The organism is Noviherbaspirillum sp. ST9, from assembly GCF_048799745.1.
Lineage (GTDB): Bacteria > Pseudomonadota > Gammaproteobacteria > Burkholderiales > Burkholderiaceae_D > Noviherbaspirillum.
Map to the genome: position 1 here is coordinate 111,879 of NZ_JBLWFR010000007.1, position 56,604 is coordinate 168,482.

Sequence of the window (56,604 nt, forward strand, 5' to 3'; positions counted from 1 at the left end):
GGATGACGGCGCGCCGGCTGCTGCCCGCCGCCCTCATCCTTCCCGTCGTCATCGAGCGCCTGCAATTCTGGGGACACGAAGCTGGCTACTACGACGTCACCGTCGGCATGATCATGATTACGCTCACCAGCATGTTCGTCTTCACGCTGCTGATCCTGTGGAATGCCCGCATCCTCCTGCGCGTTGATGCCCAGCGCAATGATGCCGAAGATACGGTGCACCAGGCGCTCGATGTCCTCGAAAGCAACCTGCACGCGCTTTCCGTCTCCAATGCAAGGCTGGTCTCCGAGGTCGGCGAGCGGCGTGCCGTGGAAGAGTCACTGTTCCATGAACATGAACGCGCCCAGGTCACACTCAACGCGATCGGCGATGGCGTCGTGACGACGGACGTGCTCGGCAATATTGCGTACATGAACCCCGCTGCTGAAAAAATGACGGGCTGGCGAAACACGCAAGCGTCCGGCAAGCCCCTGCATGCCGTATTCCAGGTGGTCGAACCGGTCTCGCGCGAGCCGGTCAACTACTCCCTCGATGCCGTCCTGAGGAGCCACGCCAGCGCTGCGCTTCCGCCACAAGGAATTCTGCTTCATCGCGACGGCAGCGAATCGGCGGTCAACAATTCCTGTTCTCCCATTCGCGGCCCGACCGGACAAATCATTGGCGCCGTCCTTGTATTCCATGACGTCAGTGCGGTGCAGGCAATGGCCGCGCGCATGTCCTATGTGACACAGCATGACGCGCTGACCGATCTGCCCAATCGCTTCCTGTTCAACGACCGCCTTGCACAGGCCATCGGCCTGACGCTGCGCCACGAGTTGCGGGCCGCCGTCCTGTTCCTCGACCTGGACCGCTTCAAGCACATCAACGATACCCTCGGTCACCTCATTGGCGACAAGTTGCTCAAGGAAATTGCCGGGCGGCTGAAGAAGGCTCTGCGCGAAACCGACACCGTGTCCCGGCACGGCGGAGACGAATTCATCATGCTGCTGCAGGAAATCGCCGACTCCTTCACCGCTGCCCGTGCTGCCGGGCAGATCCTGACCTCGATGGCCGAACCGTTCTTCATCGACGGACATGAAATGCATCTTTCGGCCAGTATCGGCATCAGCATCTGCCCCGACGATGGACGGGACAGCGAAACGATCATCAAGCATGCGGAAGCAGCGATGTACCAAGCCAAGGCGCAGGGCAGGAACAACTACCAGTTTTTCATGCAGCGCATCAACGAACGCGCCATACGCCGTTTCGCGCTCGAGGGCAGTCTGCGCCGTGCCGTTGCACGGGAAGAATCGGCGGTCTACTACCAGCCCAAGCTCAGTATCGCGGAGGGAAAAGTCATCGGCGCCGAAGCGCTGATCCGCTGGCATGACCACCGCAACGGTCCGGTGTCTCCCTCCCAATTTATCCCGATCGCCGAGGAAAGCGGCTTGATCATTCCCATCGGTGAATGGGTATTGCGCCAAGCCTGCCGGCAGAACCGGACCTGGCAGGACGCGGGCTACGAACCGATTCCGGTGGCGGTCAACGTCTCGGCGGTGCAATTCAGGGAAAAGAATTTCCTGCGCATGGTGGAACGCGTGCTCGAAGAAACCGGCCTGGAAGCGCGTTACCTGGAGCTGGAACTCACCGAAAGCGTCACGATGCAGGATCTGGAGCTGACCGTTCCCTTGCTGAAGGCACTCAAGGCGATGGGCGTGAGCCTGTCCATCGATGACTTCGGCACCGGCTATTCAAGCTTGAGTTACCTGAAGCGATTTCCCATCGACTCGCTCAAGATCGACCGCTCCTTCGTGCAGGACATCGCCAGCGGCCAGGATGATTCGGCCATCATCACCGCGATCATCAGCATGGCCAAGAGCCTGAAGCAGCGCGTCATTGCCGAAGGGGTGGAGACGGCCGCGCAGTACGCATTCCTGCGCGACCAGGGATGCGACGAAATACAGGGGTACTACTTCAGCGGTCCGCTTGCCGCGACCGAGTTCGAGCACCGCATCTTGCGGCCTCAGCCCGCCCTCAGCTGACGAAACGCCCGTCCGCGGTCACCAGCGCCGTCCTTATCGTCCTTCCCGGGTAGACTTGCTCCGCCGCCGCACGATAGCGCGCCAGTTGCGCACGGTAATCGGCAAGTTCGCTGTCGAGCAGATCGCGCTTGTAATCCAGGATCCAGGCCTCGTCGTCGAACATGACCATGCGGTCGAAGCGCAGCAGTTCGCCGTCGCACAGGACTTCCATCTCATTCCGGGCAAACCGGAAATGCCGCGGGTTGAAGAAGCGCTCGAGCTCGGGTTGCGACAGGATCCGTGCTGCCTGTTCACGCACGATCGCCGCCACCGGCAAGGGACAGCGCAGCCAGCGGGCGAGTTGTCCGGCAGCGGGCAGCACGACCGGCCAGCATGCCGCCTGCGTCACCCGCTCCAGGAGTGCATGCAGTGCAATGCCCTCCTCGATCGCCGGGTCATGCAGGACGGGTTCGCGAATGGCCGGCTCGCCCATGACCGGCGGATCGAAGATGGGAATGCTGAAGGACGCCGCAGCCGCCGCGACCACATCCGGTGCGATGTCTTCCTCTGGCTCGAAGCCCGCCTCGGGCACGGCAAGGAGACGGTGGTACCAGCTTCCCTCGATGCAGCCGTCCTCCAGCGCACCGCGAGTTCCCGCCACACCACTGACGATCAGCATGTCCTTTGCGCGCGTGGCGCCGACATAGAGCAGGTTCCAGTCTTCCTGGCGCTTGAACGCCTCCTCGGCGTCGAACAAATGGTCGCGCGCCGCACCGCGCTCGTTCTTTCTGCCGAAGCAGGAAAAATGTGTCGGCGCTTCCGCATCCTGCGGCCAGTCGCACAGGATGCCGCTGTCGTCCCGGGCCGGTTCGCTGTGGTTGGCATCGACCATGACCACGATCGGCGCTTCCAGGCCCTTGGCGCTGTGAATGGTGAGAATGCGGACGGCGTCCACTGACGCGGCAACCGTTGCTTCGTCAGGCGCGTCGTTCTCTGCGCCCTTCCTCAGCGTGCGCAGGGCGTCGATGAATTTCGGCAGGCTCGGGTAACGGCCTGCATCGAGGTTGAGCGCCAGTTCGGTAAAGGCTTCGATGTTGCCAATGACCTGCGCGCGGACGGAAGGCTGCGCCGCCTCGGCATACCGTGCCACCAGCTGCCCCTGGTGAAGGATGAGGTCCAGCAGGTCATGCACCGGCAGGCGCGGTGCTTCGTCCAGCCAGCGCTGCAGCAGCGCGGCGGCACGGCGAATGGCAGGCGAAGCATCGTCCATCGATGCCGCCAGCATGCGGTTCCACCAGACGCCTTCGCCACGCCTGGCGAGGTCAATCAGGTCCGCGTCGCTGGCGCCGAAGACCGGGGATTTCAGCACATGGGCAAGCGCCCGGTTGTCGGCCGGCGTAATCAGGAACGTCAGCAATGCGATCAGGTCGGCGACTTCCAGCGACTCCAGCAATCCGCCGCGCTTGTCGGAAACGAACGGGATGCCTTCTTCGCGCAGCGCGCTTTCGTACGCGGCGAGGTAGGTGCGTTTCTTGACGAGCAGCATGACGTCCGACCACACCGCAGCACGATTGTGCCGACCCTCAAGCTCGCGCATCGCATGACGCAGTGCGCGGGCAACGGCACGGCCTTCATCCATGCGGCGGGCGTCCTCGTCCTCGTCGCGTGCCACCGAAAGCGGGTCGCGCAGTGAAAATGTGGTGGGGACTTCCTGATCCTTTTCCTCGGCGCGCACCAGCGGCAGGCGCCACACGTCACCGTCCTGTGCGGCGAACGTCGTTTGCGGCGAATAGATGGGATTGCCGATGAAACTTCCGTTCAGCACCTCGACCACGCGCTTCGCATTGCGGCGCGTCTGGTTGGTCCGCAACACGTCCGCGCCGAGCGCGGCGAGCATGTCGCGCGCCGCCGAGAACACGCGCGGCTCTGCCCGCCGGAAGCGGTAGATCGATTGCTTGGGATCGCCCACCACGAAGACAGTCGGCTTTTGCGCATCGCCGCCGTAAGCCTCGAGCCAAGCGCGAACGATGGTCCATTGCAGCGGATTGGTATCCTGGAATTCGTCCAGCAGGATGTGGCGATAGCGGGCGTCCAGGCGACTCTGAAGATAGGCCGCATGGCCCTGGTCGGTCAACAGCCGGTAGGCATGCCATTCGAGGTCGCCGAAATCGAACACGCGCTGTTCGGCTTTCACCGCCTGATAGTGTTCCAGATAGGCCGCGCCTGCGACAAACAGGGCTTCATTCAGCGCCAGGACCTGGCGTTCCGCGCTGCGTCTTTGAACGCGCTTGAGCAGTTCCCCGACCGCTTCGAATTCCTCGTCGAATACAGCGATTCCGTCCGCCCCCAGATTCTGCTCGATGGATTTGGTCAGGTCCTTGGTCTTCTGATTCTTGCGCGCTTCGCCGGCGTCGCTGAAAAACTCGTTGCACAGGGCGTCAAAGCTGTCTGTGCTCGCGCCGGCGCTCACCGCCTTTTCGATGGCGGTCGCGCGCTTCTGGTTGACTGCCGAGCCGCCACCAAGAATTCGTGCGATCGTCATGACCCGGCCGAGCAACGGCTCGTCATCCCACAACGCGAGCCGTGCATCGATCATGCCGTCTTCACCGCACAACTCACGCAGCCATTCGAGCGGCACGGCATCGCCGTCCTTCGTGATAGCCCACCACTCCGCGCGCTTGTCGACAAAGGCATCGAGCATGCGCCGCGCATTCCAGTCCCCCATCATGTCGTACAGGGTAAGCAACGCCGTCCGGACGCCGGCCTGGTCTTCATCATTGAGCGCTTGCATGAAGCGGCTGTAGGCGTCCAAGAGGAGTTCGCCGTTCGATTCCGTCAGCGTGTAGCCATGGGGGACACCCGAGGATAGCGGGGCGATCTGGACGAGGCGCGCGAACCAGCTGTGGAAGGTATCGATCGACAGCGACTGCGGACTTGCCAGCAATCGTTCGTACAACCGGCGGGCAACGGGAAACACAGTCGGCAGTTCGGATTCTGCGATGCCGCGCTCGAGCAACAGTCCCCGCACCTCTTCTTCCGGTTTCAACGCAAGGTCATGCAAGAGATGCAGCAGGCGCTCCCGCATTTCCTGTGCGGCCTTGCGGGTGAAGGTGATCGCGAGCAGTTCGGACGGCTCCGTGCCGGAAAGGAGCAGGCGCAGCATCCGTGCCACCAGCAGCCAGGTCTTGCCGCTGCCTGCGCAAGCTTCGACGACGACAGAGCGAGACGGGTCGCAGGCAACACGGGTGAACTCCATGGCATCGGCAGCTGCGCCGTTAACTTCATAGGCGCGCGGTGGAAGCGCTTGCATTGTCATCACCACGCTCCCTTGCGGCACAAGCCGCGCACTTCGCAATACACGCACACCTTTTCAATCCCGTTGGCCGGCAAGGACGCGCCTTCCGCGATGGCGCGAATATTGGCCACGAGCTGCGTCTCCAGCATGGCCTGCCATTCGGCGAAGTTCTTCGCCTCGACGTCGCCGGTCTTGTCCTTCGTGCTTTCCAGCGCCACGTAATGCGCGGCGGTCACGGGCAAGTCGGACAGCAGGCCATAGAACGCGAGCTGGTGGTCCTCGGTGTCCTTGAGCTTGTCGCGCAGCGATTGCAGCGTCTTGGTCTTGTAGTCGAGCACGGCGCGCTCGCCGGCGTCGTTTTCGTCAATCCGGTCAATGTATCCGTGCAAGGTGATTTGTCCGTTTTCCCAGCGCAAGGTCTTGTCGAAGCGCTGTTCGCCAAACGCAAACTTCCATCCCTGGCTTTCGCGTGCATTGGCCCAGTCGATGTAGGCAGGAATGACCTTTTGCCAGCGCGCGTAGTATCCCAGCGCCGCCGCGCTCTGTTCCAGCGCCTTGCCGAAGACGCCTTCGGAGATCGCGCGCAGCAATTCCTCGCGGCCGGCAGGCGGAATGTGGCTGTCGCGAATCCGTTCGTGATAGGTGAACAGGATCTCGTGCAGCCAGTCGCCGTAATCGCGCTTTTCCGGCATGTCGGACAACTCGTCGAGGCCGGACAGGCCAAGCATGCGCGTTGCGAAAAACTGATAAGGGCACGCAACCAGGCTGTTGTAACCCGACGCCGACAGTTTGCGCGGCAACAGGCCGGGCGCGGACGGCGTCGGCATGGCGGGCGGCCGGCATACGAGCTCACGCGGTGCAATGTCCACCTGACGGTGCGGCAGGAGATCGGCGCCCGCGCGCTCGAGCGCGAGTTGAAGGCGTTCTATCCAGTTGGCCGGTGGATTCGGCTCTCCGTTGCGATGGGATTGCCAAGACAGGACGACCTCGGGATTGGCGATGAGCAGTTCTGCAAAATCGCGCAGTTGCACGCGCTGGCGCATCTCCCGCGTCTCCAGCCCGAGCTCGCGGCGCACGGTATTTGCGAAGAACAGTGTCTCGGTGCTTTGCGACGGGAGATGATCGGCATCCGCGCCGACCATCAGTACGGCATCGAAGCTGCGCAGCGGAGCACCGCTCAGTTGCAGCATCACGACGCGGCGGTCGGACGCGGGCGGCACAAACGGCGCCGATTCCAATTGCAGGCTGAGGAACGCGCGCCATTCAGGGAACGAAAACATGTCGTGCATGCCATCGCAGTCCTGCGCCAGCATGTCGAGGTGCGTCACGACCTGCACACCGGCCGCATCGTTCTTCAAAGCGTCGTGCATGCCGAGCGCATCGAGGGCTTCGCTGGTGGCGGCACCCCATTCGCGGAGGCTCTTGCGTCCGGCGAAGCACGTCGCCTGAGCGGCAACCAGCCGGACCAGGTCCTGCGCCTGAGGCACCTCTTCGAGGGCGCGCGTTGCCGCGTCCCATCCGCCCAGGACATTGCGACGCCGCAGCGCACTTTCAATTTCCATGACGCGTACCGCCTTGTCTTCCAGGTCCGGGAAGAGGTATGGCGATTTCAGCAGGTCGAGCAAGGCAACCGTCTCGCCGCGCGTGCTGACGACATCGAGCAGCGCCGCAAGGGCGGCAGCAGTCCGTGTCGTCGAAAGCTTCCATCCGGTTTCGTCCGTGACATAGACCTGGGCGCGTTCGAGCAAGGCGCGGATGCGGCGCGCGACGACGCGATCCTGCGCAATGATCGCAATGCGTTCACGTCCTTCGCGCAGCCAGTCGACCACGCGTTGCGCACCGCGTTGCGCCTCTTCTTCCAGGCTGGAGGATGCGCAGAGGCTGATCCCTGGCGGCTGAACGATATCGGCCTGGGCGCTTGCGAACCACGAATCGCGTCCTTCCTCTTCCAGCATTTCCATCCATGCCGTTCCAAACAAGCCTGGAACGGCGTGCGCATGCCAGTCGAGAACGATGCGCAGGACGGGCTGGCGTTCGCCATAGGCATCAAGAAAAGCTTCCTGCAGCGCGTTCGCCGGCGCGGGATTGATCCAGATCAATGGAGAGTCTGCCTGCTCCGCCAGCTTCATCATGCGTGCATGGCATACGGCCGTCATGTCCGTGCTATCCAGCTGGCTCTTCCACAACGTCCATACCAGTTGCGCTTCGTCAGAGAGAATATTGCGCGCCGGTAGCGGGAGCTGCTCCAATGCCGCCTGCCAACGTTCCTCCGCGGCATCGGACGACAAGTGCATCGACGGCAGCAAGGCTTCCGTCAATTCGTCGAACAAGCCCAAGAGGACCTGCGCGAGCGGCAACAGGTCGGTGTTGCGCCGGGCGGTAAACAGCTTCTTCAACCATGCATGCTGCCGCAAACCGGCGTACAGGGACATCAGCCGCTCGCTCTGGGAAGGCACGCCAGATGCTGCCTCGTCCGGGGGCAGCATCCTGACCCAGGAAGACATTGTCGTGATCCTTGGGGGAATGAAGGCGCACTGCAGCTTTTCCTCAATCGCTGACTTCAGGCACTGGGCGTGGATAAACCCGGGCACCAGGACGCGCACGGCCGAGAAGTCGCGCCTCGATGGATCAGTCCCGCCCGGCATGCCCTGTTCAAGAAGGGCACGTGCGACATCCTTCCAGAAAGCGGAAGACGGTGGAATCAGCAGGGAACGTTGCGGCATGGGTGTCGTTGAGGATGCGGGCGCGCTCATAGAATAACGCGGGAGGGCATTTGCCGGGCATTTTATGCGACTCCGGGCAAAAAATCGGGCAGCTCGCTACACATTTCGTGAAAATCGGTTATGATTTACCAACTCCCCGCCGCACTACGTCTTGCAGCACCCGTCAACGGTCTTGAATTCGCGCACGACGTCTCCACTTGCATATTGCGATCCCGGAATAATTGATCCGCGGTGTTGGGCAAGTCAGCAGGCGCCTGATTTACATCTTTGACCCTCTCACGAGGAAACCATGAGCGAAAACATTAAATACATCACTGATGCATCCTTCGAGTCCGACGTCCTCAAGTCCGACAAGCCGGTCCTGGTGGACTTCTGGGCTGAGTGGTGCGGTCCCTGCAAGATGATCGCCCCGATCCTCGAAGAAGTCGCCAAGGAATACGACGGCAAGCTGCAGATCGCGAAGATGGACGTCGACGCCAACCAGGCCGTTCCGGCCAAGTTCGGCATCCGTGGCATCCCGACGCTGATTCTCTTCAAGAATGGCGTCCCCGCCGCACAGAAGGTCGGCGCAATGGCAAAAGGCCAGCTGACGTCGTTCATCGACAGCAATATCTGATTCAAGCGCGGCGCTGCATTCGTAGCGCCGCTTTGTTTTTCGTTTTAACCATCCTCGCAGTTCCCTCCCCCACCTTAAACTTCCCATCCCGGGACACTCACCATGCATTTATCTGAACTCAAGCAGCTCCACGTCTCAGCTCTGCTGGACATGGCCATCAGCCTTGAAATCGACAACGCTGCCCGCCTGCGCAAGCAGGAGCTGATGTTTGCCATCCTGAAGAAGCGCGCCAAAGCGGGCGAACAGATCTTCGGCGACGGCGCCCTCGAAGTCCTGCCGGACGGTTTCGGCTTCCTGCGCTCGCCCGATGCGAGCTACATGGCGTCCACGGACGACATCTACATCTCGCCCTCGCAGATCCGCCGCTTCAACCTGCATACCGGCGACTCGATCGAAGGCGAAGTCCGCACCCCGAAGGACGGCGAACGATACTTTGCACTGGTGAAGGTGGACAAGGTCAACGGCGAACCGCCGGAAGCGTCCAAGCACCGCATCCTGTTTGAAAACCTCACGCCGCTGCACCCGAACAAGCTGCTGCATCTCGAACGCGAAATGCGCGGCGAAGAGAACATCACCGGCCGCATCATCGACATGATCGCGCCGATCGGCCGCGGCCAGCGTGGCCTGCTGGTCGCATCGCCGAAGTCCGGCAAATCCGTGATGCTGCAGCACATCGCCCATGCCATTACCACCAACCATCCGGACACCACGCTGATCGTCCTGCTGATCGACGAACGTCCCGAAGAAGTGACCGAAATGCAGCGCTCGGTGCGCGGCGAAGTGGTTGCCTCGACCTTCGACGAACCGGCCACGCGTCACGTGCAGGTCGCCGAAATGGTGCTCGAAAAGGCCAAGCGCCTCGTCGAAATGAAGCGCGACGTCGTGATCCTGCTGGACTCCATTACCCGTCTCGCCCGCGCGTACAACACCGTGATCCCGGCCTCCGGCAAGGTGCTTACCGGCGGTGTGGACGCCAATGCGCTGCAGCGCCCGAAGCGCTTCTTCGGCGCCGCGCGTAACGTCGAAGAAGGCGGCTCGCTGACCATCATCGCCACCGCGCTGATCGAAACCGGCAGCCGTATGGACGACGTGATCTATGAAGAATTCAAGGGCACCGGCAACATGGAAGTGCACCTCGAGCGCCGCCTGGCCGAAAAGCGCGTCTATCCGTCCATCAACCTGAACAAGTCGGGCACACGCCGCGAAGAGCTGCTGATCAAGCCCGACCAGTTGCAGAAGATCTGGATCCTGCGCAAGCTGCTCTACGGCATGGACGAGATCGAAGCGATGGAATTCATCCTCGACAAGATGAAGGCCACCAAGAACAACGCGGAATTCTTCGAAATGATGCGTCGCGGAGGAAGCTGACCGGTTCGCAGTGGTTGCAAAAGGGCGTCCTCGGACGCCTTTTTTCATTTTTGACAAGGATTTGCAGCCAGAACGGCCAGCTTTCGCAAAGCCCTGATTTCATTGTATAATTGCGGGTTTTCAACCTGGCAAGTGATTGGCAATCGGGTCAAGAAGCAGCAGGACCGACGAAGTGCCTTTTGGCTACCAAACCAAGCAGAGGAAATCATGAAAGAAGGCATTCACCCGAATTACCGCGAAGTCGTGTTCCAGGACATGTCCAACGACTTCAAATTCATCACCCGCTCGACCATCGAGACCCGCGAGAAGATCACCCTGGACGGCAAGGAATACCCGCTGATCAAGCTGGAAGTTACCGCTGAATCCCACCCGTTCTACACCGGCAAGCACAAGATCGTCGACACCGCCGGCCGCGTGGAAAAATTCCGCCAGAAGTTCGGCAAGCTCGGCTCCAAGACTGCTGCTGCAGGCTGATCCGGTATTGCATGCGAAAAAGGCAGCTACGGCTGCCTTTTTTGTTTTGCGCGCGGGATTCCATTTCCATCCTGCATGTCGCACTTTTACGGCACAATATCGCCGAATCCAATAAGACAAGAACAAGCCAATGGCACAGTTGAAGCCAGTCCGTCTCCCTGCATCCGCCACGAACGCGCTTCCCCGCTGGGCCTTGTTTGGGCTTTGCCTGTTGTATATCCTTCCTGGCCTGTTCGGCCGCGATCCCTGGAAGACCGACGATGCGGCGGCGTTCGGGGTGATGTGGACGATGGCCAATGGCGGCCTTCAGGACTGGCTCTGGCCGCATATCGTCGGCCTGCCCGCCGCCGACAAAGGCCCGCTCGCATTCTGGATTGGTGCGCTGTGCATCAAGCTGTTCGGTCCGCTCATTGGCGCCCCGCTTGCCGCACGCATCGCCACGGTCGGCTTCTTCCTGCTCGGCTCGCTTGCCGTCTGGTACACGACCTACCTGCTTGGCCGGCGTGCGGAAGCGCAACCGCTGCGGCTGGCATTCGGCGGCCAACCGGAACCGGGCGACTACGGCCGCACCCTTGCCGATGGCGCGCTGCTGATTTATCTCGGCTGCCTGGGCCTGCTGCTGCACAGCCATTCCACGAGCACCGAAGCGCTCCAGGTTTCGATGGTCGCGCTGTCCCTGTATGGCGCCACTCGCCTGTTTGAGGTCCGCTCCTTCGCATCCGCCGCGATCCTCGGCCTCGCCTTGGGCCTGAACATCCTGGCCCGCGGCTGGGTTGTGCCGGTGGCGCTATGGCTGGGACTTGTCCTGCTCGCATCATTCCGCGACCGCGCGCTGATCGGGCGCCTCGTGCTGGTTTCACTGCCAATTGGAGCCATTGTCGGCGGCAGCTGGATGCTCGTCTGCAATTTCATCCTGCCTTTCAACAGCTCCCCGTTCGACGCCTGGATGCTGTGGAACTATCGCCAGGTCGGCCTGCCGTCATGGAATTCGCTGCGCTTCTTCGTCAAGAACGGCATCTGGGCCGCGTGGCCGGCGTGGCCATTCGCCGGCTGGGCCGTCTATGCCTGGCGGCGCCAGTATCAGGCACCGCACGTCACGCTGCCACTGACCTTCTTCATTGCCGCCGCCCTGCTCGCTCTTCTCAGCCAGCGCCCGGACGAAGGCGTGCTGCTGCCGATGCTGCCGCCGTTGGCCATCCTTGCCGCATTCGGCCTGCCCACCATGAAGCGCGGTGCGATCAACGCCGTCGACTGGTTCTCGGTCATGACGCTCACGACCTGCGCAGCCTTCATCTGGCTCGGATGGATTGCCAAGCAGACCGGCTGGCCGGCGCAGCTGGCGAAGAATGCCTTCAAGCTCGCCCCCGGATTCAAGCCGGAATTCAACCTCATCGCCTTCGTCGTTGCCATCCTCGGCACCATTGGCTGGTTTGCCCTGGTGCACTGGCGCGTCTCGCGCCGGCCTTCCGTGCTGTGGCGCGCGGTCGTACTGTCGTCCGGCGGCGTTATCCTGTGCTGGCTGTTGCTGATGACGCTGTGGCTGCCGTGGATCAATTACGGCAAGAGCTACGCAGGCGTCGCCCGCCAGATCGCGGAAAAGCTTCCTTCCGGCCAGTATTGTGTCGATACGAATGTCGGTCCCGCGCAGCGCGCTTCCTTTGCCTACTTCGGCGGCGTGCCCTTCGACGAGTTCGAGGATGACCGTTGCAACTATCTCCTGCTCCAGGACAACAGGCGGAACAAGGATGATTCGAAGCTGCTCAAACGTGCGGGCGAACAATGGCGTCTCTTGTGGGAAGGCCGCCGCCCGGCCGACCGCGACGAACGCTTCCGCCTCTACCAACGCATAAATTGACGCAAGACCACCCGAATCACACCCTCCGCATCGCCGCCCTTGCATGGCCGATGCTGATCGGGCAGCTCGCCGTCATTGCCAACGGTGTCATCGATACCGCGATGACGTCCCGGTTTTCCGCCACCGACCTGGCGGCGCTGGCGCTGGGTGCCTCGATCTATATCAGTGTCTTTGTCGGATTGAACGGCGTACTGGCCGCCATCTCGCCGGTGATCGGCCAGCTGTTCGGTGCGGAGCGCTACGAAGACATCGGCGCCGAAGTCAAGCAAGGGGCATGGCTCGCCCTCTTTCTCATGCTTGCCGGCTGTACCGTGCTGCTGTTCCCGCAACCCTTGCTCTCGCTTGCCCACGCCTCTCCGGCACTCAGCGAAAAGGCAACGCTCTACCTGCGCATCCTCGCACTGGCCTTGCCGGCCACCATGGGATTCCGGCTCTATGCATCGCTTAACACCGCGATCGGGCGGCCGAAGATGGTCATGTCGTTGCAGGTCGCTGCGCTTGTCCTAAAGGTGCCGCTCAATGCGCTTTTCATCTTCGGCGGCCTCGGCATTCCCGCGCTCGGTGGTCCAGGATGCGCGCTTGCGACGGGCATCACGGTGTGGCTGACCTTCATCGTCGGTTTCCTCATCCTGCGTTTCAGCGAGTCGTACCACGGCTTCCGAATTTTCGGGAGCGGGTTCGTGCGGCCCAGATGGGAGGCAATGCGCGAGCTGCTCAAGCTCGGCATTCCCATGGGGTTGAGCTATCTGATTGAGGTCACCGCCTTCGCCTTCATGGCACTGTTCATTGCACGCCTTGGAGATACGACTGTCGCGGGCCATCAGATCACGGCCAATTTCGCTACGGTGCTTTACATGCTGCCGCTCTCCATCGCGAACGCCACTGGTACGCTGGTTGCACAATCCATCGGTGCCCGGCAACCGGACATGGCAAGGAAGGTCGGATACGCGGGCATCCGGCTCGCCGCCGTGCTTTCCGTCAGCATTGGATGCATCGTGTGGATCGCGCGCGACCTTATCGTGCGCGCCTATACGCCGAACGAAGCAATCATGGCCATGGCGCTGCCTCTCTTTGCCTTCATCGCGTTTTACCAGCTATTCGATTCGGTACAAGTCACCACCGCCTTTGTACTGCGCGCCTACAAGGTGGCGGTCGTGCCGACGTTGATGTATGCGGTCGCGCTTTGGGGAATCGGCCTCGGCGGCGGATATGTGCTGGGGCTGAATCCGTTCGGTATCAGCCCGGCCGGTCTGCAGGGTGCGGCGGGATTCTGGATGGGCAACAGCGTCAGCCTCGCCCTTGTCTCCGCAGGATTGCTCTGGTATCTGCGCGTCGTGCAGCGCGAGGCTAGACTTTCATCGGCAGAATAACCATCTGCAGGCTCTCGAAATGCAGTCGCCGCTGGATCGCCAGTGCCGCCTGGTTATGCAGCAACCGGGTAAACCAGTTGTCGTGCTCGAAAATCAGCTTGCTCGTGAAGAAGATGGAGTTCGGGTATTCCTTGCTGATGGTTTCGCACAGTTTCGTCACTTCGTTCACCACGTCGGTGCCGAAACCAAGGTAGGCCGACGATGCCATGCCGTGCGAATGACAGAAATCGACGAAGAACTTGAGCGTGGCATTCGCCTCCGCCCGCATCTGTTCGACCGCCCCCTCACCGCCGTACGCATGTGCATCTACAGTACGGGCATTCACGAAGATGAAGTTCTTGAAGTGGCCGGGGAACATGCGCTGCACCCACAGCAAGGCGTGCAAACCGCCGCCACGCGAGGAGCCGACGATGAATACCGCCGTCTGGCTTTCCGGATCCGGATCAACCGGGCCGGCATGCGAGCCGAAAGGCTGGTTGGCGAAGACCTGGTCGACCATGTGGATCGCGTCTTTCGTCTGGTGATAGTGACTGCGGATCCAGATGCACAGTGCCGCGATGGCACCGATGATGACGGCGGCGGCCCACCCGCCAGCCCTGAATTTTTCCACCAGCAGCACGGTCAAAATGCCCGCGCAAATCAGGAAACCGGTCAGCGACAGCAGGAAGCGGCCGAACCAGTATTGCTGGTTGCGGCGGTTCTGCCACCAGTACAGGCACAGGCCGTAGAGGGAAATGGCGAAGGTCAGGAACACCGATACGGAATACAGCACGACCAGCAGCGTCACACTACCGCCAGTCCAGAACAGGATGGCCAACGCAGCGACGCCCATCACGAGGATGCCGTTCTGCGTAACAAGGCGGGTCGAAAGGTAACGGAATTTATGCGGCACCCAGGAGTCAGCCGCCATGTTGGACAGCACGGACGGACCGCCGAGGAAACCGGTATTGGCCGCAACAAACAGCAGTCCGGCCTCGAACGCGAGCACGACGATCAGCAGGATGCGGTTGGTCCAGTCGCTGAACCCGATGCTTTCGATGATCGCCTTGAAGGTGGAAGCGTTGAGCGTCTGCCCGACAACCGGTTTGGCATCCCACAGGAGATAGAGCAAGATGATGCCGCTCGCGGTGAAAGCGAGGGAAAGCGCCATGTAGACCATTGTCATCTTGCCGGTCCGCACGCGCGGTTCGGCAAGGATGTTGACGTTGTTGGAAACGGCTTCGAGGCCGGTGTAGGTACCGCCACCCTGCGAGTAGGCCAGCAGGAGCATGCCGGCGATGCCGATCCAGCCGATGTCCTCTGCCAGGATCGACGTTTCGTTCAGCGTGTTCGGAACAAGTTCAGGCAGGTTGGATGCGTGGGCGAAGATGCCGTAGACGATCAGGACGAAATGGGTCAGGACGAATCCGAGGAAGATCGGCAGCAGCACGCGGATCGCTTCCTTCAGGCCGCGCAGGTTGAGGATGATGAGCACCGCGATGAAGAATGCCTCCGCCCACAACTTGTACGCATGGAATCCGAGCGGCAGCAAGGACGCCAGTGCTTCCACGCCTGCGGCAATCGAAATCGCGATCGTCAGCACATAGTCGAGAATCAGCGCACAGCCCGCGACAAGTCCGAGGTAGGGTCCGACGAGATGCGATGCCACGCGATAGCCGCCGCCGCCCGTCGGGAACAGTTCGATCACCTGGTTGTACGCCAGCGCAATGACGAACACAGTGACGGCGGTGGCGATGGCGAGATACAGGCCGAGCTGCGTATGGGTACCGAGTGCGCGGAAGGTTTCTTCCGGACCGTAGGCCGAGGAGGACAATCCGTCCGCGCCCAGCCCGACCCATGCGAGGAACGCCACCAATGCCAGCGAGTGGCGTGTCTCGGACTTCATCGGATCCAATGCCTTGCCGAGCACGATCTCGCGGATTCTGGACTTCATTCTTTTTTTATGGAGCTGACTAATCGAATCTGGCGATGATACGCCTAACAATTCCCCTCTGCCAACGTTGGCCGGCCTTGCTCTGTTGCTCGATCGCTGCAAATCAGCGATAATGCGCGCTTGTGTGTCGCCGAGATGGCGGAATAGGTAGACGCACGGGACTCAAAATCCCGCGGTGGTGACACCGTACCGGTTCGATTCCGGTTCTCGGCACCAAGAATCAATGCAGTGAATGTGAATACGCACCCATCGAGGTGCGTTTTTCATTTGAGCGAGTTCTTTTTGCAGTGTGTTTATAATGCTGGCAAACTGCACTCCCATCCGGACGGCGCACTGATTGCCGTCACACATCCCCGATGCCTGTTTCTCTCGATAATCTTCTCGTCGTCGGTATTTCGTCGCGCGCCCTGTTCGACCTGGAAACGGAAGAAGCCATTTTCCGCAACGAGGGCCTGGAAGCGTATCGCAAGCACCAGCTGGAGAATGAAGGCGAAATCCTCAAACTCGGTGCGGGTTTCGCGCTCGTGCGCGCATTGCTCAAGCTGAACGCCCTGGTGCATAACCGGCGCTTCGTGGAGGTGGTCATCATGTCCCGCAATTCGTCGGAGACGTCGATGCGCATCTTCAACTCGATCAAGCACTACGACCTGGATATCACACGCGCAGTCCTCTCCGGCGGCGCGCCGCTCTCGCCCTATCTACGCGCGTTCAACGTCAGTCTCTTTCTGTCGCTGCACGAGGATGACGTGCAATCGGCGATCAATTCCGGCGTGGCGGCGGCCAGGCTTTACCAGAAGCCGGAAAACGCCTTTGAAGAGCTCGACCAGATCCGCATTGCATTCGATGGCGATGCCGTAATTTTTTCGGACGAGTCCGAACGCATTTTCCAGACGCAGGGCATCGAAGCCTTTGAACACCACGAACGCGAGAATGCGCTGAAACCGCTGCCCGAAGGCCCCTTCGCCCGGCTGCTCAAGGCACTTTCCTATATCCAGAACAATTTCAAGTCGGCGGACGGGCGTTCGGCGCCGATTCGCACCGCGCTGGTGACCGCGCGCTCGTCGCCCGCCCATGAACGCGTTATCCGCACCCTGCGCGCCTGGGACGTCGCGATCGACGAAACCTTCTTCATGGGCGGCGTCGCCAAGTCCGACGTCCTTGCCGCCTTCAAACCGCATATCTTCTTCGACGACCAGCCCGGCCACTGCGATCGCGCCGCGCCGCTCGTCCAGACTGGCCTGGTCCCCACCCGCAGCATCGCCATCACGCCCGGTACTTGACAAAAGATACTTTCCGGCAAGACGGCCATCGCCTATCTTGAAGAAAGTTGCTTTTTCAAAATAATTCTCTTATTCAACAAATTTTCCGGGGCACGGTAGAATTGCCGCAAGAGAAGTTTCCATATTGCAATTTCATTATTTGCCATGAGCGACGGCGCACCCGCATTGAAGCAACTGAACCGCACCTTCATTGGAAGCGTGCTGTTCATCGACATCGTCGGTTATTCGACGCGCACCGTGCCAGACCAGCTGGAAATGAAGGAATTGTTCAACACGATGCTCGCTGAAGCCGTGCAAAACGTGGTGTCCAGCGAACGCCTGATGGTGGACACCGGCGACGGTGCCGCAATCGCCTTCCTGGGCGATCCGGAAGATGCACTGTTTGCGGCGCTTTCACTACGCGATTCGATTGATGCGGCAGGCAGTGCAGTGGGCGAACCCGGATTCGTCCGCATGGGCATCAACCTCGGACCACTGAAGGTCGTGCGCGACATCAACGGCCACACCAACATGATCGGCGACGGCGTCAACGATGCCCAGCGCGTCATGAGCTTTGCCGACCCCGGACAGGTGATGGTGTCGCATTCCTATTTCGACATCATTTCCCGCTTCTCGCGCGACTATGCGCAACTCTTCGTCTACGAAGGGACGCGCCAGGACAAGCATGTGCGCGACCACGAGGTCTACCGCTTCGGCCCGCCCAAGGATAATGACGACCTGACGGAAAAGCTGCGCGACCGCTCCCGCGCGCGGAACACGCATGCTGATGCCGAACCAGTCCCGGCACAACGAGATGCACAGCAACCCGGCCACCAGTCAGAAGGTAAACGGCTCGGAAACCGAATCGGGCTTCGACCGGGGTTGGTCGCCACTGCGGTCGGCGCTACCACACTTGTCGGCGCAGTATGGTCATGGACAGGCCAGCCTTCCCAGCCGCCGGTTGTGGCCGGCGTCTCAGCGTTTTCCCAGGCTCCTGCACAGGACATCGGTTACCGCCCGCGCGTCGAGCCGGCGAAAGCAGCAGATATCAGGGCAGACGTCAAACTCGCCGCCACGAATCCGGAAGCAGGCAAGAAACCTGTCCGACGCGACGCGACGCCCGATAGCCTCAGCGACAAACCGGAGAATGCGGTCAAGCCGGGCGCGGTCAAGCTTGCCATCCAGCCATGGGGCGAAGTCTATGTCGACGGCTTCAAACGCGGCGTCACGCCGCCCATGAAATCAATCAAGCTCGCCCCCGGCAAGCATCACATCGAGATCCGTAACGGCAGCTTCGCCCCCCACAAGGAAACCATCGAGGTCAAGAGCGGCGGTGACATCACCGTCCAATACGTTTTCTGACCGGAGCACACTTCTATGCAACGCATGAAACTTGTCGCGCTGCTACTGGCCGTCTTCGCCGCCGGCTGCGCGCAAGTCCCGACACAAACCGCCGGCAGCACGACACCCACTCTTTCCGCCCCTGAGGCGCGTTCACAGTACCAGCAGGGGCTGGCAAACTACCGTGAAAGCCGGTTCGAGGCTGCGCAGAGCAATCTTGGGGCAGCGATCGCCAGCGGCACACTCTCCCCTGACGAAGCAAACAACGCGCGCAAGCACCTGGCGTTCATTCACTGCGCCGCTGGACGGGAATTGCCGTGCCGCGAACAGTTCCAGGCAATCCTGCAGGCCGATCCCGGGTTTGACCTGCAACCGGCCGAGTCGGGCCACCCGCAATGGGGTCCGGTGTGGCGCTCCGTGAAGGGGACGGTCGAGGAAAAACGTGCGTTATCGAAGGCAAGCGGTACGAATGCGACGCCGGCCCAGCAGAAGCTGGCCGAGGGCATCAAGAACTATGACGCTGGCCGCTACAAGGACGCACTGGGCGCATTGCAGGCGGCGCTCAAGGCGGGACTACCGGCGGGAGCAGACGAAATCCGCGCACACAAGTACAGTGCATTCGCCTACTGCCTGACCGGGCGCGCGAAACAGTGCCGCGCCGAATTCAAAATGATCTTTGCGATAGATCCGGCATTCGACCTGCTGCCGTCTGAATCCGGGCATCCTGCCTGGTCGTCCGCGTACCGCAGTGAAAAGGCGGCGGCTGCAAAGAAGACGAACTCATCCAGCGCCGACAAGAAACAAGCGCCCGCGCGTTGAGGCGACGCATCAAAGAAAAAGCCGCTCCTTTTGCAAGGAGCGGCTTTTTTACTTCGCAACGCGATGCTTAACGGTCCGCGACGACGTCCATCACGCACAGCGCGGTCATGTTCACGATACGGCGAACAGTTGCCGACGGTGTGAGGACATGGACAGGCTTGGCGCAGCCGAGCAGGACGGGGCCGATGGCGATGCCGTTACCCGCAGACATCTTCAACAGGTTGTATGAGATATTGGCGGCGTCGATGTTCGGCATCACCAGCAGGTTGGCGTCGCGCGTGAGCGGCGAGTCCGGCATCATCGACTTCAGCAAGGCCGGATCAAGTGCGGTGTCACCGTGCATTTCGCCATCGATTTCCAGGTCCGGAGCGCGCTCCTTGATGATCGCCAGTGCGGCACGCATTTTCTTCGCGGATTCGCTGTTGCTGGAGCCGAAATTCGAATGCGACAGCAGCGCAGCGCGGGGAATAATACCGAAGCGGCGCATTTCCTCCGCAGCCAAGATCGTGATCTCGGCCAGCTGTTCCGCTGTCGGATTCTCATTGACGTGGGTGTCGACGATCGCGACCTGGCGGTCCGGCAGGATGAGCACGTTCATCGCGGCGTAGACGTTCGCGCCTTCACGCTTGCCCAGCACCTGATCGATGTAGTGCAGGTGCAGCGGCACGGTGCCGAAGGTGCCGCAGATCATGCCATCGGCATTGCCGCGGCGGATCATCATGGAACCGATCAGCGTGTGGCGGCGGCGCATTTCCAGCTTCGCCCATTGCTCGGTACCGCCCTTGCGGCGGGTAATTGCGAGGTACTCTTCCCAGTACTCGCGATAGCGCTCGTCGTATTCCGGATTGATGGTCTCGAAATCGATGTCCGGGCGCATGCGCAGGCCGAACTTTTCGATGCGTTGTGCCAGAACCGCAGGACGGCCGACCAGGATCGGCTTGGCGAGCTTCTCGTCGATCACCACCTGCACGGCACGGAGTACGCGCTCTTCCTCGCCTTCGGCGAACACGATGCGCTTCTTGCTGGCGGGCGCCTTCTTGGCAATCTGGAAGATCGGCTTCATGAAGGTGCCGGAGCGGTAGACGAACTGCTGCAGGCTGGCTGCGTAAGCGGCCATGTCCTTGATAGGGCGCGATGCCACACCCGACTCTTCCGCTGCCTTGGCGACCGCCGGGGCGATCTTGATCATCAGTCGCGGATCGAAGGGTTTCGGAATCACGTATTCCGGGCCGAAGGACAGGTTGCTAATGCCGTAGGCGGTGGCGACGATGTCGGACTGCTCAGCCTGGGCCAGGTCGGCGATCGCGTGCACCACGGCGATTTCCATTTCGCGCGTGATCGTAGTCGCGCCGCAATCGAGTGCGCCGCGGAAGATGTACGGGAAGCAGAGGACGTTGTTGACCTGGTTCGGGTAGTCGGAACGGCCGGTGGCGATCACAGCATCGTTGCGAACGGCCTTCACTTCTTCCGGCAGGATTTCCGGGGTCGGGTTTGCCAGTGCCAGGATGAGCGGCTTGTCGTTCATCTGCTTGACCATTTCCGGCTTGAGGACGCCGCCAGCGGAGAGGCCGAGGAAAATGTCGGCGCCCGGCATCACCTCAGCCAGCGTACGCGCGCTGGTTTCCTGCGCGAAGCGTTCCTTGTCCGGATCCATCAGCTCGGTGCGGCCCTTGTAGACCACGCCGGCCAGGTCCGTGACGTAGATATTCTTGAGGGGGAAGCCGAGGTCGACGATCAAGTCCAGGCAGGCAAGCGCTGCCGCGCCGGCGCCGGACACGACCAGCTTGCACTCCTCGATCTTCTTGCCGACAACTTTCAGGCCGTTCAGCATCGCCGCGCCGACGATGATCGCGGTACCGTGCTGGTCATCGTGGAAGACCGGGATCTTCATGCGTTCGCGCAGCTTGCGCTCGATGTAAAAGCACTCTGGCGCCTTGATGTCTTCGAGGTTGATGCCACCGAACGTCGGTTCCAGTGCCGCAATCACGTCGATCAGCTTATCCGGATCGCCTTCGTTGATCTCAATATCGAACACGTCGATACCGGCGAACTTCTTGAACAGCACGCCCTTGCCCTCCATCACTGGCTTCGAAGCGAGCGGGCCAATGTTGCCCAGCCCCAGCACGGCGGTGCCGTTGGTGATCACGGCAACAAGGTTGCCGCGGGCGGTGTATTTGAAGGCGTTGGCGGGGTCGACGACGATTTCTTCACAGGCGGAAGCGACACCGGGGGAATAGGCTAGCGCGAGGTCGCGCTGGTTGGTGAGCTGCTTGGTGGGGGTGACGCTGATTTTTCCGGGGGTGGGAAATTCGTGGTACTCGAGAGCGGCCTGGCGAAGCTGTTGGCGGAGTTCTTCTTTTTGGTCGGGAGATTCCATGATGTGGCCGTCCTTTTTAGCTTACGGAAAGCTTACGATTTTATCAGATGAAAATAGGCGTTCTTATACGTATTTATCCTAGTCGATACAGGCATCGAGTGAGTTTTCCTTCGAAAAAAACGAAGAATCCTGAGCAGGATCATTGGAAATACTATTAACTATCAAAAACATAGAAACAATCAATTTTATTTATTAATACGCGATAACTATCATTCTCTTCAAGTTGATTGCATTCAACCGGACACCCACAGGAGAGAAAAATGGCAAACCAACATTCCGTCACCATCCAGAACCTCGAAGCCGCGTTCGCCGGCGAATCGATGGCCCATATCAAATACCGTTATTTCGCCAAACTCGCCCGCGAAGCCGGCGCAGAGGACGTCGCGAAGATTTTCGAGGAAACCGCCGAGCAGGAAGTCATGCACGCATTTGGTCACCTCGACCTCCTGTATCCGAAAGCAAAGCTCTCCCCGGTGAAGGCCCTGGAAATCGCCATTGAAGGCGAGACCTATGAGTACACCGAGATGTATCCGAAGTTCCGCCATCTCGCCGTCCAGGAAGGCAACGACGCCGCGGTCGCCGAATTCGACGAGCAGATTGCGGAATCGAAGGAGCACGCCGACAACTTCCGCCGCACGCTGGAGATTGCTGCCAAGCGCTTCGCCGCGCTGGCCAAGGTCGAGGAACGTCATGCAAACAACTACCGCAAGGTACTTGCAGCAGCGGCGAAGTAAGGTTCCAGGCACATTCACGACACAAGACACAGGAGGATCATCATGAAGACATACCAATGCATCGTTTGCGGTTTCATCTATGACGAAGCGGCCGGCATGCCGGAAGAAGGGATTGCGCCGGGCACGCGCTGGGACGACATCCCGGCCAATTGGGAATGCCCGGACTGCGGCGTGGCAAAAGCAGATTTCGAGATGGTTGAAATCTGAGCGCCCAGCCGCTCACGATACCGACAAGGAAAACATGAAACCCGTCATCATCATCGGCACCGGCCTCGCCGGCTATACCCTGGCCCGCGAGTTCCGCAAGCTGGACAAGAACACTCCGCTGTTCATCCTGACGGCGGACAACGGCGGCTTTTACTCGAAGCCAATGCTGTCGAACGCGTTTGCACAAGGCAAGCGCGCCGAACAGCTTGTCACGCAAACCGCCGTCCAGATGGCCGGGCAACTGTCCGCGACAATTATGACGGGCACGCGCGTTGCCGCGGTCGATACGCGGGCAAAGACGGTGGAAACCAGCAGCGGCACCTTCCCCTATGACAAACTCGTGCTTGCCGTCGGCGCGCAGCCAATCCGCCTTGCCATCAACGGCGATGCCGCGGAGGAAGTGCTGTCGGTCAATCACATCGACGACTATGCGCAATTCCGTCAGCGCCTTGGCGAACAGTCGCGGGTCGCCATCCTCGGTGCAGGACTCATTGGATGCGAATTCGCGGACGACCTGGCTGGGGCACGCCACCGTGTCGCCGTCATCGACCCGAATGAACGTCCGCTCGCTGCACTTGCCTCGCCGGCCTTGTCGCATGGACTACAGGGGGCGCTTACGCAGCGAGGCGTCCAATTTTGCCTTGGTACGACGGTCACGCGGGTCGAGCGCAAGAATGACGCGCTTGGCGTCGCGTTGGCGGACGGCCGCAGTCTTGAGGCAGATGTCGTGCTCTCCGCGGTCGGGCTGCGTCCGGACCTGCGTCTGGCCCATGCATCCGGGCTGGACACAGGCCGCGGCATCGTCGTTGACGCGCAGGGGCGCACTAGCGCGCCGGATGTATTCGCCCTTGGCGACTGCACTGAATACACGACCGAATCCGGTACCCGCGTTCTGCCCTACGTCGCCCCGATCATGGCCGCCGCGCGGGCCATTGCACGCACGCTTTCCGGCGAGGCGACTGACATTGCACTCAATCCGTCGCCAGTCATCGTGAAGACGCTCTCCTTCCCGCTTGCACTGATGCCGCCCCCAACCGCCCCGAAGGCGGATGGCGCGTGGCACGAAACGCGGTACGGAGAACGCGTCGTCTGCCGTTACTACAACGGCGAGGGCACGATGGTGGGATTCGGGGTTGCGCCGCAGGAAGCGAGTATCCGCCAGTCCTTGCTTGCCGAACTGGGATCGAGCAGGGTCACGCTGGCTGCCTGATGCGAGAAGAGCAAGCGCGATTGGGTACAATCGCGTCATGCTTTCCGAATTCGACCTCATCGCGCAATACTTCACCCGTCCGGTGCGAGAAACCGCGCGTGTTGCATTGGGCGTGGGGGACGACTGTGCTCTGGTCTCCCCTGCTCCCGGCATGCAGCTGGCCATTTCCTCCGACATGCTGGTGGAAGGCCGCCACTTTTTCCCTGACGCGGAGCCGCGTTCGCTGGGCCACAAATGCCTGGCAGTCAATCTTTCCGACCTTGCCGCAATGGGCGCCAGGCCCGTGGCGTTCACACTGGCACTGGCGCTGCCCGAAGCACGCGCTGAATGGTTGGCGCCATTTTCCGAGGGCATGCTTGCCCTTGCCGATCTGCACAACTGTGAACTGGTCGGCGGCGACACCACGAAGGGACCGCTCAACATCTGCATCACCATCTTCGGAGAAGTTCCTCCCGGACAGGCGTTGCGCCGTGACGCGGCACTGCGGGGGGACGACATCTGGATTTCCGGCTCGTTGGGCGATGCGCGGCTGGCGCTGGCGGGTTACAGGGACGAACTGACGCTGCCGCAAAAAACGCTCGCCGACGCTGCACCGCGCATGCACGCGCCGACGCCGCGCGTCGCCCTCGGCCTTGCATTGCGCGGGATCGCGTGCGCCGCAATCGACATTTCCGACGGACTGATAGGCGATCTCGGCCACATCCTCGCCCGCTCCCGGGTCGGCGCCACGCTGTTTGCCGACGAACTGCCTGCCGGCGCCGCTCTTGCAAGCCAGGACCGTGAACTGCGTCGGCGCTTTGCGCTCGCAGGCGGCGACGATTACGAACTCTGCTTTACCGCATCCGCCGAGCGGCGGGATGAAGTCCTGGCAGCCGCGCAGCTGTCCGGCACGCCGGTGACCCGGGTCGGCCGGATCGACGACGCCGCGGGACTGCGCCTGGTCGATGCAGCCGGCGCGCCGCTCGACCTTCAGCTGGCATCCTTTGACCATTTCGCCTCGCCATGACCACACTCGATCCCGGACAGACCGCTTACGTCACCAAACCTACCGCGCGCTTCATGCTGTCGCATCCGGCCCATATCCTTGCGCAGGGGTTCGGCAGCGGCCTGTCGCCTGTCGTCCCCGGCACGACGGGCACGCTGTTCGGCTGGCTGGCTTTCGCCGTGCTGACCATGCGCTGGCCTGACATCTTCAACCAGCAGAACTGGGTCATCCTCATCACCGCCGGATTCGTGATCGGCATCTGGGCCTGCCACAAGACTGGCCAGGACATGGGCATTGCGGATCACGGCAGCATGGTGTGGGATGAAATCATCGCGTTCTGGATCGTGATGCTGGTACTGATGCCGGCCAGTTTCTCGACGCAGTTCTGGGCCTTCCTCTGGTTCCGTTTCTTCGATATGGTCAAGCCGGCGCCGATCGGGTATTTCGACCGGCGTTTCAAGGGCGGCTTTGGCGTCATGTTCGACGACCTGGTGGCGGCCTTCTATACCTTGCTGCTCTTTGCGGTCTGGCGTTCGCTGTAAAAAAAAGCGCGGCCGGTTTGGCCGCGCAAGCTCGAACTCTCACTCCTCGCAAAAGGCCTGCGTCGCACCGCTGGCCATGCTGAGTGCCATTCTGCGCCAGGCCGAAAATGATTTCGTTGAGAAATATCACACAGGAAGCGCGCTGCGAGCGTGCCCCGACCCGGTGATAAAGTAATCTCTTTCACGCGAATCAACGAGACAGGAAGCAGAAATGGACAGCATCATCGACCTCGCAACCCGGGCGGGAATGGCGCTCAAGGCGAAGGGCCTTCTTCTTGCGACTGCGGAGTCCTGCACCGGCGGCGGCGTGGCGCATGCCGTCACCGAGATCGCCGGCTCGTCCGAGTGGTTCGACTGCGGCTTTGTCACCTACTCCAATGCGTCGAAAACCCGGCTCCTGAACATCCCGGCAGCGGTCATTGCCCAATATGGCGCCGTGAGCGAGGAAGTCGCTGCTGCCATGGCGGAAGGCGCCTTGGCCAACAGCAGCGCGCATGCAAGCGTGTCCACCACCGGCATCGCCGGCCCTGGCGGCGCCGTGCCCGGCAAGCCGGTCGGCACCGTATGCTTCGGCTGGACCTGCAACGGCAAGACGTTCACCGAGCGCCTGGTGTTTTCAGGCGACCGTCAGGCGGTTCGCGAGAAGACGGTCATCCATTCCTTGCAGGGACTCCTGCGCCACCTGGAGAACGCATGATGCTTGAGAACTTCAAACAACAGCAGTTGCAGGTCAACGGCGTCACCATTAACTTCCGTCACGGCGGCGACGGACCGCCGATGCTACTGCTGCACGGTTTTCCGCAGACGCACGTGATCTGGCACAAGGTGGCGGACGCCCTGGCACGAAAGTACACCCTGGTCATGCCCGACCTGCGTGGCTACGGCGACTCCTCCCGCCCGCCGGGGCTGCCCGACCACAGCAATTATTCCAAGCGGGTGATGGCGCAGGACATGGTCGAACTGATGCGTGCACTCGGACATGCGACGTTTTACCTGTGCGGCCACGACCGTGGCGCTCGCGTGTCGCACCGGCTTGCGCTCGACCATAAGCCAGCGGTCAGGAAACTCATGATCCTGGATATCAGCCCGACGCGCACGATGTACGAGGCGACGGACAAGACCTTCGCCACCCTCTACTACCACTGGTTCTTCATGATCCAGCCTGCCCCAGTGCCGGAAACGCTGATCGGCAACAGCGCCGCCTTCCTGCTCGAAGCCTCGCTGGCCAACTGGGGATCGAACGGTGTGAAGTTCATCGACGACGAGACGATGGCCGAGTACCGCCGCTGCTTCTGCAGACCGGACGCGATCCATGCCGCATGTGAGGACTATCGCGCGGCGGCGAGCATCGACCTGGAACATGACAAGGATCATGAGACCAACCGGATCGCATGCCCGGTCCATGTCCTATGGGGCGAGCATGGCGTGGTGGGGCGGCTGTTCAAGCCACTGGAAGATTGGCAGGTGAAATGCGCGCTGCCGGTAACAGGGAAGTCGGTGCCGGGCGGGCATTTCATCCCGGAGCAGGTACCGGACCTGCTGCTGGAGGAAATGCTTTCGTTCTTTGCCTGAGCCCGGCAGGAGGATTATTTTCGGAAGGCGTTGATGGCGTCGCGCGTCTCGATGGCGACGCGGCGCGCTGCCTTCGCGAAATCCTCGCCCGCCTGTTCATCGGCCTTCGCATACAGGATCGCGCGCGAGGAATTGATCATCATGCCCGCGCCAGCGGCTGTCCTGCCGGCCTTCACCGTGGCCTCCACGTCCCCGCCTTGCGCGCCGACGCCGGGCACCAGGAGCGGCATGTCGCCGACGATACTGCGCACCTGCGCCAGCTCGTTCGGGAAGGTAGCACCGACCACCAGGCCGCATTGGCCGTTGGTGTTCCACTTGTCGGCGACCAGCTGCGCGACGTGCTGGTAGACGGGCTTGCCATCAGCGCTAAGAAATTGCAGGTCGGAGCCGCCCGGATTGGACGTGCGGCACAGGATGATCACGCCGCGGTCCTTCCATTCCAGATACGGCGCGACGGAGTCGAAGCCCATGTAGGGGTTAACCGTCACGGCATCCGCGCCGTAACGCTCGTAGGCTTCGCGCGCATATTGTTCGGCGGTGGCGCCGATGTCGCCGCGCTTGGCGTCGAGTACGATCGGAATGTGCGGATAGGTCTTGCGCAGGTAATCGCAAATGGCTTCCAGCTGGTCTTCCGCCCGCAGCGCCGCGAAATACGCAATCTGCGGCTTGAAGGAACAGGCGGCGTCCGCCGTCGCGTCGATGATCGCCTTGCAGAAGGCAAAGATGGCGTCCGGTTGCTGCTTGAGATGCGCCGGGAACTTGGCCACGTCGGGATCGAGGCCGACGCACAGCAGGGAATTGTTGGCCGTCCAGGCGGCGGAAAGTTTGTCGATAAAGGTCACGGTAGCCTTTGGAAGAGAACTGTTGGCACAAAGCGCATTGTAACGCGCCGTGCTATCGTTTCGGCATGACATCCCTTTCCCGCAAGGACTGGATCCTTCTCGTCCTGCTGACCCTTTGTTGGGGGATCAACTGGCCGATCATGAAGTTCGGCGTCCATGATTTCCCGCCACTGACCTTTCGTACCGTAAGCATGATCGGCGGACTGCCGGTCCTCTGGATTGCCGCCCGCGTGCAGGGTGCATCACTCGCGATCCCGCAGGGCAAACTCATTCACATCATGCGGCTGGCGGTGCCGAACATGCTGATCTGGCACGTATTCATGATTCTCGGCGTCAAAATGCTCTCGTCCGGGCGCGCCGCCATCCTCGGTTATACGATGCCTGTGTGGGCAGTGCTGTGCGGTCTTGTCTTCTTTGGCGAACGGCCTTCACGCTCTGCCTGGATTGGCATCGGCTGCGCACTGGCCGGCGCGCTGCTCTTGCTGTCCAGCGAATTCGCCGCCCTTGCCGGCAATCCGCTCGGCACGGTGTTTGCACTTGTCGCGGCGGCGGGCTGGGGGTACGGAACAGTAGTGATGAAACGCAGCGCGCTCCCCATGCCCACGATATCGCTGACGTTCTGGATGCTCGCCCTCACAACCTCCGTCATGAGCGTTGCATCCTTCCTGCTCGAACGGTCCGCCTGGCACCTTCCGGCCGCAGGAACCACGGCCGCGATTGTCTACAACGCGATCATCATTTTCGGTTTCGCGCACGTCGTCTGGTTCCAGCTGGCACGCACGCTGCCCCCGATCGCGTCCAGCCTGTCGGTGATGATGATCCCGGTGCTCGGCGTCTTTTCGGGCGCCTGGATGCTGGGTGAGACGCCGCACTGGCAGGATTACGCCGCCATGGGACTGATCCTGGCGGCAATGAGCACGGTGTTGTTGAAACCGCGCTGAAAGACCATACATAATTGGCAAGCCGGATTTTCCGTACGGACAAACAAGAAAAGGACATCGTCATGAAGACATGGATGAAATGGTTGGCCGCCGCTTTCCTCGCCTCGACGCTGAGCGCCTGCGGCTACAACGATTTCCAGGACAAGGATGAGCACGTGAAAGCGGCCTGGGGCGAAGTGGTCAACCAATACCAGCGCCGTGCCGATCTCATTCCCAACCTGGTGAATACGGTCAAGGGCTACGCCTCGCACGAAAAGGAAACGCTGGAGTCGGTCACCCGCGCCCGCGCCGCGGCGACGAGTTTCCAGATCACGCCCGAAGTCCTGAACAACCCTGAAGCGTTCAAGAAGTTCCAGGAGGTACAGGGAGAGCTTTCCAGCGCCCTCTCGCGTCTGATGGCGGTCTCCGAGAATTATCCGCAACTGAAGGCGGACACCAGCTTCCGCGACCTGCAATCGCAGCTGGAAGGCACGGAAAACCGCATCACCGTGGCCCGCCAGCGCTATATCCAGGCCGTGCGCGAGTACAACGTGCTGGCGCGCAGTTTCCCGACCAACCTGACGGCGATGATGTTCAATTACGAGGTCAAACCTTCCTTCACGGTGGAGAACGAGAAGGCGATCTCAAACGCACCCGCCGTCAATTTCGGCAAGTAAGCACGCTGTCGCCATGTCGATCTTCCGCCCGCTCCTCGCCCTGCTCCTGACGCTGATGCTGGCGTCGGCGCACGCGCAAGAGTTCGTACCGGTGCCGCCGCTACAGAAGCGTGTGACCGACAAGATCGGCATGCTGACGGAGAACCAGCGCGACGCGCTGGAGAACGTGCTGAAGGAATACGAGACGCGCACCGGCAGCCAGATCGCCGTCCTCCTGATTAGCAAGACCGAGCCGGAATCGATCGAGCAGTACAGCATCCGTGTCTTCGACACCTGGAAGCTGGGCCGCAAGGGCACCGACGACGGCGTGCTGCTCATCGTCGCAAAGGACAATCCGTCCGCCCTGCGCCGCCTGCGTATCGAAGCTGGTCGGGGCGTGCAGGGTTCGCTCACGGACGCGCAATCCAAGCGCATCCTGCAGGACGTGATTGCACCGCATTTCCGGCAGAACGATTACTACGGCGGACTGGCTGCGGGCGTCTCCGCCATTACCAGCCTGCTGGACAAGGAGAAACTACCGGCGCCGGAAGGCATTCCGGCTGCGGGCGAGGTGGAAGAGGAAGGATTCGATTATTCGCTCGCCCTGTTCTTTTTCTTCATGATCCTGTTCCTGATGATGTCCCGCGCGCAGTCCCGTCGCTATGCGCGCCACCAGCATGGCTGGGGACGTTCGGTTCCCGGCGTGATCCTTGGTGGCGGTGGATTAGGAGGCTTTGGCGGTGGGGGCTTCGGAGGCTCCGGCGGCGGTGGATTTTCGGGTGGCGGCGGCAGTGGCGACGGCGGCGGCGCATCGGGGAACTGGTAATGGGTACCTTGTCTCGCTTCTTCAAGCACCTCACGACGACGACCGGATTCGGGCGTCGCGCCTTTCCGGAAAAAACCCTCAAGGCAATCGAGGAAGCCATTGCCGATGGCGAAAAGCGGCATCGCGCGGAAATCCGGTTGATCGTTGAACCGGCACTGGCTGCGCTGGCCGTACTGGGCGGCCAATCGCCCCGGGAACGCGCGCGAGAATTATTCGCCCACTACGGCGTATGGGACACGGAAGAAAACTGCGGCGTACTGGTCTACATCAACCTGGCCGATCACCAGGTGGAGATCGTGGCCGACCGTGGCATCGGTCGCACTGTCGCCGCGCAGGACTGGCAAGCCATCTGCCGGACGATGACGCAAGGATTTTCGCGCGGCGATTATCACGACAGCGTGCTCGCGGCACTGGCGCAGCTGAACGCGCTGCTGCAGGAACACTACCCCGACGACGGATCCACCCACAACCAATTGGCCAACCGGCCGGTCATGCTCTGAACTTGCGTCAGCCGCGTTCGTAGATCCACTGCAGGAGTGCATCCTGCGCTTCATTGCCGCGCAAGGCGTTGGGGTGGTTGATCATGCAAACGACCGCGTAGCGCCGGCCGGACGCAGCCAGCACATAGCCCGCGATCGCGCGCACTTCGTTCAGCAAACCCGTCTTGATATGTGCCTTGCCGGCCACCGTTTGTGTCGTCAGGCGGTTGCGCATGGTTCCGTCGTAGCCGACCAGCGGCAGCGAGGCGATGAATTCCGGCATGACGGGCGAACGGAATGTCGTTGCCAGCATCTTGCCGAGGGTTGCCGGCGCAATGCGCTCGGTGCGGGACAGGCCGGAACCATTCTCGATACTGAGCTCGGGAGCGGCAATGCCCTTCGCGGCGAGCCAGGCATGCACCACGGTCGCGCCACGCTCGGTATTGGCCTGCATTTTTGTTGTCTGGGCCGCCAGCGTCAGCAACACCTGGCGCGCCATCACGTTGTTGCTGAATTTGTTGATGTCGCGGATCACTTCGGACAGGGATACCGAGTCCCATTCGGCAACGAGGCGTGTGTTGGGAGGCAATACACCGCTTCGCGTTTCGCCTTTCAGCGTGCCGCCCAGGTCCGCCCAGAAACGCCGGAAAGCAAGATCGAAATACTTCGTGTGCGTCATCAGGTAGGGATGCACATGCCACGTGCGTTCACCGCAGCTCGCCGGATAGGCACCGTTGAAGCGCGCACTGTTGCTGTCGATCGCTGCATTCAGCTTCAGGCGCCAGTCGCCGCAGTCGCCATTGGAAAGCTGGGGCGCGTACAGGGGATAGGCGGCCAACGGCGGGTCGACGGTCACCTGCACAACACCCCTTGCCGGATCGGGAACAAAGCGAAAGCTGAGCGACTTGTAGTTCAGCAGCAAGGCATCGGGACCGACGTTGTACGGCTTGAGCGGGTCGCCGTCGAATTGCGCGGCATCGTACGGCATGTCCTCGAAGATGGTACGGTCGAGGACTACATTGCCGCGAATCTCGCGTATGCCGCGCGACCGTATCCTGCGCAGGAACATCCAGAAATTTTCGAGCACCAGCTTCGGATCGCCGCTGCCCTTGATGATCAGGTCGCCCTGGAGGACGTCGCCGTTCTGCACGCCATCGACGAACGCCTGTGTTTTCCAGCTGAAGGTCGGTCCAAGGATATCCAGCGCCGCATTGCTGGTGACCAGCTTCATGGTTGACGCCGGATTGAAGGCGAGTGTGTCGTTCATTGCCAGCGTGACCGTCCCCGTCGCCAGCTCCTGTACGTGCACGCCGACCGAAGTGACGGGAATCTGCGCACGCTGCAAGGCGTCCACGACAGCCGGCGGCAATTCCTGCGCCTGCGTGGCAACGGCGGCGACAAACAAAACGAAGGCAGCTTGGACTCTCTTCCGAATTCGCATACGATGGCAATATCAGGTCACGCACAATCGAATTCGATTATCCCACGCCAACGTCGCAGTCATGCCGAAATCCGCCTCCGTCCCCGCACAGCCCTTCGATCCGCTCGCGCTGGAAAACCAGTTCTGCTTTGCGCTGTATTCCGCCTCGCTGGCAATGACCAAGACCTACAAGCCTTTTCTCGAGAAGCTCGGCCTTACCTACCCGCAATACCTGGTGATGCTCGTGCTGTGGCAGCAGGACGACGTGCTGGTCAAGACCATTGGCGAAAAGCTGTTCCTCGATTCGGGCACGCTTACTCCCCTGCTGAAGCGCCTGGAGGCCTCCTCGCTGATTCAGCGGACCCGCGACGACGCGGACGAGCGGCAGGTGCGGATCACGCTGACCAGGGAAGGACGCGCACTGAAGAAAAAGGCACAGTGCATTCCTCACGACGTCCTATGCGCCAGCGGGCAGTCGCATGAAGTGCTTCAGAACTTGCGCAGCCAACTCTCCACCATTCGCGACGACCTCGCAAAAGCCACCGGCGGGTAACAAAACAGCGGTTTCGAGGAAGCCCTCCAAAACCAGCTATTAAATTGCACGCAATTTAATTGAGTGCTATATTTAACTGCGTCATCACTCGTTCCAGCGACCACCCATTCAAAGGAGATCCCTATGCAGATCCTGTACAAAGCACAAGCAACCGCAACCGGCGGCCGTGATGGCCGCGCTGTCAGCAGCGACAACAAGCTCGACGCCAAGCTGAGCACGCCGCGCGAACTTGGCGGTGCCGGCGGCGAAGGCACCAACCCCGAACAACTTTTTGCGGCCGGCTATTCCGCCTGCTTCCTGTCCGCACTGAAGTTCGTGTCCATGCACGCCAAGGTCGCGCTGCCCGCCGACGCGGCGGTGGCCGCCGAGGTCGGCATCGGCCCGAACGGTCAGGGCGGCTTCGGCCTGGCCGCTGACCTGCGCGTATCCCTCCCCGGCCTGGAGCGCGAAACCGCGCAGGCGCTGGTGAACAAGGCGCATGAAGTCTGCCCGTACTCCAACGCCACCCGCGGCAACATCGAAGTCAACGTCGCACTTGCCTGATCAGACAGCGCCCTACGAAAGCCCCGCACTGCGGGGCTTTTTCCTTTTTCAGGGTTTGCAAAAGTACAACCATGCTACTGGCCGTAGTTATATGCAAATGCCCTTCCTGCATCTTCTACTCTTGAAAAAGCAAAACCCCGCCCATATACTTAGCACTCGTTAGGGGAGAGTGCTAACAACTTCCTCCTGGCTACACGATTTTCCCTCTGCGGCACCTGCCGCAAACAACTATAAACTATTGATTATTAAGGAGTTTGTATGAACCTTCGTCCTCTGCACGATCGCGTCATCGTCAAGCGCCTCGACCAGGAAACCAAGACTGCGTCCGGCATCGTTCTCCCGGATGCGGCCGCTGAAAAGCCGGACCAGGGCAAAGTCCTGGCCGTCGGCAACGGCAAGATCCTGGAAGATGGCAAAGTCCGCGCGCTGGACGTCAAAGTTGGCGACGTCGTGCTGTTCGGCAAGTACTCCGGCCAGACCGTCAAGGTCGAAGGCGAGGAAGTGCTCGTCATGCGCGAAGAAGACATCATGGCAATCGTCCAGAAGTAATACGAATCCCTATTCAATAATTAAGGAGTAACAAACATGGCAGCTAAAGACGTAGTTTTCGGCGATGCCGCCCGTCACAAGATGGTTGAAGGCGTCAACATTCTCGCCAACGCCGTCAAGGTCACCCTGGGCCCGAAAGGCCGCAACGTAGTTCTGGAGCGCTCCTTCGGCGCCCCGACCGTCACCAAGGACGGCGTTTCCGTTGCCAAGGAAATCGAACTGAAAGACAAGCTCATGAACATGGGCGCGCAGATGGTGAAGGAAGTCGCATCCAAGACCTCCGACAACGCCGGTGACGGCACCACCACCGCGACCGTTCTGGCACAAGCCATCGTCCGCGAAGGCATGAAGTACGTTGCCGCCGGCATGAACCCGATGGACCTGAAGCGCGGCATCGACAAGGCTGTCGCTGCAACCGTCGACGAACTGAAGAAGATCGCCAAGCCCTGCACCACCTCCAAGGAAATCGCCCAGGTCGGCTCGATCTCCGCAAACTCCGACGCATCCATCGGCGACCGTATCGCTGAAGCCATGGAAAAGGTCGGCAAGGAAGGCGTGATCACCGTTGAAGACGGCAAGTCCCTGAACGACGAACTCGACATCGTCGAAGGCATGCAGTTCGACCGCGGCTACCTGTCCCCGTACTTCATCAACAACCCGGAAAAGCAAGTCGCCGTCCTGGACAACCCGTTCGTCCTGCTGTTCGACAAGAAGATCTCCAACATCCGTGACCTGCTGCCGGTGCTGGAACAAGTCGCCAAGGCTGGCCGTCCGCTGCTGATCATCGCTGAAGACATCGAAGGCGAAGCGCTGGCAACCCTGGTCGTCAACAACATCCGTGGCATCCTGAAGACCTGCGCCGTCAAGGCTCCGGGCTTCGGCGACCGCCGCAAGGCCATGCTGGAAGACATCGCCATCCTGACCGGTGGCCAGGTCATCGCTGAAGAAGTCGGCCTGACCCTGGAAAAGGCAACCCTGAACGACCTCGGCCAAGCAAAGCGCGTCGAAATCGGCAAGGAAAACACCACCCTGATCGACGGCGCAGGCCAGGCAGTTGCGATCGAAGCACGCGTCAAGCAGATCCGTGTCCAGATCGAAGAAGCAACTTCCGACTACGACCGTGAAAAGCTGCAAGAGCGCGTTGCCAAGCTGGCAGGCGGCGTTGCAGTGATCAAGGTTGGTGCTGCGACCGAAGTCGAAATGAAGGAAAAGAAGGCACGTGTCGAAGACGCGCTGCACGCAACCCGTGCCGCCGTTGAAGAAGGCATCGTTCCTGGCGGTGGCGTGGCCCTGCTGCGCGCTCGCGCCAACGTCGCTGCCCTGAAGGGTGACAACGCCGATCAGGAAGCCGGTATCAAGATCGTCCTGCGCGCCATGGAAGAGCCGCTGCGCATGATCGTCACCAACGCCGGCGAAGAAGCATCCGTCGTCGTGAACAAGGTCATCGAAGGCAAGGGTAACTTCGGTTACAACGCTGCCAACGGCACCTATGGCGACATGGTCGAAATGGGCGTTCTGGATCCGGCCAAGGTGACCCGTTCGGCACTGCAGAACGCAGCGTCGATCGCCGGCCTTATGCTGACCACTGACTGCACGGTTTCCGAACTGGCCGAAGACAAGCCGGCCGCTGGCCCGGCAGGCATGGGCGGTATGGGCGGCATGGGTGGCATGGACATGATGTAATTGCCGACCGGTGGAAGGCAGCAATGCCTTCCGCACTGTCCGTCAAAATAAAAAGCCCGCAAGGTTCGCCTTGCGGGCTTTTTGTTTTGCGTTGGCCGCCTTATTTCGACCAGGCCGGCTTGCGCTTGTCGATGAAGGCCTGCACGCCTTCCAGCGCCGCGTCATCCATCATGTTGCAGGCCATGGTCTGGCCCGCAAGCTGATAAGCCGCACCGATGCCCATTTCAATCTGCTTGTAGAAAAGCTGCTTGCCCATCGCAACGGCGACGGCAGGTTTGGCAAGGATGCTGGCGGTGAGTTTGCCGATTTCCGCATCCAATGCTTCACTGGACACGACACGGTTGACGAGGCCTCGTTCCCGCGCCGTGTCAGCATCGATAAACTCCCCCGTCAGCAGCATTTCCATCGCCTGCTTGCGTGAAACGTTACGGGACAGGCCGACGGACGGCGTCGAACAGAACAATCCGTAATTTACGCCGGATACCGCGAACTTCGCCTCCCGGGAGGCAACGGCGAGATCGCACATCGCGACGAGTTGGCAGCCAGCCGCAGTGGCAATTCCATGGATCCGCGCAATCACCGGCTGCGGCATCTGCTGAATCGTCAGCATCACCTTGCTGCACTGGTTGAACAGCTTCTTGTAATACTCTTCCGACGGCTGCGCGCGCATCTGCTTGAGGTCGTGTCCGGCACAGAAGGCCTTTCCGGCAGCGGCAAGCACAACGACGCGAATGCCATCATCGGCCTTCACCGCATCCAGCTCCGCCTGCAGTGCAGCCAGCATTTCCTCCGACAGGGGGTTGAACTTGTCGCCGCGGTTCAGCGTCAGCGTCGCTACGCCGTCTGTCACTGATTTAAGAACGTAGGGATTGGTGTCACTCATCGTCACTTTCCTCTTCTGGCTCCGGGGGTAATCCTAAAGAAGGCGGCGGCTGGTAAGTGGCCAGCAGCTCGGTGCGGCTCTCGGGTGTTTCCAGGCTGATGCGACCGAGCGCGCCGCTGCGATAATCGAGGAGCAGCGTGTGCGCTGCCTTTTCAAAATCCAGGTCGCCACCCTTCATGCGGAACGCGCGCCGCTTGGCGATGCCTTCGATGACGGCGACACCGTCAATACCATCGGTCGGGAATCCGTAGCGCGTCGTAACGAGCTGCGGATAACGCACGAGCAGCACGTCGGCGAGGAAGGTCGCGACTTCTTCTTCAATCAATGCGTTGACGCCGACAGCATGGCTGGCCGCGAGCATCAGGCCATCGGTCGGGTGCTCGATCTTCGGCCACAGCATGCCGGGCGTATCGACCAGTACCATGTTGTTGCCGAGGTAGAGACGCTGCTGCGACTTGGTCACGGCCGGTTCATCGCCCACAGCGGCGACCCGCTTCTTGAGCAGGGCATTCATCAAGGTCGATTTACCGACGTTCGGGATCCCCATGATCATCATGCGCAGCGGCTTCAATGCCGTGCCGCGGTGCGGCGCCAGGCGCATCGCCAGTCCGGGCACCTTGGCCACGTCGGCGGGCTTCTTGCAGCTTAACGCCACGGCATGCACGTCCTTCTGTTTGCTGAAATGCGTCAGCCATGCCTTGGTGGCAGCAGGGTCGGCGAGGTCTGCCTTGTTCAGGATTTTCAGGCAGGGGCGCTGGCGATGCTTGCGCAGCTGTTCGATCATCGGATTGCTGCTGGCGACGGGCAAGCGCGCGTCGAGCACTTCGATGACGAGGTCGGTCTTTTCCATGGACTCCGCCGCCTTCTTGCGGGCGGCGTTCATGTGACCGGGGAACCATTGAATGGACATGCGTGGATCTGGTTGGTGGGGCAAGCCGCTATTTTACCTGCTGGCCGCCCTCCCCCGCCTCACACGCTAGTCGAGATCGGCGAGAACCTTGATGTGGGCGACGACACTGCGGGCCAGCGCGGAGAGGTTATACCCGCCTTCAAGGCAGCTCACGATGCGGCCGTTGGCATATTCCCGGGCGACCGACACGATTTCCTTTGTCATCCAGGCATAGTCGGCTTCCACCAGGCCCATCTGGCCGATGTCATCCTCGCGGTGGGCGTCGAAACCGGCGGAAATGAAGATCATCTCGGGCTTGTGCGCGCGCAGCGCCGGCAGCCACTTGTCAGCCACCAGGCGGCGAACCTCCTCGCCCTTGGTGTATGCCGGGACCGGGACGTTGACCATATGGTCAGACTCGTGCAGCGCGGTATAGGGATAAAACGGATGCTGGAAGAAGCTCACCATCAGCACGCGCGGGTCGTCGAGGAAGGCCTCTTCCGTGCCGTTGCCGTGATGGACATCGAAATCGACGATGGCGACGCGCTGCAGGCCATGCACATCCAGTGCGTGCTTTGCGGCGATGGCAACATTGCCGAAAAGGCAAAATCCCATTGGTTCTGACGGACGCGCGTGATGCCCCGGGGGACGGATGGAACAGAAGGCGTTCTCAATTTCCCCGGCGATGACGGCATCGGTCGCCGCGATGGCCGCGCCGGCCGCGCGCAGAGCCGCCTTCCAGCTGTGGGAATTGAGCATCGTGTCGGCATCGATCGGGTAATACCCCGAGCCGATGCCTTGCAACGACTCAACGTTCTCGCGCACGCGGGCGATGGCATCGCGCGTATGTACCCGTTCGATGGCGCCCACTTCCGCCTCGGGCGCTTCACGGTACTCCAGGCAGTCGTTGATCCGGCTGGCAATGATCTGGTCTTCGATCGCCTGCAACCGTGCCGGACACTCCGGATGCCATTGCCCCATCTCATGGCGTTTGCAATCGGGGTGGGAGTAGAAGCCGGTGGTCATGTTTCAGGATGCGGGCGAAATGTCTCGAAGGGATTCCGGTCATCATCACCGCGCAAGCGGCAAAGAGCCAAGATGACTTATAGTGTAGCGAAGAAAATAATGTAATACAGTTCTTTTGTCGCAGGCGGCTATTTGTCGTTTGCGGATGCGCAACCAGGCGGCACCAGACCGCACTCCCCCATTCACGGAAGATTCATGTTCGACAAACTCCATGCCGTTGCGAAGCAGGTCAGCCAGGTCGTTGTCGGTAAAGATACGCAGATCCGCCAGTCACTGGTATGTCTTCTTGCCGGAGGACACCTGCTGATCGAGGACGTCCCTGGCGTAGGCAAGACGACGCTTGCCCATGCGCTGGCGATTTCGCTCGGCTTGAAGTTCAACCGCCTGCAGTTCACCAGCGACCTCCTGCCGGCTGATGTGGTCGGCATTTCGATTTTCAATCGCGAAAAGAACGGCTTCGTCTTCCACCCCGGCCCCGTCTTTACGCAGGTATTGCTCGCCGACGAGATCAACCGCGCCACCCCGAAGACGCAATCCGCATTGCTCGAGGCGATGGAAGAACGGCAAGTCACCGCAGACGGCGTCACACGTGACCTGCCGAGTCCGTACTTCGTGATCGCAACGCAGAACCCGACGCACCAGATCGGCACGTTCCAGCTGCCGGAATCGCAGCTGGACCGCTTCCTGATGTGTCTCTCGCTGGGCTATCCCGACGCGGCCGCGGAACGTGCCTTGCTGATGGGCGAGGATCGCCGCACCATGCTGAAATCGCTGCCGACCGCCATGCATCCCGAGGAACTGATGGCCGCGCAGGCGGCATTGAAAAGCGTGCACGCCTCGACTGCCCTGGTGGATTACGTACAGGCCCTGGCCCAGGCATCGCGCCAGAGCGGCCTCTTCGCCGAAGGCATGAGTCCGCGCGCCACCATTGCGCTGCTGCACGCGGCGCGTGCGTGGGCCGCCCTTGAAGGCCGCAACCATATCATCCCGGAAGATGTCCAGGCTGTACTGGTCCCGGTCGTCGCGCATCGCCTGCGCCCCCTGAAATCCGGTGGCAGTTCCGCACTGGGCAGCCGCGACCTCGTCCTGCAGTTGATGAAATCCGTTCCGGTGTGAAGAAGAAACTGTCCCTGTACGCAAGGCTGGAACACGCCATCCGCGGAAAGCTGAACAAATGGCTTTTCCGGCTGAAGGATGCCGAACCCGGCGAAGTATTCCTGAACCAGCGCAGGGTCTACATCGTGCCGACGCATCCGGGCCTGCTGTTCTGCGTCATGCTGATCGCGATGTTTCTCGGGTCGATCAATTACAACCTCAGCCTTGGCTTTGGTTTCACCTTCCTGATTGCCGGGTGTGCATTAATCGACATGCACCTGACCTTCCGCAACCTGGCGCACCTGCACCTGAATGCGGGTCGTGCCGCGCCGGTCTTTGCCGGAGAGGAGGCGCAGTTCGAGCTTCACCTGGTCAACCGCCGCAAGCACGACCGTTACGCCATCTGGCTCGACTTCGTCAATGACGACCGTCCGGAGCTGGCACAGCCCGTTGATGTGCCAGCCAATACGACATCGCGCGCGCTCCTGTCCACGCCGGCGACAAGGCGCGGCTGGCTGCAGGCGCCGCGTGTCCGCCTGCAGACACGTTTTCCGCTGGGATTGCTGCGCGCGTGGAGCTATTGGCATCCGGATGCAAGAGCGCTTGTCTATCCACGCCCCGAGGACGATGCGCCGCCCCTCCCCTATGCCGGCATGGAAATGAACGATGGCCAAGGCCAGGCCGGGCAGGACGATTTCGCCGGGATACGCGGCTACCAGGCAGGCGATTCGCTGAAGCGCCTTGCTTGGCGTCATATTGCGCGCATGGACGTGGAGGCCGGCGGGTCATTGGTCACGAAGCACTTCGAAGGCGGCGCGGCAACGGAAATCGCGATTGATTTCGACGCACTACCGGCGGGAATGGATATCGAACAAAAGCTTTCGCGCATGACTCGCTGGGTGATCGAAGCCGAGGCGCGCGGACTGGCGTACGCGTTCCGCCTGGGGAATGTCTCGCTGCCCGCCGCACACGGACCTGCACATCGCGACGCCTGCCTGCGTGCACTGGCCTTGCATGGAGAGGCATCATGAAACTGCCTTTCTTCGGACGCCCGGCCCCGTTGGGCAATCGCCCGATGTCGCGTGACAAGGCAGACATCCTCCTGCTGCTCTTCGCATGCACGCTTGTGCTGCTCCCGCACGCGAGCCATCTCCCCGTCTGGATCACGCCGGTGTGCGCGGCGCTGCTCGGCTGGCGCGGATGGATTACGTTTCGCGGCAATCGCCTCCCGCCGCGCTGGCTCCTGTTGCCTGTTGCGGCACTCGCAATGGGCGGCGTTTACCTTACTTTCCGCACCTTCTTCGGACGGGAAGCGGGCGTATCGATGCTGGCACTACTGCTGACATTGAAGCTGCTGGAAATGCACGCCAAGCGCGATCTCTTCGTCGCCCTGTTCCTGAGTTTTTTCCTGATCCTGTCGAGCTTCTTCTACTCCCAGTCGATCGGGACGGCATTGCTGACACTGGCGGCCGTTGTCGCCATCCTGACGACACAGGTCTCGTTCCAATTCACGGGAGCAGTACCGCCGCTGAAACAGCGTTTGCGGATGGGGGCAACCATCCTTCTGCTCGCGGGTCCGGTAACGCTGGTGCTGTTCCTCCTCTTTCCCCGCATACAGGGACCGCTGTGGGGAATGCCCGGCGATGCTCATTCCGGCCGTACAGGCATGTCGGACACGATGGAGCCGGGCAATATCCAAAGCCTCGCGCAGTCGGACGAGATTGCCTTCCGCGTCAAGTTCACCGGCTCACCGCCTCCCAAGGCGCAGCTGTACTGGCGCGGCCCCGTCCTGAGTGGCTTTGATGGACGGAAGTGGTTCCCGCAACGTCGGCAAACGCCCGGCACGACCTCCGTGAACTTACAGGGCGAAGCGCTGAATTACCAGGTCACGCTGGAGCCGCACGGCAAGCGGTGGCTGTTTGCGCTCGACATTCCCCGTGCGGTACCGCTGATTGAACAGAACCCCGCGAGGATTACATACGACATGCAGCTGCTCGCATCCCAGGGAGTGCACGAGCGGCTCCGCTATGATGCGGCGTCCCACTTGCAATACGAACTGAACCCGAACGAAACGCCTGCATCGCTGCAGCAATGGCTTGACCTCCCGCCCGGCTTTAATCCGCGAGCCATGGTCTTTGCCAGCGACCTGCGCCGGAAGGCGCAGAGCAGTGCCGATCTGGTCTCCGCCGTCCTCCGGCACTTCCGTACCGAAGCGTTCCGTTACACCCTGCAGCCGCCCCTATTGGGCAGGGATCACGTCGACGACTTCCTGTTCACGACGCGCGCCGGCTTCTGCGAGCATTACTCATCGGCATTCGTGGTGCTCATGCGCGCCGCGGGCATTCCCGCGCGCGTCGTGACCGGCTACCAGGGCGGCGAACTGAATGCTGCGGATGGTTTCCTCGTCGTACGGCAATCCGATGCCCACGCCTGGGCCGAGGTATGGCTGGAAAAGCGCGGCTGGGTCCGCATCGATCCCACTTCGGCGGTCGCGCCCGAGCGGGTTGAAGGCAATCTCGCAAGCGCGATTCCACGCCAGATCCTTGGCGGATTGATCACGCTCGATGCTTCCAATAATGCCTTGTTCGCGCAGTTGCAAAAAATCCGGCAGAACTGGGATGCGGTTTCCAACGCATGGAATCAATGGGTGCTCAACTACACACCGCAGCAACAAAGGAATTTCATCAAGTCGCTCGGCTTCGAGGACGTCGACTGGCGCACCATGGCGACGCTGTTGCTCGTGTTCGGCTCACTCGCCGTGGCGATTGTGGTCTTGCCTTTGCTCTTCCATGAAACGAAGCGCGATCCGGTCGAAGCGATTTACCTGTCGCTGTGCAGGCGGCTTGCCAAAAAGGGATTTCCGCGCGAACTGCATGAAGGACCGCGCAGTTATCGCGCACGATTGACGTCGGCTGAGTCTCCTTTGCCGCAGAATCAAAAAGCAGCGCTTGCGCGCTTCCTCGAACTCTATGAAACTGTGCGTTACGACGCGACAGACCTCGCGCGTCCCACAGCCGTTGCCAGACTCAAATCCCTGTCCGCCGAATGTCGATGATGTTTTTCAAACCTGCCGCACCCGCCGTCCTGCTGTCCACATTGCTCCTTGCCTTTTCCCTTCCCTCCGATGCACACGCGAAACTAGCGAGCAAACAGGCACGCAAACCGGCTGTGCAGGGCGCAAAGCTGCGGAAGGTATCCGTCAACCCCGACGAGGCTGGCGAATTCGCCAACTTCACGCAATGGCAAGAGGTGGCGGGATTCATCGACCAGATGGTGGAAAAGCACGGATTCGACCGCGGCGCGCTGGAGTCGACTTTCAAGAAGGTGCGCTACATCGATACGGCCATCCAGCTCGTCAAGCCGGCACCGCCGGGACGTCCAAAGAACTGGCGTGTCTATCGCTCCCGCTTTATCGAACCTGTGCGGATCAATGCGGGCGTGGCCTTCTGGGAAGAGCACCGCGACGCGCTCGCACGGGCGGAGCAGACCTTCGGCGTTCCGGCAGAAATCATTGTGGGCATCATCGGCGTTGAAACCGTGTACGGGCGCAACACCGGCAACTTTCGCGTGCTTGATGCACTGACCACGCTTGCCTTCGACTACCCCGATACGCCAAATCGCGTGTCAAGAATGAAGTTTTTCCGCGGCGAGGTCGAGAACACACTGCTGCTCGCCCGCGACGCCGGCATCGATCCGTTCTCGCTGTTCGGCTCGTACGCCGGTGCCGTGGGTTGGCCGCAGTTCATGCCGGGCAGCATTCGGAAGTTCGCCGTCGACTTCGATGGCGACGGCAAGGTCGACCTGCGCAACTCTCCGGTCGATGCGATCGGCAGCGTGGCGAATTTCCTTGTGCAACATGGATGGAAGTCCGGGGAGCCAGTCGTTTTCCCCGTCACCCTGGCCGCTGCGGAACCGGGGCGCAGCTGGGAAATGTTCATCGGCCAGAGCCTCGAGGCCAAATTCAGGCTTGATGAATTGAAGGCGGCAGGCGTGATGCCCACTGTCGAACCGCCTTCGGACATGCTGTTTGGCCTCGTCGATTTGCAGAACGGTGGCGAGCCGACCGAATACTGGCTTGGCGCGAACAATTTCTTCGCCATCACGCAATACAACCGAAGCTTCTTCTACGCCATGTCGGTAATCGAACTGGGGCGGGCAGTGAGGGCTGCGCGCCCCAATTGCGCGGGCTGCGTGCGCTGAACTTACTGCGCCTGCAAGGCGGCAATGCGCGACTCGATTGGCGGGTGGCTGCTGAACAGGGAAGCCAGTCCACCGCCCGCGATACCGGATGCCGCCATGTTCTTGGGCAGTTCGCCCGCCGTCACGCCGCCCAGTCTCTGCAGTGCCGCAATCATCGGACGCGGCGTGCCAAGAATCTGTGCAGCGCCACGGTCGGCGCGGTATTCGCGCTGCCTGGAGAAATACATCACGATGATGCTGGCAAGGATGCCGAACAGAATGTCGCACACGATCACCGTCACCGTGTAACCGATACCGGGACCGGAACTCTCTTCGTCATTCCTGCGCAGGAACTGGTCAACCGCATAGCCCACCACGCGCGCCAGGAAGGTAACGAAGGTATTGACGACGCCCTGGATCAGGGTCAGCGTCACCATGTCGCCGTTGGCGATATGCGCCACTTCATGCGCGAGCACGGCCTCGACTTCCTCGCGTGTCATCGACGTAAGCAGGCCGGTTGATACCGCGACCAGCGAACTGTTCTTTGTCGCCCCAGTCGCGAACGCATTCGGCTCGCCCTCATACACGGCGACTTCCGGCATCGCGATGCCCGCCTTCTGCGCCTGGGCGGCAACGGTATTGACCAGCCACAGTTCGGTGGAGTTGGACGGCTGCTCGATCACCTGCGCGCCGGTCGACCATTTGGCGATCGGCTTCGAGAGAAACAGGGAAATGAAGGCACCGCCGAAACCCATCAGGGCGGCGAATACCAGCAGCGACCCGAGGTTGAGCCCGTTGGCGGTGAGGTATTTGTTCACGCCGAGCAAACTGGCTGTCACGCTGAGAACCAGCATGATGGCCAGGTTGGTGGCAAGGAAAAGTATGACGCGCTTCATATGACGTTCCTCATGTCTTTGATGTTGTGATGTCCAAACCGGAATAGACCGATTCGAGCGTGCAGGATAGCAGCAGGCAATCGCACGAAAAAGCGAAGTTTATTGAATTATTTGTTCCGAAAAACGGAACAAGAAAACGCGTGCGGGCGGCAGGTTTATGCTGCCCGCTTCCCGCTTTTCTCGTCGGCGGCGATCTCGTGCACGGAGTCGGGCTTACCTCCGCGCAGCCACCAGAACAGGACAGCCATCATGAACGGACCGACGAAGAGGCCGATCACACCCATGGTGGAAACGCCACCAAGCAGTCCGAACAGCACTGCAAGGAATGGCAGGTTGACACGATGGCCAATGAGCTTCGGCCGGACGAACTTGTCAACGAGGAAGAGCTCGAACGCGCCCCAGCAGAACAGGCCGAGCGCAGCACCGGCGTGGCCTTGACCCAGCAACAGCAGCGACACTGAGGTGAACGACAACGGGGCGCCGCCCGGAATCAACGCGAGATAGCCCGTGATCACGCCGAGAATGGCGGGGGCCGGCGCCCCGGCAATTCCGTACGCGACGCCGAGCACGATCCCTTCCAGCACGGCTACCGAGCACAGCCCCAGCGCCGTGCCGCGCACGGAAAGCGGAAGCAGCCGCTTGAGCGTGCTGTAGTACTTGGGAATAAGGCGTTCGCCGGCATGGTCCACGTACTTCACGACAGCGGGCCCTTCCAGATAGAGGATGAACAAGGTCAGCAGTGCAAGGAAAAGGTACAGGGCATTCGCCAGAATGGTGGGCCCAAGGGTGCCCACGGTGCTCGTCAGATAAGGAACGAGGTCTCCTGCCGTACTCCGGATGAGCGTATTGAGTCCGCCCGGGACCGAGAGATGGGAATTCCACCATTCGAGTGCCGGCTTGGCGACGAAAGGCAGGCGCGCCAGCCACTCCGGCGCGGGCACACCGGCACTGTTGATCTGGCCGATCAGGCGCTCGACCGTGGCAAGTTCATGACTCAGCGTATTGAACAGGAAAATCGAGGGCGCCACGAAACTGACGATGATCGCGGCGAGCAACGTCGTCGCACTCGCCGCGCGTGACCAACCACGGCGCTGTAGCTGCTCGTGCAGCGGCCAGGTGATAACAGCAAGCAATGCTGCCCACGCCAGTGAGCCAAGAAAATGTTTGAGCAGGAAGACGAGCGATACCGCGAACGCCAGGGGAAGAATCAGTGAAAGATAAGGCATGCAGCAATATTGGGAGAAACGGCAAGCGCCGTCAATGAAATGGTTCCCGCGTCAGGCGGACGTTTGCGCCTTCAGCACTTCCAGTTCCAGATGGACGCTCTGGTCCCCATCCGCAATCCAGATCTGCCCTTCCTGCATGGTGCACTGGAGTTGCATCGTGCGTTTTGCCATCCGCGCCAGTTCCGTTGTCGCTGCGGACGGAAGGTTAAACACCCGTAAATTCCTGGCGCGATCGAGTTTGCCGGATATCTGGCTCCACCAGATATTGCTGGTATTGCTATAACTGTAGACCACAACTTGCTCAGCACGACCGCACGCCTTCAAGATCCGTCGATCATCCGGCTGCCCCACCTCGATCCATTGCTCGATTGCGCCGGTAAGATCCTTCTGCCAAATATCGGGTTCATCGTCCGTGCTTAACCCCTTGCCGAAGGCAAGCGCGTCGTTGGCATGCAGCGCGAAGGCCAGCAGCCGGACCATCATGCGCTCGTCCGTTTCCGACGGATGCCGGGCAATGGTCAGGACATGGTCGCCGTAGTAGTGGCGGTCCATGTCGGCCACTTGTAGGTCTGCCTTGAAAATCGTTGCCTTGAGTGCCATGTGTTCTCGATGAATGCCTTGACCGGCAGTATGAATGTGACCGGCAATGTACAGGAAAGCGCCTCCGGGCGCTATCCGTCAAACCCCGTCATAATTTGGCCATGCATACACCTCCACCACATGACGATGTCATCGCTGCGACCCGGCGCTGGCTGGAAAAAGCCGTCATCGGGCTTAACCTCTGTCCATTTGCAAAAAGTGTCTATATCAAGGAGCAAGTGCGATTTTTCGTGAGCAGTGCGGATTCGACGGAAGCGTTGCAGGCCGACTTGGCGGCGGAATTGTTGAAACTGAAGGAGACGGATGCAGCGAAGGTCGACACCGTCCTGCTGATCCATCCTTACGTCCTAACCGACTTTCTTGATTTCAACGACTTTCTTGACGTCGTCGATGCGACCCTTGAAACGTTGGGCCTGGAGGGCGAAATCCAGGTCGCCAGCTTCCATCCTCAATATCAGTTTGCGGATGCAGGTCCAGACGATATCAGCAACTACACGAACCGCGCACCGTATCCGACGCTGCATCTCCTGCGCGAAGCAAGCATTGACCGCGCGGTGGACGCGTTTCCGGACGCGTCAGACATTTTCGAGAGAAATATCGAGACGGTGCAGCGCATGGGGAAAACAGCGTGGGACGAGTTACTGAGCGATGGAGCGCCAGATTGCGCGATTAACGGAACGAAACAGAACTAACAGTAGAACATCAGTTCAAACACCGGCTTGACGAATGATCGCACGTTGGGAGAGCAAAGAGACAGGACAGATCGCATTGCGGCCGGTCAAAATGACCGAAGATGCGCTTCGTTAGAATGCGATTGAACCGCTGCAATCCCAATTGGCGGAATATGCGACACGGATCACTATATTCATGCAGTTATTGATTCAGCGCATGTTCGCATTATTCTAATATTGCTTTTTTGAAATTTCTTTACTATATTGCATTCACGCAAGTAGTGTCTATCCGGCAATTGTGGTAGTGCTACCTATTGCACCCCGGTCATGCAAGATGTGTCACAAAGTTGATACACTTTCCAGATATGCAAATTGTTTCTCTGTATAATCTGCTTGCAATCCGGAATTATTGCGACTTTGACTACTCATTCAGACAATGCCATGGACAACACGGATAACAACAAGCGCACCGGTACCCGTCTCGCCGATCAGGTGAATTACGACCCGAACAACCTGCTGGACGCGCTCATCGAAAAACTGAACCTCAAGAACGACGCCGCCTTGTCGCGCGCCCTCGAGGTTGCGCCGCCGGTCATCAGCAAGATCCGCCACCGCCGTTTGCCGGTCGGCGCGTCGCTGTTGATTCGCATGCACGAGGTCAGCGACCTCAGTATCAAGGAACTGCGCATCCTGATGGGCGACCGTCGCGACAAGTTCCGTATCAGCGACAAGCAGTTCAAACCGAAGGATGCACCGGCAGGTTCCGCTGGCGCCGAGCTGATGGAATAAAGCTCCCTGTCCCCGCCTGTCTCAGGCGGGGAAAACGCCAGTCGACAGGTATCGGTCGCCGCGATCGCAGACGATAAACACGATCGTCGCGTTTTCCACGGTCTGCGAAATGCGAAGTGCGACTTCGCAGGCGCCCGCAGCCGAAATTCCGCAGAAGATCCCCTCGTCCATCGCCATCCGGCGCGCCATGTGCTCGGCCGCTGCCTGGCTCACATACTCAAGCTGGTCCACGCACGTCTTGTCGTAAATCTGCGGCATGTACGCTTCCGGCCATTTGCGGATGCCGGGAATCTGCGAGCCCTCCTCGGGCTGGGCGCCAATGATGCGCACCGAGGAATTCTTCTCTCGCAGGTATCGAGACACGCCAACGATGGTGCCAGTCGTTCCCATCGCACTCACGAAATGCGTGATCCGTCCTTCGGTGTCGCGCCAGATTTCGGGACCGGTCCCTTCATAATGCGCACGCGGATTGTCCGGGTTGGCGAACTGATCGAGGATGATGCCCTTGCCTTCCTTCTGCATCTGCTGCGCCAGGTCGCGTGCGTATTCCATGCCGCCGGTTTTCGGTGTCAGCACGATCTTCGCTCCGTACGCGGCCATGCTTTGACGTCGCTCTTCGCTCAGGTTCTCGGGCATGAGCAATACCATCTTGTATCCGCGCAGCGCGGCAGCCATGGCGAGTGCAATACCGGTATTGCCGCTGGTCGCCTCGATCAGCGTATCGCCCGGCTTGATCTCGCCGCGCTCCTCCGCATGCATGATCATCGACAATGCCGGCCGGTCCTTGACCGAGCCCGCAGGATTATTGCCTTCCAGTTTTCCGAGGATAACGTTATTGCGGCGCGCAGCGTCTTCTCCGGGAATGCGCTTCAGCTGCACCAGCGGAGTATTGCCGATAGTGTCTTCGATCGTCAGGTAAGGCATGTTCTGTCGGACTGCTTGATAAAAACGTCATTTTACTCGGAGGTGCGAACGTACGTACGGTAACCTGCGCGCGCAAGGGGCAATAAAAAAGCCCCGCTTGAGCGGGGCTGAGGACAGTGTACGAGCGACAATTACTTCTTGGCCTCATCCTTCTTCGCGTCCTTGCGACCTTCCTTGGCGGCGGGCTTGCCATTCTTGGCGCCATTGTCGCCACCTGCCTTTTGGCGTGCCTGGCCATTCACGGTGAGTCCCGCGTCCGACAGCTTGACCGCGTTCTTTTCGCCGACGCCTTTCACACGTCCCTCGAGGTCGGCCCAGTCCTTGAAGTCGCCGCCCTTCTTGCGTTCGTCGAGGATCGCCTTCGACATTTTCGGGCCGATACCCTTGACACCATCAAGCGCTGCCTGGTCCGCCTTGTTGACGTCCACCTGCGCAAAGGCAAAGCCGCTCGTTGCCACCATTACCGCGATCGAAAGCAAAAATTTTCTCAGCATTTTGTTTCTCCGAATTTGAATAAAAGAACACCGGGCAACCGGTGTTGCCGAAATGATAACTATAAAGTTGTCAAAAAGCTATTATTCGTGCTCGAAAACAACAATCAGCCGAAGAGCTCTTCCTTGGTGACCGTCGCGGTACCAAGTTTGCCGACAACGATTCCGCCGGCGCGATTCGCAATTGCAACGGCATCGGGCAGCGATTTGCCGGCACCGAGCATGGTCGCGAGAGTGGCGATGACGGTATCGCCGGCGCCCGACACGTCGAACACTTCGCGTGCGACCGTGGGGATATGGAGGACATCCGATTCCGTGTACAGAGTCATCCCCTCTTCGGACCGCGTCAGCAGCAGCGCTTCGAGCTCGAGGGAACGGCGCAGGTTTTGCGCCTTGGTCGTGAGGTCTACTTCCGTCTTCCACGAACCGACGACGTGACGCAGCTCGGACTTGTTGGGCGTGAGGATCGAGGCCCCCTTGTAGCGGGTGAAGTCTTCCCCCTTGGGATCGACCAAAATGCACTTGCCCAGGCGCCTGCCCGCTTCGATCATGTGCGCGACGTTGACCAGGCTGCCTTTGGCGTAATCAGAAAGGACAATGACGTCGTATTGTGGGAGAAGCGTATTGAATTGCGTCAACTTGTCGCGCAGGACCGACTCGCTTGGCGGCGCCTCGAAGTCAATACGCAGCAGTTGCTGCTGCCGCCCGATGACGCGCAGTTTGATGATGGTGGAAACAGCCGTATCCCGGTTAAGAAAGCTGTCGATGTACAGGTCCGTAAGCAGCTTCTGGACGACGTCACCTGCTTCATCGGTACCCACCACCCCCAGGAGGCCCGCCTGCGCACCGAGCGCCACGGCGTTGCGTGCTACGTTTGCAGCGCCGCCCAGTCTCTCCTCACGCCGCTCCACGCGTACAACCGGCACAGGCGCTTCCGGGGAAATACGGCTCACCTCGCCAAACCAGTAACGATCCAGCATCACGTCACCCACGACGAGGAGGCGCGGGCTTTTCTGGGGAGGAGTCATGTCGTTCATGTCGAATTCGGTTCTGTATGCGGACGCGGTCACGCTAGTTCATCACATTGAGTTCTTCGGTGCGGCGCGGCGGGTAGGATTCCCACTGGCTGCATCCGGGGCATTGCCAGTAGAACTGGCGCGCCTTGAAGCCGCAGTGGCTGCACTGATAGCGCGCCAATTTCTGGGTGTAGCCATGCACGAGGTTCTTGACCAACGAAAGCTCCGGCCGCACTTCGGGCGGTGCTTCCATCAGGCGCGCCTCGAGGAGCTTGTCCAGCCCCAGCAGCGTCGGCGTGCGCCGCAGCTCGTCACTCACAAGGTGATTGGCCGCGTCCACGCCGTCAAGCTCGAGGACTGCCTTGAATACCACCTCCAGCAAATCGATCGAAGGCGCCTCCGCCAGATAGCTCTTGAGCAGGTTGAGGCCCTCCTGCGGACGCCCGACATTGCGATAGCCGTCCATCAGGCGCTGCGCGACGAGCGCGACATGTGGAACACTCTGCTGCTCGACGCGCCGCCAAGCCATAAGCGCCGCCTCCGTATCCCCTTTGGCAAGGTGAACGTCGCCAATCAGGATGGCCGCGCGAACGTTGCTGCGGTCCGCGGCCAACGCCTTTTCAAGCATGCCCAAAGCCGAGTCCGGATGCGTATGCACCAGCTCGTCCTGCGCCAACTCGCAATAGAACTGTGCGATTTCCTTCTGCTTCGCTCCTGCACCGGATTCCTGAAGCGCGCGAGCGGCATCGATGGCGCGCAGCCATTCCTTTTCGCGCTGGTAGATCTCGAGCAGCGCGCGGCGCGCCTGGGCGCCATACTGCGTATCGACCAAGGCATTGAAGGTTTCTTCCGCGCGATCCAGCAAGCCGGCCTTCAGGTAGTCCTGGCCAAGTTCATATTGCGATTGAAGCTTGTAGTCCAGCGGCAGATCGGGGCGCGCAAGCAGATTCTGGTGCACGCGAATGGCGCGCTCCATTTCGCCTCGGCGTCGGAACAGGTTGCCAAGCGCGAAATGCAGTTCAATGGTTTCCGGATCGAGCTTGACGATTTCAATGAAGGCATCGATCGCCTTGTCCGGCTGTTCGTTCAGCAGAAAGTTAAGTCCTTTGAAGTAGCCGCGTGGCAGGCTCCGTGATTCCGACACGAGCTGGTTGATATCGACGCGTGCCGCAATCCAGCCAAGGCCGAAAAAGATTGGGATGCCAAGCAGCCACCAGGTTTCGAATTCCATGCGTTCTTGTTCTTGTCAGGTTATTTGTTGACGACCGTGTCGGGTTGAGGGGGCTGCACACGCGCCATGCGCTTGGCTTCGTTCTCTTTCTCCATGGCCGAAAATGCCTTTTTCTGTTTCGTCAGGTCGCGACGGTAGCGGAACAGAGTGGGAATCATGGCGAGAATGCCGAGCGCGGCGCCGCCGGCAAAGAAGGACAGCAGCAGCAGGACCAGCGGTCCCCGGATTTCGTAATCGAAGAAGAAGCGCAACGACGCTTCCTGGGTGTTCTTCAGTGCAAAACCGAAGAAGACGATGAAGAGGATGGCCGCAACGATTCTGAACAGGATTTTCATGGCGCGGCGTCCTTATTGATTTGAATGGGCATGCGTGTTGGCCGGAGCTCTACTGACAGGATGAAATTGTACGTGAAGTTTCAATGACAACCAGCGTGCAAAACAACGCCGCTCCGTCAACAAGCGCAACAAGCAAAAAAAACGGCATCCGAAGATGCCGTTTTGATTCCTGCAATAACGTTCAGTCTTCCTTGATCGGCTGACCCACCATCGCATCCACACGTTCCCGCAATTCCTTGCCGGGCTTGAAGTGCGGCACCCGTTTTTCGGGAACCATCACCTTGTCGCCCGATTTCGGGTTGCGGCCAATGCGAGGAGGACGGCTGTTCAGTGCAAAGCTCCCGAAGCCGCGAATCTCGATACGCTGGCCGTTGGACAGAGCCTCGGCCATTGCATCGAGAATGGTTTTCACCGCGTAATCCGCATCCTTTGCAACCAGTTGCGGATAACGCTCGGCCAAGCGGGCAATCAGCTCGGACTTAGTCATTGTCGGTTTCGACCTTATTGCTTGTTGTCGAGCTTGGCCTTCAGCAGTGCGCCCAGGCTGGTGGTGCCCGAAGCAGCGCTGGAGTCAGCGGACATCTTCTGCATGGCTTCCTGCGTCTCAGCGTTGTCCTTCGCCTTGATGGACAGCTGGATGCTGCGTGCCTTGCGGTCGATGTTGATGACCATTGCTTCGACCTTGTCGCCAGCCTTCAGGTGAGTACCGGCATCTTCCACGCGGTCGCGGGAGATTTCGGATGCACGCAAGTAGCCTTCGACTTCGTCGGACAGCTGGATTACAGCGCCCTTCGGCTCGACGGACTTGACGGTACCGGTCACGACTGCGCCCTTGTCGTTCATTGCAACGAAGTTGTTGAACGGGTCGCCTTCGAGTTGCTTGACGCCCAGGGAAACGCGCTCGCGCTCGACGTCGATTGCCAGGACCACGGCTTCCAGTTCGTCGCCCTTCTTGAACTTGCGGACGGCTTCTTCGCCGGCTTCGGTCCAGGACAGGTCGGACAGGTGAACCAGGCCGTCGATGTTGCCAGCCAGGCCGATGAAGACGCCGAAGTCGGTGATCGACTTGATCGCGCCCTTCACCTTGTCGCCCTTCTTGTGGTTCATCGCGAAGTCATCCCACGGATTCGGCTTGCACTGCTTCATGCCGAGGGAGATACGACGACGCTCTTCGTCGATTTCCAGGACCATGACTTCGACTTCGTCGCCCAGCTGGACAACCTTGTTCGGCGCCACGTTCTTGTTGGTCCAGTCCATTTCGGAGACGTGCACCAGGCCTTCGATGCCCTGCTCGACTTCCACGAACGCACCGTAGTCGGTCAGGTTGGTAACCTTGCCGAACAGGCGGGTGCCTTGCGGATAACGACGGGACAGACCGGTCCACGGATCGTCGCCCAGTTGCTTGACGCCCAGGGAGACGCGGTTCTTCTCTTGATCGTACTTGAGGACCTTCGCGGTGATCTCTTGGCCGACGGACAGCACTTCCGACGGGTGACGCACACGGCGCCATGCCAGGTCGGTGATGTGCAGCAGGCCGTCGATGCCGCCGAGGTCAACGAACGCGCCGTAGTCGGTGATGTTCTTGACGATACCGGTGACGACGGTGCCTTCCTTCAGGGTTTCCATCAGCTTGGCGCGCTCTTCGCCCATCGACTCTTCGATGACGGCGCGGCGGGACAGCACAACGTTGTTGCGCTTGCGGTCCAGCTTGATGACCTTGAATTCCATGGTCTTGCCTTCGTACGGCGTGGTGTCCTTCACCGGACGGGTGTCGACCAGCGAACCCGGGAGGAATGCACGGATGCCGTTGGTCAGAACAGTCAGGCCGCCCTTGACCTTGCCGTTGACGGTGCCGGTCACGATTTCGCCGGACTCCATCGCCTTCTCGAGCGCGAGCCAGGAAGCCAGACGCTTCGCCTTGTCACGCGAGAGGATGGTGTCGCCAAAACCGTTTTCGAGCGATTCGATCGCAACGGTCACGAAGTCGCCAACCTGGACTTCGACTTCACCGTTGTCGTTCTTGAATTCTTCGATGGGGATGAAAGCTTCGGATTTCAGGCCCGCGTTCACGACGACAAAGTTGTAGTCGACACGGACGACTTCAGCGGAAATCACTTCACCGGAACGCATGTCCTGACGGGAAAGGGACTCCTCGAACAGGGCTGCAAAGCTTTCCATACCGGTAGATTGTTGTTGCGCAGTAGACATAAATGAGAAAAAGTTGGCCAGCGATGATCGCGTCTTTATCCGGTCATGCACTGGGTTAAGTTAATCAACACCCGCCAAGGCCTTGCGCCAGGCCGGGCACCAATCGCACTGCAAAAACAGCGTAATCGCTACGCGTGCTTTTTTACCGCCGCATACCATCTGAGCACCTGCTCGACGGCCTCGTCGGCAGTCATGTGCGAAGTATCCAGAATGTGTGCTCCTTCAGCGGGTTTCAAGGGGGCGATTGCACGATTTGAATCGCGCGCGTCCCGCTCCCTCAAATCCTTGAGAAGGTCTTCCATATTAGCAGGAAAACCCTTGTCAATCAATTGCTTATATCTTCTCTCGGCGCGCGCTTCCACGCTTGCCGTGAGGAATACCTTGAGCACTGCATGGGGGAAAATCACGGTGCCCATGTCGCGGCCATCCGCCACCAGACCCGGCGCAACACGAAAGTTCAGTTGCAAGCCCGCCAATGCGTGCCGAACCGTTGGCAATGCGGCAATTTTCGATGCCGTATTGCCAACCTCTTCAGCCCGGATGGCAGAGGTAACGTTCTCATTGCCCAGCCAGATTTCGTCGCCGATAAAACGGCACGGCAGCTTTTCGGCAACTTTCGCGATCGCGTGTTCATCGTTAAGCGCCACTTCGTGCCGGAGCACGCTAAGGGCGGTCAACCGGTACAGTGCGCCGGAATCAAGGTAATGGAAATGAAGTTGCTGCGCGACGCGGTTGGCGACAGTGCCTTTTCCTGAAGCAGTCGGACCGTCAATCGTGATGACCGGAATGGTATGGGTATGCATCGTGTATGGAGTTCGAAGACGTTGCGCATCGTTTGCGGAACGCCCGGTCAGAACAGCTTGTTCTGGGCAACTTTTGCGAATGCGTCGAAGTAGTCCGGGAAGGTCTTGGCAACGCATTTGGGATCATTGATCCGGATGGTATTGCCGCGCCTTGCCGCTCCATCGAGTGATGCCAGCGAAAAACACATCGCCATCCGGTGGTCATCATACGTATCGATTGCCGCCGTACTGATGACCGACGGCGGCGTCACCCGCAGGTAATCCGCCCCCTCTTCCACCGTGGCGCCGACCTTGCGCAATTCCGTTGCCATCGCCGCGATACGATCGGTTTCCTTGACGCGCCAGCTGCCGATGTTGCGCAGGGTGCTCGGTCCATCTGCATAAAGCGCTGCAACGGCGATCGTCATGGCTGCATCGGGAATGTGATTGAAGTCCGCATCGATCGCCTTCAAGACGCCATTGGACTTTGCCTCGATCCAGTTGTCGCCCATCGTGATGCTTGCGCCCATCTGTTCCAGCGCCTCGACAAAGCGAACGTCGCCCTGGATGCTGTTGCGCCCCACGCCCTCCACCCGGACGGGACCACCTGCGATGGCTCCGGCAGCGAGGAAATACGAGGCCGACGAGGCGTCGCCTTCGACGTGGATCGAGCCTGGGCTGAGATATTTCTGTCCGGCACCAACGGTGAAAGACTGCCAGCCGCTCCGCTCGACCGCCACACCGAACCGCTGCATCAGATTGAGCGTGATTTCGATGTAGGGCTTGGAGATCAGCTCGCCGATGACCTCGATCGTGACGGGATGTTCGGATGCCATCAACGGCGATGCCATCAGTAACGCGGTCAGGAACTGACTCGACACGTTGCCCTTGACCTGCATGCACTGGGCATGAATGTGCCCGCGGCGGATATGCAGCGGCGGGTAGCCCAGCTGCCCGGTGTACTCGATCTGCGTGCCGACCGCATTCAATGCATCGACAAGATCGCCGATGGGACGCTCATGCATCCGCGATACGCCATGAAGCGTAAAGTCGCCGCCGATGACAGCCAGTGCAGCAGTCAGAGGACGAATGGCGGTGCCGGCATTTCCCATGAACAAATCCGCCTGGTGAACCGGCAGCGCCCCGGCCACGCCATGGACGATGTAATCCTGCGTCTCGCCGATCTGCTCCCACTTCACACCCAGCTTCTGCAGGGCCATCAGCATTACATGGGTGTCATCGGAGGCAAGAAGATCAAAGATTTTTGTCGTTCCCTGCGCCAGCGCGGCGAGCAGGAGGATTCGGTTGGAAATGCTCTTCGATCCGGGAAGCCGCACATTGCCTTGGGCATGCATTGCCGGCTGCAGGTCGAGGTGATGAGGGTAATGCTTCATTAGTCGCCGCCTTGTTTGTTCTGTTGTTCGGCAGCCTCGATGGTGCGAATCCAGTTCTGCCGTGCGCGTTGCGCATTCGCATAGACCGCCTCGATCGCCTTGCCGTTTCGTTCCGCAAGCAATTCGCGCAATTGGGCGAGTTGCGCCATATACGCATCCAATTCACCCAGCAAAGCGATCTGATTGGCGAGGGAAATATCGCGCCACATCTCGGGCGACGATCCGGCAATGCGCGTGAAATCGCGAAAGCCGCTTGCCGCGTATTGGAACAGCACGTCCGCATGGGGCTTCCTGGCAACATCGTCGACCAGTGCGTAGGCGAGCAAATGCGGCAAGTGGCTGACCGCGGCGAAAACTCGGTCGTGCTCTTCCGGCGTCAATCGATGGATGATTGCGCCGCACAGGGCCCATGCCTGGGCGACGAGTCCCACGTCGCGCTCCGTGTTTTCGGGCAAGCGCGTGAGAACTGTTTTCTTACCGACATACAAGTCGACAATGGCAGCGTCGGGTCCATTCTGCTCACGCCCGGCAATAGGATGCCCTGGCACAAATTGGGCGACCTTTCCACCGAGCGCCTTGCGCGCTGCCTCGACGACATCACTCTTGGTGCTACCCGCATCCGTGACGACGGTCCCTGGCTGGAGATGCGGCTCGATGGAGGCAAGGATGGCTTCGGTTTGCGCCACCGGGGCGGCGATCAGAATGAGATCCGCACCGTGTACTGCCTCCTCGACTGAGTGGCTTGCGATATCGACGATCCCCAATTCCTTGGCGCGTGCAAGCGATGAAGCACTGCGCCCGACGCCGACAACTTGGCG

52 protein-coding genes and 1 tRNA gene (2 of these 53 running past the window's edge) are annotated in these 56,604 nt (G+C 60.5%); 31 read left to right on the top strand and 22 right to left on the bottom strand.

Going from position 1 to position 56,604, the window contains the following annotated elements; translation table 11 throughout:
- Nucleotides 1–2,021, top strand: partial view of a putative bifunctional diguanylate cyclase/phosphodiesterase gene (locus ACNOHI_RS17125; protein WP_420475900.1) — the 3' portion only. 664 nt of this gene lie to the left of the window's left edge; the window shows 2,021 of its 2,685 coding nt (coding positions 665–2,685); its start codon lies beyond the left edge, outside the window; its stop codon occupies nt 2,019–2,021.
- Here ACNOHI_RS17125 and ACNOHI_RS17130 read toward each other — a convergent pair.
- Together ACNOHI_RS17130 and ACNOHI_RS17135 are read right to left on the bottom strand one after the other, a co-directional pair.
- Nucleotides 2,014–5,316: a UvrD-helicase domain-containing protein gene (locus ACNOHI_RS17130; RefSeq protein WP_420475901.1), complete on the bottom strand. Its 3,303-nt coding sequence runs from the start codon at nt 5,314–5,316 to the stop codon at nt 2,014–2,016. The two genes, ACNOHI_RS17125 and ACNOHI_RS17130, sit on opposite strands and share 8 nt — an antisense overlap.
- Nucleotides 5,316–8,018: a PD-(D/E)XK nuclease family protein gene (locus ACNOHI_RS17135; RefSeq protein ID WP_420475902.1), complete on the bottom strand. Its 2,703-nt coding sequence runs from the start codon at nt 8,016–8,018 to the stop codon at nt 5,316–5,318. Before ACNOHI_RS17135 ends, ACNOHI_RS17130 begins: the two co-directional genes overlap by 1 nt.
- A gap of 289 nt (nt 8,019–8,307) precedes the next feature.
- Here ACNOHI_RS17135 and trxA point away from each other — a divergent pair, with 289 nt between their 5' ends.
- From trxA to ACNOHI_RS17160, 5 genes are all read left to right on the top strand, one after another.
- Nucleotides 8,308–8,634: a thioredoxin TrxA gene (gene trxA, locus ACNOHI_RS17140; protein ID WP_324902634.1), complete on the top strand. Its 327-nt coding sequence runs from the start codon at nt 8,308–8,310 to the stop codon at nt 8,632–8,634.
- 102 nt (nt 8,635–8,736) lie between these two features.
- Nucleotides 8,737–10,002: a transcription termination factor Rho gene (rho, locus tag ACNOHI_RS17145; RefSeq protein WP_420475903.1), complete on the top strand. Its 1,266-nt coding sequence runs from the start codon at nt 8,737–8,739 to the stop codon at nt 10,000–10,002.
- A gap of 207 nt (nt 10,003–10,209) precedes the next feature.
- Nucleotides 10,210–10,476, top strand: a complete 267-nt coding sequence (locus tag ACNOHI_RS17150; protein ID WP_420475904.1) for a type B 50S ribosomal protein L31 — start codon at nt 10,210–10,212, stop codon at nt 10,474–10,476.
- 139 nt (nt 10,477–10,615) lie between these two features.
- The gene (locus ACNOHI_RS17155) at nt 10,616–12,331 is read left to right on the top strand and encodes an ArnT family glycosyltransferase (RefSeq protein WP_420476169.1); all 1,716 of its coding nucleotides are present in this window, start codon (nt 10,616–10,618) and stop codon (nt 12,329–12,331) included.
- A 50-nt stretch (nt 12,332–12,381) separates the two neighbouring features.
- Nucleotides 12,382–13,701, top strand: a complete 1,320-nt coding sequence (locus ACNOHI_RS17160; RefSeq protein ID WP_420476170.1) for an MATE family efflux transporter — start codon at nt 12,382–12,384, stop codon at nt 13,699–13,701.
- Here the strand turns inward: ACNOHI_RS17160 and ACNOHI_RS17165 are convergent.
- Complete coding sequence (locus ACNOHI_RS17165) at nt 13,679–15,634, bottom strand: APC family permease (RefSeq protein WP_420475905.1); 1,956 nt, start codon at nt 15,632–15,634, stop codon at nt 13,679–13,681. The two genes, ACNOHI_RS17160 and ACNOHI_RS17165, sit on opposite strands and share 23 nt — an antisense overlap.
- A 129-nt stretch (nt 15,635–15,763) precedes the next feature.
- Here ACNOHI_RS17165 and ACNOHI_RS17170 point away from each other — a divergent pair.
- The 4 genes from ACNOHI_RS17170 (at nt 15,764) to ACNOHI_RS17185 (ending at nt 19,053) form a co-directional block, all read left to right on the top strand.
- Nucleotides 15,764–15,850: transfer RNA gene (locus ACNOHI_RS17170), tRNA-Leu, on the top strand.
- A gap of 140 nt (nt 15,851–15,990) precedes the next feature.
- The gene (locus tag ACNOHI_RS17175) at nt 15,991–16,914 is read left to right on the top strand and encodes a 5'-nucleotidase (RefSeq protein ID WP_420475906.1); all 924 of its coding nucleotides are present in this window, start codon (nt 15,991–15,993) and stop codon (nt 16,912–16,914) included.
- Between the two features lie 144 nt (nt 16,915–17,058).
- Nucleotides 17,059–18,255 (top strand): PEGA domain-containing protein, encoded by a 1,197-nt coding sequence (locus ACNOHI_RS17180; RefSeq protein WP_420475907.1) that lies wholly within the window; start codon nt 17,059–17,061, stop codon nt 18,253–18,255.
- Nucleotides 18,256–18,270: 15 nt separating this feature from the next.
- Nucleotides 18,271–19,053, top strand: coding sequence for a TssQ family T6SS-associated lipoprotein (locus tag ACNOHI_RS17185; RefSeq protein ID WP_420475908.1), 783 nt, complete (start codon nt 18,271–18,273; stop codon nt 19,051–19,053).
- Nucleotides 19,054–19,120: 67 nt separating this feature from the next.
- On the opposite strand, the gene ACNOHI_RS17190 is transcribed toward ACNOHI_RS17185, so the two are convergent.
- Nucleotides 19,121–21,430, bottom strand: coding sequence for an NADP-dependent malic enzyme (locus ACNOHI_RS17190; protein WP_420475909.1), 2,310 nt, complete (start codon nt 21,428–21,430; stop codon nt 19,121–19,123).
- Between the two features lie 260 nt (nt 21,431–21,690).
- Here ACNOHI_RS17190 and ACNOHI_RS17195 point away from each other — a divergent pair, with 260 nt between their 5' ends.
- The 7 genes from ACNOHI_RS17195 (at nt 21,691) to ACNOHI_RS17225 (ending at nt 26,680) form a co-directional block, all read left to right on the top strand.
- Nucleotides 21,691–22,164, top strand: a complete 474-nt coding sequence (locus ACNOHI_RS17195; protein ID WP_420475910.1) for a rubrerythrin family protein — start codon at nt 21,691–21,693, stop codon at nt 22,162–22,164.
- 42 nt (nt 22,165–22,206) lie between these two features.
- The gene (locus ACNOHI_RS17200) at nt 22,207–22,371 is read left to right on the top strand and encodes a rubredoxin (protein WP_420475911.1); all 165 of its coding nucleotides are present in this window, start codon (nt 22,207–22,209) and stop codon (nt 22,369–22,371) included.
- Between the two features lie 34 nt (nt 22,372–22,405).
- A complete protein-coding gene (locus ACNOHI_RS17205) occupies nt 22,406–23,581 on the top strand; it encodes an NAD(P)/FAD-dependent oxidoreductase (RefSeq protein ID WP_420475912.1) in 1,176 nt (391 codons plus the stop codon).
- A gap of 37 nt (nt 23,582–23,618) precedes the next feature.
- The gene (thiL, locus tag ACNOHI_RS17210; RefSeq protein WP_420475913.1) at nt 23,619–24,587 is read left to right on the top strand and encodes a thiamine-phosphate kinase; all 969 of its coding nucleotides are present in this window, start codon (nt 23,619–23,621) and stop codon (nt 24,585–24,587) included.
- Nucleotides 24,584–25,108: a phosphatidylglycerophosphatase A gene (locus ACNOHI_RS17215; RefSeq protein WP_420475914.1), complete on the top strand. Its 525-nt coding sequence runs from the start codon at nt 24,584–24,586 to the stop codon at nt 25,106–25,108. The genes thiL and ACNOHI_RS17215 overlap by 4 nt, the downstream gene beginning before the upstream one ends.
- A 211-nt stretch (nt 25,109–25,319) precedes the next feature.
- Nucleotides 25,320–25,805 (top strand): CinA family protein, encoded by a 486-nt coding sequence (locus ACNOHI_RS17220; RefSeq protein WP_420475915.1) that lies wholly within the window; start codon nt 25,320–25,322, stop codon nt 25,803–25,805.
- Nucleotides 25,805–26,680: an alpha/beta fold hydrolase gene (locus ACNOHI_RS17225; RefSeq protein WP_420476171.1), complete on the top strand. Its 876-nt coding sequence runs from the start codon at nt 25,805–25,807 to the stop codon at nt 26,678–26,680. The genes ACNOHI_RS17220 and ACNOHI_RS17225 overlap by 1 nt, the downstream gene beginning before the upstream one ends.
- 14 nt (nt 26,681–26,694) lie before the next feature.
- Here ACNOHI_RS17225 and pyrF read toward each other — a convergent pair whose 3' ends face one another.
- Nucleotides 26,695–27,522, bottom strand: coding sequence for an orotidine-5'-phosphate decarboxylase (gene pyrF, locus ACNOHI_RS17230; RefSeq protein WP_420475916.1), 828 nt, complete (start codon nt 27,520–27,522; stop codon nt 26,695–26,697).
- A 65-nt stretch (nt 27,523–27,587) separates the two neighbouring features.
- Here pyrF and ACNOHI_RS17235 point away from each other — a divergent pair, with 65 nt between their 5' ends.
- From ACNOHI_RS17235 to ACNOHI_RS17250, 4 genes are all read left to right on the top strand, one after another.
- On the top strand, nt 27,588–28,463 hold the full coding sequence (locus tag ACNOHI_RS17235; protein WP_420475917.1) for a DMT family transporter: 876 nt from the start codon (nt 27,588–27,590) through the stop codon (nt 28,461–28,463).
- 62 nt (nt 28,464–28,525) lie between these two features.
- On the top strand, nt 28,526–29,119 hold the full coding sequence (locus ACNOHI_RS17240) for a LemA family protein (protein ID WP_420475918.1): 594 nt from the start codon (nt 28,526–28,528) through the stop codon (nt 29,117–29,119).
- Nucleotides 29,120–29,132: 13 nt separating this feature from the next.
- Nucleotides 29,133–29,924 (top strand): TPM domain-containing protein, encoded by a 792-nt coding sequence (locus tag ACNOHI_RS17245; RefSeq protein ID WP_420475919.1) that lies wholly within the window; start codon nt 29,133–29,135, stop codon nt 29,922–29,924.
- Nucleotides 29,924–30,424 carry a TPM domain-containing protein gene (locus ACNOHI_RS17250; protein ID WP_420475920.1) on the top strand — a complete coding sequence of 167 codons (501 nt, stop codon included), beginning with the start codon at nt 29,924–29,926 and terminating at the stop codon, nt 30,422–30,424. Before ACNOHI_RS17245 ends, ACNOHI_RS17250 begins: the two co-directional genes overlap by 1 nt.
- A 7-nt stretch (nt 30,425–30,431) precedes the next feature.
- Here the strand turns inward: ACNOHI_RS17250 and dacB are convergent, their stop codons facing one another.
- Nucleotides 30,432–31,808: a D-alanyl-D-alanine carboxypeptidase/D-alanyl-D-alanine endopeptidase gene (gene dacB, locus ACNOHI_RS17255; protein ID WP_420475921.1), complete on the bottom strand. Its 1,377-nt coding sequence runs from the start codon at nt 31,806–31,808 to the stop codon at nt 30,432–30,434.
- A 97-nt stretch (nt 31,809–31,905) separates the two neighbouring features.
- Here dacB and ACNOHI_RS17260 point away from each other — a divergent pair, with 97 nt between their 5' ends.
- The 4 genes from ACNOHI_RS17260 to groL all read left to right on the top strand — a co-directional run bounded on the left by ACNOHI_RS17260 (nt 31,906) and on the right by groL (nt 35,151).
- Entirely contained in the window at nt 31,906–32,376 is a 471-nt protein-coding gene (locus ACNOHI_RS17260; protein ID WP_420475922.1) for a MarR family winged helix-turn-helix transcriptional regulator, read from the top strand.
- A gap of 123 nt (nt 32,377–32,499) precedes the next feature.
- A complete protein-coding gene (locus tag ACNOHI_RS17265) occupies nt 32,500–32,919 on the top strand; it encodes an organic hydroperoxide resistance protein (RefSeq protein WP_420475923.1) in 420 nt (139 codons plus the stop codon).
- Between the two features lie 258 nt (nt 32,920–33,177).
- Nucleotides 33,178–33,468 carry a co-chaperone GroES gene (gene groES, locus ACNOHI_RS17270; RefSeq protein WP_088707318.1) on the top strand — a complete coding sequence of 97 codons (291 nt, stop codon included), beginning with the start codon at nt 33,178–33,180 and terminating at the stop codon, nt 33,466–33,468.
- A 36-nt stretch (nt 33,469–33,504) separates the two neighbouring features.
- Nucleotides 33,505–35,151 carry a chaperonin GroEL gene (gene groL / locus ACNOHI_RS17275; protein WP_420475924.1) on the top strand — a complete coding sequence of 549 codons (1,647 nt, stop codon included), beginning with the start codon at nt 33,505–33,507 and terminating at the stop codon, nt 35,149–35,151.
- 100 nt (nt 35,152–35,251) lie between these two features.
- On the opposite strand, the gene ACNOHI_RS17280 is transcribed toward groL, so the two are convergent.
- From ACNOHI_RS17280 to ACNOHI_RS17290, 3 genes are all read right to left on the bottom strand, one after another.
- A complete protein-coding gene (locus ACNOHI_RS17280; protein WP_420475925.1) occupies nt 35,252–36,034 on the bottom strand; it encodes an enoyl-CoA hydratase in 783 nt (260 codons plus the stop codon).
- Nucleotides 36,027–36,944 (bottom strand): ribosome biogenesis GTPase YlqF, encoded by a 918-nt coding sequence (ylqF, locus tag ACNOHI_RS17285; protein ID WP_420475926.1) that lies wholly within the window; start codon nt 36,942–36,944, stop codon nt 36,027–36,029. The genes ACNOHI_RS17280 and ylqF overlap by 8 nt, the downstream gene beginning before the upstream one ends.
- Before the next feature lie 66 nt (nt 36,945–37,010).
- Entirely contained in the window at nt 37,011–37,949 is a 939-nt protein-coding gene (locus tag ACNOHI_RS17290; RefSeq protein WP_420475927.1) for a histone deacetylase family protein, read from the bottom strand.
- A gap of 195 nt (nt 37,950–38,144) precedes the next feature.
- Here ACNOHI_RS17290 and ACNOHI_RS17295 point away from each other — a divergent pair, with 195 nt between their 5' ends.
- The 4 genes from ACNOHI_RS17295 to mltB are packed head-to-tail and all read left to right on the top strand — an operon-like array spanning nt 38,145 to nt 43,244.
- Complete coding sequence (locus ACNOHI_RS17295; protein WP_420475928.1) at nt 38,145–39,065, top strand: AAA family ATPase; 921 nt, start codon at nt 38,145–38,147, stop codon at nt 39,063–39,065.
- A complete protein-coding gene (locus ACNOHI_RS17300; protein WP_420475929.1) occupies nt 39,062–40,075 on the top strand; it encodes a DUF58 domain-containing protein in 1,014 nt (337 codons plus the stop codon). Before ACNOHI_RS17295 ends, ACNOHI_RS17300 begins: the two co-directional genes overlap by 4 nt.
- A complete protein-coding gene (locus ACNOHI_RS17305) occupies nt 40,072–42,099 on the top strand; it encodes a transglutaminase TgpA family protein (protein WP_420475930.1) in 2,028 nt (675 codons plus the stop codon). Before ACNOHI_RS17300 ends, ACNOHI_RS17305 begins: the two co-directional genes overlap by 4 nt.
- Complete coding sequence (gene mltB, locus ACNOHI_RS17310; protein ID WP_420475931.1) at nt 42,090–43,244, top strand: lytic murein transglycosylase B; 1,155 nt, start codon at nt 42,090–42,092, stop codon at nt 43,242–43,244. Before ACNOHI_RS17305 ends, mltB begins: the two co-directional genes overlap by 10 nt.
- Nucleotides 43,245–43,246: 2 nt before the next feature.
- On the opposite strand, the gene htpX is transcribed toward mltB, so the two are convergent.
- The 3 genes from htpX to ACNOHI_RS17325 form a co-directional block, all read right to left on the bottom strand.
- Nucleotides 43,247–44,119, bottom strand: a complete 873-nt coding sequence (gene htpX / locus ACNOHI_RS17315) for a protease HtpX (protein ID WP_420475932.1) — start codon at nt 44,117–44,119, stop codon at nt 43,247–43,249.
- 155 nt (nt 44,120–44,274) lie between these two features.
- The gene (locus tag ACNOHI_RS17320; RefSeq protein WP_420475933.1) at nt 44,275–45,345 is read right to left on the bottom strand and encodes an AI-2E family transporter; all 1,071 of its coding nucleotides are present in this window, start codon (nt 45,343–45,345) and stop codon (nt 44,275–44,277) included.
- 51 nt (nt 45,346–45,396) lie between these two features.
- The gene (locus tag ACNOHI_RS17325) at nt 45,397–45,945 is read right to left on the bottom strand and encodes a YaeQ family protein (RefSeq protein ID WP_420475934.1); all 549 of its coding nucleotides are present in this window, start codon (nt 45,943–45,945) and stop codon (nt 45,397–45,399) included.
- A 101-nt stretch (nt 45,946–46,046) separates the two neighbouring features.
- Between ACNOHI_RS17325 and ACNOHI_RS17330 the strand changes: the two genes are divergently transcribed.
- Together ACNOHI_RS17330 and ACNOHI_RS17335 are read left to right on the top strand one after the other, a co-directional pair.
- Nucleotides 46,047–46,637, top strand: a complete 591-nt coding sequence (locus ACNOHI_RS17330) for a DUF1415 domain-containing protein (protein ID WP_420475935.1) — start codon at nt 46,047–46,049, stop codon at nt 46,635–46,637.
- A 420-nt stretch (nt 46,638–47,057) separates the two neighbouring features.
- Nucleotides 47,058–47,405, top strand: a complete 348-nt coding sequence (locus ACNOHI_RS17335; protein WP_420475936.1) for a hypothetical protein — start codon at nt 47,058–47,060, stop codon at nt 47,403–47,405.
- Nucleotides 47,406–47,426: 21 nt separating this feature from the next.
- Here the strand turns inward: ACNOHI_RS17335 and cysM are convergent, their stop codons facing one another.
- From cysM to ACNOHI_RS17385, 10 genes are all read right to left on the bottom strand, one after another.
- Nucleotides 47,427–48,329, bottom strand: coding sequence for a cysteine synthase CysM (gene cysM / locus ACNOHI_RS17340; RefSeq protein ID WP_420475937.1), 903 nt, complete (start codon nt 48,327–48,329; stop codon nt 47,427–47,429).
- Nucleotides 48,330–48,460: 131 nt separating this feature from the next.
- Entirely contained in the window at nt 48,461–48,823 is a 363-nt protein-coding gene (locus ACNOHI_RS17345) for a ComEA family DNA-binding protein (protein WP_420475938.1), read from the bottom strand.
- 104 nt (nt 48,824–48,927) lie between these two features.
- Nucleotides 48,928–49,857, bottom strand: a complete 930-nt coding sequence (gene rfaE1 / locus ACNOHI_RS17350) for a D-glycero-beta-D-manno-heptose-7-phosphate kinase (protein ID WP_420475939.1) — start codon at nt 49,855–49,857, stop codon at nt 48,928–48,930.
- A 34-nt stretch (nt 49,858–49,891) separates the two neighbouring features.
- On the bottom strand, nt 49,892–51,067 hold the full coding sequence (gene lapB, locus ACNOHI_RS17355) for a lipopolysaccharide assembly protein LapB (protein ID WP_420475940.1): 1,176 nt from the start codon (nt 51,065–51,067) through the stop codon (nt 49,892–49,894).
- Between the two features lie 20 nt (nt 51,068–51,087).
- Nucleotides 51,088–51,402, bottom strand: coding sequence for a LapA family protein (locus ACNOHI_RS17360; RefSeq protein WP_420475941.1), 315 nt, complete (start codon nt 51,400–51,402; stop codon nt 51,088–51,090).
- 181 nt (nt 51,403–51,583) lie between these two features.
- Entirely contained in the window at nt 51,584–51,889 is a 306-nt protein-coding gene (locus ACNOHI_RS17365; RefSeq protein WP_088710132.1) for an integration host factor subunit beta, read from the bottom strand.
- Nucleotides 51,890–51,903: 14 nt separating this feature from the next.
- Complete coding sequence (rpsA, locus tag ACNOHI_RS17370; protein ID WP_420475942.1) at nt 51,904–53,610, bottom strand: 30S ribosomal protein S1; 1,707 nt, start codon at nt 53,608–53,610, stop codon at nt 51,904–51,906.
- 128 nt (nt 53,611–53,738) lie between these two features.
- Nucleotides 53,739–54,413, bottom strand: coding sequence for a (d)CMP kinase (cmk, locus tag ACNOHI_RS17375; RefSeq protein WP_420475943.1), 675 nt, complete (start codon nt 54,411–54,413; stop codon nt 53,739–53,741).
- A gap of 47 nt (nt 54,414–54,460) precedes the next feature.
- On the bottom strand, nt 54,461–55,786 hold the full coding sequence (gene aroA, locus ACNOHI_RS17380) for a 3-phosphoshikimate 1-carboxyvinyltransferase (protein ID WP_420475944.1): 1,326 nt from the start codon (nt 55,784–55,786) through the stop codon (nt 54,461–54,463).
- Nucleotides 55,786–56,604, bottom strand: partial view of a prephenate dehydrogenase gene (locus ACNOHI_RS17385; protein ID WP_420475945.1) — the 3' portion only. It continues 81 nt past the right edge of the window; the window shows 819 of its 900 coding nt (coding positions 82–900); the start codon falls outside the window, past its right edge; the stop codon is at nt 55,786–55,788. Before ACNOHI_RS17385 ends, aroA begins: the two co-directional genes overlap by 1 nt.

What these genes read in the sequence shown, in the direction of transcription:
- ACNOHI_RS17190 (WP_420475909.1), bottom strand. Translation starts at nt 21,430, where the DNA reads ATGGAATCTCCCGACCAAAAAGAAGAACTCCGCCAACAGCTTCGCCAG.
- ACNOHI_RS17365 (WP_088710132.1), bottom strand. Translation starts at nt 51,889, where the DNA reads ATGACTAAGTCCGAGCTGATTGCCCGCTTGGCCGAGCGTTATCCGCAA.
- rho (WP_420475903.1), top strand. Translation starts at nt 8,737, where the DNA reads ATGCATTTATCTGAACTCAAGCAGCTCCACGTCTCAGCTCTGCTGGAC.
- groL (WP_420475924.1), top strand. Translation starts at nt 33,505, where the DNA reads ATGGCAGCTAAAGACGTAGTTTTCGGCGATGCCGCCCGTCACAAGATG.
- ACNOHI_RS17215 (WP_420475914.1), top strand. Translation starts at nt 24,584, where the DNA reads ATGACCACACTCGATCCCGGACAGACCGCTTACGTCACCAAACCTACC.
- ACNOHI_RS17290 (WP_420475927.1), bottom strand. Translation starts at nt 37,949, where the DNA reads ATGACCACCGGCTTCTACTCCCACCCCGATTGCAAACGCCATGAGATG.
- ACNOHI_RS17260 (WP_420475922.1), top strand. Translation starts at nt 31,906, where the DNA reads ATGCCGAAATCCGCCTCCGTCCCCGCACAGCCCTTCGATCCGCTCGCG.
- ACNOHI_RS17360 (WP_420475941.1), bottom strand. Translation starts at nt 51,402, where the DNA reads ATGAAAATCCTGTTCAGAATCGTTGCGGCCATCCTCTTCATCGTCTTC.
- ACNOHI_RS17225 (WP_420476171.1), top strand. Translation starts at nt 25,805, where the DNA reads ATGCTTGAGAACTTCAAACAACAGCAGTTGCAGGTCAACGGCGTCACC.
- ACNOHI_RS17205 (WP_420475912.1), top strand. Translation starts at nt 22,406, where the DNA reads ATGAAACCCGTCATCATCATCGGCACCGGCCTCGCCGGCTATACCCTG.
- rpsA (WP_420475942.1), bottom strand. Translation starts at nt 53,610, where the DNA reads ATGTCTACTGCGCAACAACAATCTACCGGTATGGAAAGCTTTGCAGCC.
- ACNOHI_RS17305 (WP_420475930.1), top strand. Translation starts at nt 40,072, where the DNA reads ATGAAACTGCCTTTCTTCGGACGCCCGGCCCCGTTGGGCAATCGCCCG.
- ACNOHI_RS17345 (WP_420475938.1), bottom strand. Translation starts at nt 48,823, where the DNA reads ATGCTGAGAAAATTTTTGCTTTCGATCGCGGTAATGGTGGCAACGAGC.
- ACNOHI_RS17220 (WP_420475915.1), top strand. Translation starts at nt 25,320, where the DNA reads ATGGACAGCATCATCGACCTCGCAACCCGGGCGGGAATGGCGCTCAAG.
- thiL (WP_420475913.1), top strand. Translation starts at nt 23,619, where the DNA reads ATGCTTTCCGAATTCGACCTCATCGCGCAATACTTCACCCGTCCGGTG.
- htpX (WP_420475932.1), bottom strand. Translation starts at nt 44,119, where the DNA reads ATGAAGCGCGTCATACTTTTCCTTGCCACCAACCTGGCCATCATGCTG.
- ACNOHI_RS17325 (WP_420475934.1), bottom strand. Translation starts at nt 45,945, where the DNA reads ATGGCACTCAAGGCAACGATTTTCAAGGCAGACCTACAAGTGGCCGAC.
- ACNOHI_RS17160 (WP_420476170.1), top strand. Translation starts at nt 12,382, where the DNA reads ATGCTGATCGGGCAGCTCGCCGTCATTGCCAACGGTGTCATCGATACC.
- ACNOHI_RS17335 (WP_420475936.1), top strand. Translation starts at nt 47,058, where the DNA reads ATGGACAACACGGATAACAACAAGCGCACCGGTACCCGTCTCGCCGAT.
- ACNOHI_RS17135 (WP_420475902.1), bottom strand. Translation starts at nt 8,018, where the DNA reads ATGCCGCAACGTTCCCTGCTGATTCCACCGTCTTCCGCTTTCTGGAAG.
- ACNOHI_RS17175 (WP_420475906.1), top strand. Translation starts at nt 15,991, where the DNA reads ATGCCTGTTTCTCTCGATAATCTTCTCGTCGTCGGTATTTCGTCGCGC.
- ACNOHI_RS17245 (WP_420475919.1), top strand. Translation starts at nt 29,133, where the DNA reads ATGTCGATCTTCCGCCCGCTCCTCGCCCTGCTCCTGACGCTGATGCTG.
- rfaE1 (WP_420475939.1), bottom strand. Translation starts at nt 49,857, where the DNA reads ATGAACGACATGACTCCTCCCCAGAAAAGCCCGCGCCTCCTCGTCGTG.
- ACNOHI_RS17330 (WP_420475935.1), top strand. Translation starts at nt 46,047, where the DNA reads ATGCATACACCTCCACCACATGACGATGTCATCGCTGCGACCCGGCGC.
- lapB (WP_420475940.1), bottom strand. Translation starts at nt 51,067, where the DNA reads ATGGAATTCGAAACCTGGTGGCTGCTTGGCATCCCAATCTTTTTCGGC.
- ACNOHI_RS17250 (WP_420475920.1), top strand. Translation starts at nt 29,924, where the DNA reads ATGGGTACCTTGTCTCGCTTCTTCAAGCACCTCACGACGACGACCGGA.
- ACNOHI_RS17150 (WP_420475904.1), top strand. Translation starts at nt 10,210, where the DNA reads ATGAAAGAAGGCATTCACCCGAATTACCGCGAAGTCGTGTTCCAGGAC.
- ACNOHI_RS17195 (WP_420475910.1), top strand. Translation starts at nt 21,691, where the DNA reads ATGGCAAACCAACATTCCGTCACCATCCAGAACCTCGAAGCCGCGTTC.
- ACNOHI_RS17130 (WP_420475901.1), bottom strand. Translation starts at nt 5,316, where the DNA reads ATGACAATGCAAGCGCTTCCACCGCGCGCCTATGAAGTTAACGGCGCA.
- ACNOHI_RS17280 (WP_420475925.1), bottom strand. Translation starts at nt 36,034, where the DNA reads ATGAGTGACACCAATCCCTACGTTCTTAAATCAGTGACAGACGGCGTA.
- mltB (WP_420475931.1), top strand. Translation starts at nt 42,090, where the DNA reads ATGTCGATGATGTTTTTCAAACCTGCCGCACCCGCCGTCCTGCTGTCC.
- aroA (WP_420475944.1), bottom strand. Translation starts at nt 55,786, where the DNA reads ATGAAGCATTACCCTCATCACCTCGACCTGCAGCCGGCAATGCATGCC.
- ACNOHI_RS17320 (WP_420475933.1), bottom strand. Translation starts at nt 45,345, where the DNA reads ATGCCTTATCTTTCACTGATTCTTCCCCTGGCGTTCGCGGTATCGCTC.
- cysM (WP_420475937.1), bottom strand. Translation starts at nt 48,329, where the DNA reads ATGCCTTACCTGACGATCGAAGACACTATCGGCAATACTCCGCTGGTG.
- groES (WP_088707318.1), top strand. Translation starts at nt 33,178, where the DNA reads ATGAACCTTCGTCCTCTGCACGATCGCGTCATCGTCAAGCGCCTCGAC.
- trxA (WP_324902634.1), top strand. Translation starts at nt 8,308, where the DNA reads ATGAGCGAAAACATTAAATACATCACTGATGCATCCTTCGAGTCCGAC.
- ACNOHI_RS17265 (WP_420475923.1), top strand. Translation starts at nt 32,500, where the DNA reads ATGCAGATCCTGTACAAAGCACAAGCAACCGCAACCGGCGGCCGTGAT.
- ACNOHI_RS17240 (WP_420475918.1), top strand. Translation starts at nt 28,526, where the DNA reads ATGAAGACATGGATGAAATGGTTGGCCGCCGCTTTCCTCGCCTCGACG.
- ACNOHI_RS17235 (WP_420475917.1), top strand. Translation starts at nt 27,588, where the DNA reads ATGACATCCCTTTCCCGCAAGGACTGGATCCTTCTCGTCCTGCTGACC.
- ACNOHI_RS17185 (WP_420475908.1), top strand. Translation starts at nt 18,271, where the DNA reads ATGCAACGCATGAAACTTGTCGCGCTGCTACTGGCCGTCTTCGCCGCC.
- ACNOHI_RS17295 (WP_420475928.1), top strand. Translation starts at nt 38,145, where the DNA reads ATGTTCGACAAACTCCATGCCGTTGCGAAGCAGGTCAGCCAGGTCGTT.
- cmk (WP_420475943.1), bottom strand. Translation starts at nt 54,413, where the DNA reads ATGCATACCCATACCATTCCGGTCATCACGATTGACGGTCCGACTGCT.
- ylqF (WP_420475926.1), bottom strand. Translation starts at nt 36,944, where the DNA reads ATGTCCATTCAATGGTTCCCCGGTCACATGAACGCCGCCCGCAAGAAG.
- ACNOHI_RS17200 (WP_420475911.1), top strand. Translation starts at nt 22,207, where the DNA reads ATGAAGACATACCAATGCATCGTTTGCGGTTTCATCTATGACGAAGCG.
- ACNOHI_RS17165 (WP_420475905.1), bottom strand. Translation starts at nt 15,634, where the DNA reads ATGAAGTCCAGAATCCGCGAGATCGTGCTCGGCAAGGCATTGGATCCG.
- ACNOHI_RS17180 (WP_420475907.1), top strand. Translation starts at nt 17,059, where the DNA reads ATGAGCGACGGCGCACCCGCATTGAAGCAACTGAACCGCACCTTCATT.